This window comes from Rhodococcus sp. NPDC055024 (assembly GCF_053608585.1).
Genome location: NZ_JBSGVT010000012.1, coordinates 169,783 through 227,453 on the forward strand (window position 1 = coordinate 169,783; position 57,671 = coordinate 227,453).

General features: G+C 62.7%; 53 protein-coding genes (2 of these 53 only partly in view). 22 read left to right on the plus strand and 31 right to left on the minus strand.

The features are described 5' to 3' along the window. From purH to ACWF6P_RS23785, 4 genes are all read right to left on the minus strand, one after another. On the minus strand, window positions 1-619 hold the beginning of the coding sequence (gene purH, locus ACWF6P_RS23770) for a bifunctional phosphoribosylaminoimidazolecarboxamide formyltransferase/IMP cyclohydrolase (protein ID WP_452622725.1). The gene continues 941 nt to the left of window position 1, outside the view; the window shows 619 of its 1,560 coding nt (coding positions 1-619); it begins with the start codon at window positions 617-619; its stop codon lies off the left edge, out of view. Then, complete coding sequence (gene purN / locus ACWF6P_RS23775; protein ID WP_452622726.1) at window positions 612-1,331, minus strand: phosphoribosylglycinamide formyltransferase; 720 nt, start codon at window positions 1,329-1,331, stop codon at window positions 612-614. Before purN ends, purH begins: the two co-directional genes overlap by 8 nt. Window positions 1,332-1,337: 6 nt before the next feature. After that, on the minus strand, window positions 1,338-2,879 hold the full coding sequence (locus ACWF6P_RS23780) for a cell division protein PerM (protein ID WP_452622727.1): 1,542 nt from the start codon (window positions 2,877-2,879) through the stop codon (window positions 1,338-1,340). Window positions 2,880-3,000: 121 nt separating this feature from the next. Continuing rightward, window positions 3,001-4,065, minus strand: coding sequence for a DUF5336 domain-containing protein (locus ACWF6P_RS23785; protein ID WP_452622728.1), 1,065 nt, complete (start codon window positions 4,063-4,065; stop codon window positions 3,001-3,003). 86 nt (window positions 4,066-4,151) lie between these two features. On the opposite strand from ACWF6P_RS23785, the gene ACWF6P_RS23790 reads away from it, so the two are divergent. Continuing rightward, window positions 4,152-4,787 (plus strand): IMPACT family protein, encoded by a 636-nt coding sequence (locus ACWF6P_RS23790; RefSeq protein ID WP_452622729.1) that lies wholly within the window; start codon window positions 4,152-4,154, stop codon window positions 4,785-4,787. A gap of 42 nt (window positions 4,788-4,829) precedes the next feature. Here the strand turns inward: ACWF6P_RS23790 and sucD are convergent, their stop codons facing one another. From sucD to ACWF6P_RS23805, 3 genes are all read right to left on the minus strand, one after another. Continuing rightward, complete coding sequence (sucD, locus tag ACWF6P_RS23795) at window positions 4,830-5,732, minus strand: succinate--CoA ligase subunit alpha (RefSeq protein ID WP_378632063.1); 903 nt, start codon at window positions 5,730-5,732, stop codon at window positions 4,830-4,832. A 15-nt stretch (window positions 5,733-5,747) separates the two neighbouring features. Continuing rightward, on the minus strand, window positions 5,748-6,917 hold the full coding sequence (gene sucC / locus ACWF6P_RS23800; RefSeq protein ID WP_452622730.1) for an ADP-forming succinate--CoA ligase subunit beta: 1,170 nt from the start codon (window positions 6,915-6,917) through the stop codon (window positions 5,748-5,750). A gap of 179 nt (window positions 6,918-7,096) precedes the next feature. After that, window positions 7,097-8,938: a hypothetical protein gene (locus tag ACWF6P_RS23805; protein WP_452622731.1), complete on the minus strand. Its 1,842-nt coding sequence runs from the start codon at window positions 8,936-8,938 to the stop codon at window positions 7,097-7,099. A 232-nt stretch (window positions 8,939-9,170) separates the two neighbouring features. On the opposite strand from ACWF6P_RS23805, the gene ACWF6P_RS23810 reads away from it, so the two are divergent. Further along, window positions 9,171-10,193 (plus strand): M23 family metallopeptidase, encoded by a 1,023-nt coding sequence (locus ACWF6P_RS23810; protein ID WP_378446405.1) that lies wholly within the window; start codon window positions 9,171-9,173, stop codon window positions 10,191-10,193. A gap of 76 nt (window positions 10,194-10,269) precedes the next feature. Here the strand turns inward: ACWF6P_RS23810 and pcrA are convergent, their stop codons facing one another. Next, a complete protein-coding gene (gene pcrA, locus ACWF6P_RS23815; RefSeq protein ID WP_378532599.1) occupies window positions 10,270-12,762 on the minus strand; it encodes a DNA helicase PcrA in 2,493 nt (830 codons plus the stop codon). Between the two features lie 316 nt (window positions 12,763-13,078). Here pcrA and ACWF6P_RS23820 point away from each other — a divergent pair, with 316 nt between their 5' ends. Further along, entirely contained in the window at window positions 13,079-13,405 is a 327-nt protein-coding gene (locus ACWF6P_RS23820) for a chorismate mutase (RefSeq protein ID WP_019744757.1), read from the plus strand. A 74-nt stretch (window positions 13,406-13,479) separates the two neighbouring features. Here ACWF6P_RS23820 and ACWF6P_RS23825 read toward each other — a convergent pair whose 3' ends face one another. Further along, the gene (locus ACWF6P_RS23825; protein WP_378532597.1) at window positions 13,480-14,934 is read right to left on the minus strand and encodes an NAD-dependent succinate-semialdehyde dehydrogenase; all 1,455 of its coding nucleotides are present in this window, start codon (window positions 14,932-14,934) and stop codon (window positions 13,480-13,482) included. A gap of 92 nt (window positions 14,935-15,026) precedes the next feature. Here ACWF6P_RS23825 and pgi point away from each other — a divergent pair, with 92 nt between their 5' ends. Next, window positions 15,027-16,682: a glucose-6-phosphate isomerase gene (gene pgi, locus ACWF6P_RS23830; RefSeq protein ID WP_452622732.1), complete on the plus strand. Its 1,656-nt coding sequence runs from the start codon at window positions 15,027-15,029 to the stop codon at window positions 16,680-16,682. A gap of 2 nt (window positions 16,683-16,684) precedes the next feature. Here the strand turns inward: pgi and ACWF6P_RS23835 are convergent, their stop codons facing one another. After that, a complete protein-coding gene (locus ACWF6P_RS23835; RefSeq protein WP_452622733.1) occupies window positions 16,685-17,497 on the minus strand; it encodes an FAD:protein FMN transferase in 813 nt (270 codons plus the stop codon). Between the two features lie 939 nt (window positions 17,498-18,436). Here ACWF6P_RS23835 and ACWF6P_RS23840 point away from each other — a divergent pair. After that, entirely contained in the window at window positions 18,437-18,880 is a 444-nt protein-coding gene (locus ACWF6P_RS23840; protein WP_378446399.1) for a helix-turn-helix domain-containing protein, read from the plus strand. A 25-nt stretch (window positions 18,881-18,905) separates the two neighbouring features. Here the strand turns inward: ACWF6P_RS23840 and ACWF6P_RS23845 are convergent, their stop codons facing one another. From ACWF6P_RS23845 to ACWF6P_RS23860, 4 genes are read right to left on the minus strand one after another with little or no spacing between them, the layout of a single operon-like run. After that, window positions 18,906-19,724 (minus strand): ABC transporter permease, encoded by an 819-nt coding sequence (locus ACWF6P_RS23845; protein WP_452622734.1) that lies wholly within the window; start codon window positions 19,722-19,724, stop codon window positions 18,906-18,908. Then, entirely contained in the window at window positions 19,684-20,535 is an 852-nt protein-coding gene (locus ACWF6P_RS23850; RefSeq protein WP_452622735.1) for an ABC transporter ATP-binding protein, read from the minus strand. Before ACWF6P_RS23850 ends, ACWF6P_RS23845 begins: the two co-directional genes overlap by 41 nt. A gap of 1 nt (window position 20,536) precedes the next feature. Beyond that, a complete protein-coding gene (locus tag ACWF6P_RS23855; RefSeq protein WP_452622736.1) occupies window positions 20,537-21,007 on the minus strand; it encodes a MarR family winged helix-turn-helix transcriptional regulator in 471 nt (156 codons plus the stop codon). Between the two features lie 45 nt (window positions 21,008-21,052). Then, the gene (locus ACWF6P_RS23860; protein ID WP_452622737.1) at window positions 21,053-23,047 is read right to left on the minus strand and encodes an ArnT family glycosyltransferase; all 1,995 of its coding nucleotides are present in this window, start codon (window positions 23,045-23,047) and stop codon (window positions 21,053-21,055) included. 172 nt (window positions 23,048-23,219) lie between these two features. On the opposite strand from ACWF6P_RS23860, the gene ACWF6P_RS23865 reads away from it, so the two are divergent. After that, a complete protein-coding gene (locus ACWF6P_RS23865) occupies window positions 23,220-23,723 on the plus strand; it encodes a COG4315 family predicted lipoprotein (RefSeq protein ID WP_452622738.1) in 504 nt (167 codons plus the stop codon). A 3-nt stretch (window positions 23,724-23,726) separates the two neighbouring features. Here the strand turns inward: ACWF6P_RS23865 and ACWF6P_RS23870 are convergent, their stop codons facing one another. Both ACWF6P_RS23870 and ACWF6P_RS23875 read right to left on the minus strand, forming a co-directional pair. Next, on the minus strand, window positions 23,727-25,049 hold the full coding sequence (locus tag ACWF6P_RS23870) for an NAD(P)/FAD-dependent oxidoreductase (RefSeq protein ID WP_283302126.1): 1,323 nt from the start codon (window positions 25,047-25,049) through the stop codon (window positions 23,727-23,729). After that, the gene (locus ACWF6P_RS23875; protein ID WP_378532578.1) at window positions 25,049-25,801 is read right to left on the minus strand and encodes an SDR family oxidoreductase; all 753 of its coding nucleotides are present in this window, start codon (window positions 25,799-25,801) and stop codon (window positions 25,049-25,051) included. Before ACWF6P_RS23875 ends, ACWF6P_RS23870 begins: the two co-directional genes overlap by 1 nt. Before the next feature lie 82 nt (window positions 25,802-25,883). On the opposite strand from ACWF6P_RS23875, the gene ACWF6P_RS23880 reads away from it, so the two are divergent. The 3 genes from ACWF6P_RS23880 to ACWF6P_RS23890 are packed head-to-tail and all read left to right on the plus strand — an operon-like array spanning window position 25,884 to window position 30,321. Further along, the gene (locus tag ACWF6P_RS23880; protein ID WP_452622739.1) at window positions 25,884-27,293 is read left to right on the plus strand and encodes a dihydrolipoyl dehydrogenase family protein; all 1,410 of its coding nucleotides are present in this window, start codon (window positions 25,884-25,886) and stop codon (window positions 27,291-27,293) included. 29 nt (window positions 27,294-27,322) lie between these two features. Next, the gene (locus ACWF6P_RS23885; protein WP_452622740.1) at window positions 27,323-28,852 is read left to right on the plus strand and encodes a carboxylesterase/lipase family protein; all 1,530 of its coding nucleotides are present in this window, start codon (window positions 27,323-27,325) and stop codon (window positions 28,850-28,852) included. Then, complete coding sequence (locus ACWF6P_RS23890) at window positions 28,849-30,321, plus strand: carboxylesterase/lipase family protein (protein ID WP_452622741.1); 1,473 nt, start codon at window positions 28,849-28,851, stop codon at window positions 30,319-30,321. The genes ACWF6P_RS23885 and ACWF6P_RS23890 overlap by 4 nt, the downstream gene beginning before the upstream one ends. Before the next feature lie 7 nt (window positions 30,322-30,328). Here ACWF6P_RS23890 and ACWF6P_RS23895 read toward each other — a convergent pair whose 3' ends face one another. Together ACWF6P_RS23895 and ACWF6P_RS23900 are read right to left on the minus strand one after the other, a co-directional pair. Then, window positions 30,329-30,754, minus strand: a complete 426-nt coding sequence (locus ACWF6P_RS23895; RefSeq protein WP_378446391.1) for a hypothetical protein — start codon at window positions 30,752-30,754, stop codon at window positions 30,329-30,331. Further along, window positions 30,751-31,341, minus strand: a complete 591-nt coding sequence (locus ACWF6P_RS23900) for a helix-turn-helix domain-containing protein (RefSeq protein WP_452622742.1) — start codon at window positions 31,339-31,341, stop codon at window positions 30,751-30,753. Before ACWF6P_RS23900 ends, ACWF6P_RS23895 begins: the two co-directional genes overlap by 4 nt. Before the next feature lie 166 nt (window positions 31,342-31,507). On the opposite strand from ACWF6P_RS23900, the gene ACWF6P_RS23905 reads away from it, so the two are divergent. The 6 genes from ACWF6P_RS23905 (at window position 31,508) to ACWF6P_RS23930 (ending at window position 37,477) form a co-directional block, all read left to right on the plus strand. Beyond that, window positions 31,508-32,293, plus strand: a complete 786-nt coding sequence (locus tag ACWF6P_RS23905) for an aldolase (protein WP_452622743.1) — start codon at window positions 31,508-31,510, stop codon at window positions 32,291-32,293. A 33-nt stretch (window positions 32,294-32,326) separates the two neighbouring features. After that, window positions 32,327-33,229 (plus strand): dihydrodipicolinate synthase family protein, encoded by a 903-nt coding sequence (locus tag ACWF6P_RS23910; RefSeq protein WP_452622744.1) that lies wholly within the window; start codon window positions 32,327-32,329, stop codon window positions 33,227-33,229. 59 nt (window positions 33,230-33,288) lie between these two features. After that, entirely contained in the window at window positions 33,289-34,170 is an 882-nt protein-coding gene (locus tag ACWF6P_RS23915; RefSeq protein WP_378446388.1) for an SDR family oxidoreductase, read from the plus strand. After that, the gene (locus ACWF6P_RS23920) at window positions 34,170-35,963 is read left to right on the plus strand and encodes a DEAD/DEAH box helicase family protein (RefSeq protein WP_452622745.1); all 1,794 of its coding nucleotides are present in this window, start codon (window positions 34,170-34,172) and stop codon (window positions 35,961-35,963) included. The genes ACWF6P_RS23915 and ACWF6P_RS23920 overlap by 1 nt, the downstream gene beginning before the upstream one ends. Window positions 35,964-36,162: 199 nt before the next feature. Then, entirely contained in the window at window positions 36,163-36,639 is a 477-nt protein-coding gene (locus ACWF6P_RS23925; protein ID WP_452622746.1) for a nitroreductase/quinone reductase family protein, read from the plus strand. Window positions 36,640-36,697: 58 nt separating this feature from the next. After that, window positions 36,698-37,477: a DUF427 domain-containing protein gene (locus ACWF6P_RS23930; protein WP_452622747.1), complete on the plus strand. Its 780-nt coding sequence runs from the start codon at window positions 36,698-36,700 to the stop codon at window positions 37,475-37,477. Between the two features lie 48 nt (window positions 37,478-37,525). On the opposite strand, the gene ACWF6P_RS23935 is transcribed toward ACWF6P_RS23930, so the two are convergent. After that, window positions 37,526-38,758 (minus strand): MFS transporter, encoded by a 1,233-nt coding sequence (locus ACWF6P_RS23935; protein ID WP_452622748.1) that lies wholly within the window; start codon window positions 38,756-38,758, stop codon window positions 37,526-37,528. A 72-nt stretch (window positions 38,759-38,830) separates the two neighbouring features. Here ACWF6P_RS23935 and ACWF6P_RS23940 point away from each other — a divergent pair, with 72 nt between their 5' ends. Continuing rightward, window positions 38,831-39,706 (plus strand): LysR family transcriptional regulator, encoded by an 876-nt coding sequence (locus tag ACWF6P_RS23940; RefSeq protein ID WP_452622749.1) that lies wholly within the window; start codon window positions 38,831-38,833, stop codon window positions 39,704-39,706. Here the strand turns inward: ACWF6P_RS23940 and ACWF6P_RS23945 are convergent. The 4 genes from ACWF6P_RS23945 to cobF all read right to left on the minus strand — a co-directional run bounded on the left by ACWF6P_RS23945 (window position 39,699) and on the right by cobF (window position 43,808). Further along, window positions 39,699-40,565: an Fpg/Nei family DNA glycosylase gene (locus tag ACWF6P_RS23945; protein ID WP_452622750.1), complete on the minus strand. Its 867-nt coding sequence runs from the start codon at window positions 40,563-40,565 to the stop codon at window positions 39,699-39,701. The two genes, ACWF6P_RS23940 and ACWF6P_RS23945, sit on opposite strands and share 8 nt — an antisense overlap. 40 nt (window positions 40,566-40,605) lie before the next feature. Further along, the gene (locus tag ACWF6P_RS23950) at window positions 40,606-41,781 is read right to left on the minus strand and encodes a diguanylate cyclase domain-containing protein (RefSeq protein ID WP_452622751.1); all 1,176 of its coding nucleotides are present in this window, start codon (window positions 41,779-41,781) and stop codon (window positions 40,606-40,608) included. 43 nt (window positions 41,782-41,824) lie between these two features. Then, window positions 41,825-42,991, minus strand: coding sequence for a GGDEF domain-containing protein (locus tag ACWF6P_RS23955; protein ID WP_452622752.1), 1,167 nt, complete (start codon window positions 42,989-42,991; stop codon window positions 41,825-41,827). Window positions 42,992-43,067: 76 nt separating this feature from the next. After that, the gene (cobF, locus tag ACWF6P_RS23960; protein WP_452622753.1) at window positions 43,068-43,808 is read right to left on the minus strand and encodes a precorrin-6A synthase (deacetylating); all 741 of its coding nucleotides are present in this window, start codon (window positions 43,806-43,808) and stop codon (window positions 43,068-43,070) included. A gap of 86 nt (window positions 43,809-43,894) precedes the next feature. Between cobF and ACWF6P_RS23965 the strand changes: the two genes are divergently transcribed. The 5 genes from ACWF6P_RS23965 (at window position 43,895) to ACWF6P_RS23985 (ending at window position 48,040) form a co-directional block, all read left to right on the plus strand. After that, a complete protein-coding gene (locus tag ACWF6P_RS23965) occupies window positions 43,895-44,695 on the plus strand; it encodes a thymidylate synthase (protein ID WP_452622754.1) in 801 nt (266 codons plus the stop codon). A gap of 2 nt (window positions 44,696-44,697) precedes the next feature. Beyond that, the gene (locus ACWF6P_RS23970; RefSeq protein ID WP_452622755.1) at window positions 44,698-45,189 is read left to right on the plus strand and encodes a dihydrofolate reductase; all 492 of its coding nucleotides are present in this window, start codon (window positions 44,698-44,700) and stop codon (window positions 45,187-45,189) included. 84 nt (window positions 45,190-45,273) lie between these two features. Beyond that, window positions 45,274-45,606: a cupin domain-containing protein gene (locus ACWF6P_RS23975; protein ID WP_452622756.1), complete on the plus strand. Its 333-nt coding sequence runs from the start codon at window positions 45,274-45,276 to the stop codon at window positions 45,604-45,606. A 19-nt stretch (window positions 45,607-45,625) separates the two neighbouring features. Continuing rightward, window positions 45,626-46,321, plus strand: coding sequence for a hypothetical protein (locus ACWF6P_RS23980; protein WP_452622757.1), 696 nt, complete (start codon window positions 45,626-45,628; stop codon window positions 46,319-46,321). A 27-nt stretch (window positions 46,322-46,348) separates the two neighbouring features. Then, entirely contained in the window at window positions 46,349-48,040 is a 1,692-nt protein-coding gene (locus ACWF6P_RS23985; protein ID WP_452622758.1) for a GAF domain-containing protein, read from the plus strand. Window positions 48,041-48,042: 2 nt separating this feature from the next. Here ACWF6P_RS23985 and ACWF6P_RS23990 read toward each other — a convergent pair whose 3' ends face one another. The 7 genes from ACWF6P_RS23990 to cycA form a co-directional block, all read right to left on the minus strand. Further along, a complete protein-coding gene (locus ACWF6P_RS23990) occupies window positions 48,043-48,681 on the minus strand; it encodes a response regulator (protein WP_003946380.1) in 639 nt (212 codons plus the stop codon). Window positions 48,682-48,757: 76 nt separating this feature from the next. Further along, complete coding sequence (locus ACWF6P_RS23995; protein ID WP_317554221.1) at window positions 48,758-49,651, minus strand: universal stress protein; 894 nt, start codon at window positions 49,649-49,651, stop codon at window positions 48,758-48,760. 353 nt (window positions 49,652-50,004) lie between these two features. Then, window positions 50,005-51,045, minus strand: a complete 1,041-nt coding sequence (locus ACWF6P_RS24000) for an LLM class F420-dependent oxidoreductase (RefSeq protein ID WP_452622776.1) — start codon at window positions 51,043-51,045, stop codon at window positions 50,005-50,007. A 177-nt stretch (window positions 51,046-51,222) separates the two neighbouring features. Further along, complete coding sequence (locus ACWF6P_RS24005; RefSeq protein WP_020970378.1) at window positions 51,223-52,116, minus strand: universal stress protein; 894 nt, start codon at window positions 52,114-52,116, stop codon at window positions 51,223-51,225. A 141-nt stretch (window positions 52,117-52,257) separates the two neighbouring features. Further along, a complete protein-coding gene (locus ACWF6P_RS24010; protein ID WP_452622760.1) occupies window positions 52,258-53,763 on the minus strand; it encodes a glutamate-cysteine ligase family protein in 1,506 nt (501 codons plus the stop codon). A 125-nt stretch (window positions 53,764-53,888) separates the two neighbouring features. After that, entirely contained in the window at window positions 53,889-54,659 is a 771-nt protein-coding gene (locus ACWF6P_RS24015) for a M23 family metallopeptidase (protein ID WP_452622762.1), read from the minus strand. Window positions 54,660-54,781: 122 nt separating this feature from the next. Beyond that, the gene (gene cycA / locus ACWF6P_RS24020; RefSeq protein WP_452622763.1) at window positions 54,782-56,245 is read right to left on the minus strand and encodes a D-serine/D-alanine/glycine transporter; all 1,464 of its coding nucleotides are present in this window, start codon (window positions 56,243-56,245) and stop codon (window positions 54,782-54,784) included. Window positions 56,246-56,387: 142 nt separating this feature from the next. Between cycA and ACWF6P_RS24025 the strand changes: the two genes are divergently transcribed. Next, complete coding sequence (locus ACWF6P_RS24025) at window positions 56,388-57,104, plus strand: HAD family hydrolase (protein WP_452622764.1); 717 nt, start codon at window positions 56,388-56,390, stop codon at window positions 57,102-57,104. 7 nt (window positions 57,105-57,111) lie between these two features. Here ACWF6P_RS24025 and xylB read toward each other — a convergent pair whose 3' ends face one another. Beyond that, window positions 57,112-57,671, minus strand: the 3' portion of a protein-coding gene (xylB, locus tag ACWF6P_RS24030; protein ID WP_452622765.1) for a xylulokinase. It continues 838 nt past the right edge of the window; 560 of the gene's 1,398 nt are visible here — the last part of the coding sequence; its start codon lies beyond the right edge, outside the window; it ends in the stop codon at window positions 57,112-57,114.

Sequence of the window (57,671 nt, forward strand, 5' to 3'; positions counted from 1 at the left end):
GGAACTGCGAACCGTCTTCGTCGGCGGCAATCGTGCTCGTCATCCAGCTTGCAACAGCGACGTCGTACGACGCCGTGTGCTGGAACGCCTGCGCCGCAAGCACAGTGCGCTCACGCAGAGTGAATCCGCCACCGGCAACGGCAGTCAAAACATCGGCGTAGCGAACCGGATCGACCACGACGGCAACCGACGGATGGTTCTTGGCTGCAGCACGCACCATCGACGGGCCGCCGATGTCGATCTGCTCGACGCACTCGTCCGGGCTCGCGCCCGAGGCAACCGTCTCAGTGAAGGGGTACAGGTTCACGACGACCAATTCGAAAGTCGCGATGCCGAGTTCCTCGAGCTGAGCGAGGTGATCCGGCTTACGGGTATCAGCGAGAACGCCGGCGTGGACGCGCGGATGCAGCGTCTTCACACGGCCTTCGAGGCATTCCGGGAATCCGGTCAGAGCCTCGACTGGGGTCACAGGGATTCCGGCGTCGGCGATCTTCGACGCGGTCGAACCGGTCGAGACCAACTCGACACCGGCCTCGTGCAGGCCCGTGGCCAGCTCGATCAGACCACTCTTGTCGTAGACGCTGACAAGTGCACGGCGCACAGCCTTGCGTTCACTCACTGGGGATCACGGCCTTTCGTCCATCGGAAACCACTCCGCGCGTAGCAACAGCGGCGATGACGTCCGCCAACAACCGTCGCTCCACAATTTTGATGCGTTCATGCAACGACGACTCGGTGTCGTCGTCATGCACCGGCACAGCTTCCTGCGCCAAGATCGGCCCGGTATCAACTCCGCCGTCGACGAGATGCACCGTGGAACCGGTGACCTTCACGCCGTACGCCAGAGCGTCGGGAACCGCGTGCGCGCCGGGGAAGGCAGGCAGCAACGCGGGATGCGTGTTGATGATTCGGCCGCCGAAACGCGCGAGAAAGGTGGGGCCGAGGATCTTCATGAAACCAGCACTGACCACCAGGTCGGGTTCGTGCTCGGCCACCGCTGCTGTCAGCGCGTCGTCCCAGGTGGCGCGATCTTCGTAGGCCTTGATCGACACCTTGAAGGACGGAATCTTCGAATCCGCGGCGTGCTCGGCAGCGAGGCAGTCACGATCTACACCGACGGCAACGATCTCGGCCGGGTATCCGTCGGCATGCGAAGCGTCGATCAGCGAGGTCAACAGGGTTCCTGCACCGGAAGCGAGTACGACTACCCGCGCGATCGAGTCGCGAAATTGGACCCTGTCGGGCATTGTCGGCTGCGGATTGTCGGCCGAGGCAGTCAGCGCACTACTCCTGAGAACTGGAAGATGATGCGGCCGGAGTATCGGCCGCATGACAGCCTAGTCGCTGGACTCCTGCGGCTTCGAGGGCAGGTCGGTCTCCGGCCCGGACTTTGTCTCTGGTCCGGCAACGGGGTCGGTCTCCGGTGCCGCGACAACTTCGGCGTCGACTACTTCGATTTCGACGGTTTCCTCTGTCACGACCTGCACAGGTTCGCCTGATTCCTCGACGATTTCAGCTTCGACGACCTTGGTGACAACTACCGCAGATTCCTGGGCGAGCACTTCGTCGGTGTTCTCGTCTGCCTCTTCCGGGGTGGCCGCGGCCGTGATCGCGAGTTCTGGCTCGGATGTTCGAGCCGGTTCAGCCTCCGGCGGCGCAGCCTCGTCCTTCATGTGTCCGCGATGCGAGAACCACATCGCGAACAGCGCCGAGACGGTTCCGAACAATCCCAGCCACGCAAAAGTCAGAAGACCGAAGCCCCACCACAGGACCTCGACGGTGCCGAACTGCCCGAGGTCTCCCCCGGCAGCAAGCGCAAGCAGAGCCATGACGACGCCGGCACCGGCAGCAGCCGTCAGCACCGCGAGCACACTGTCCTGCCCGGCGATGCGTCGAGCGCAGTCGCGGCCGAGCATCACCCCCACCGCCGCCGGAACGATCAACAACACCGGCCAGATTCCGCCGGCGACGCCTTCCGGGATCGCACCGAGAAGCGGCAGCGGTGGCAGGTCTCCGCCGATGTTGCCGAACACGCTGATGGAGACGTTGCCGAAATCGGCCGTCGATCCCGTCATCACCGCGGCAGCGCCGACGACCAGGTTCGGCAGGTAGAGGAGCGACAGCACTGTCAATCCCAGAACGCCGACAAACCCGTTGCCGCGCGCGAGCAGGTCACCGACCGTCGACCACGACACGAGCAGTGACACCACGACGGCCACGGCGCCCGCGGCCAACAGCGCTGCCGACGCGGCCGTTGCCGGGCGGACAGCGGCGGACGCCCACGGCGGAATCTCGGCAACGACGCGATCCCAGTGCGCGGCAGCGACACCGACGGACGCTGCGAGCAGGTGAATCCCGGCGACCCAGCCGAAAGCGGCCAACGTGTTGGGGCTCGACAGCGGAATCGCCGCGGAAGCGTCGGCGACCACTGCGAGCGCGATCGCCGTGATTGTCAACGGTCCGGCTACCGCAGCCCCCACCAGGCGGAGGGTGTCGTCACGGGAGTCGGTGTGCACCGCAGTCGACGCGCATCGGCGTGCGACCACCCACATCATGACCGCCGTCGGAAGCAGTGGCAGTACACCGAGTTGGACGCCGCTGATAGTCGCCGGCACTTGGTGGATGACCAACCATGTAGTGGCAATGGCGCCGAAGGTTCCGGTCAGATCGCTGCTCGCCGATACCAAGGTGACCACAACGACGGCCGCGATCAGCAGCATCGTCAGGCCCGACGGCCGGAACGCGACAGTCAGCAACTTGCGTGCCAGGTCCGGGTTGGGTGCCGGGCGACCGCCGCCGACGCGGCCGCCGCCAGTACGACCACGTCCGGGTCGTGCGGACGCGGGACGGGACCGGGTGCCATCAATCAAAGAACTCATCCCCTCGAGGGTTTCACTCGATAGTGCGCCGCGCACTCAGGCGCGCCGTCGGGCTCACGGAATGTGGCCTCCACCCGCAGCGGGTCGGAGGCCACATTCATGCTCGTGAAACGAAGAAGTACTACTGCTGACGCTCGTCAGGGTTCTGGGAACCGAAGACCTTGGTCTCGGCCGCAGAATCGCTGCTGCCCTGCTCAGGTTCCGCGGGCGGCGTCGGTGCTTCGAAAGTGGGCGGCTCGAAGCCCGTCGGCTGCTCGGTCGAGCCAGTCTGCTGCTGGTTGTACGGCTGGCCGTAACCACGCGGAGCGGTGAACTGGTCCGACGAGTAACTCGGGTTCGGCTGGCCACCGGGCTGCGAGGTCAGCGGATAGTAAGACGACGTCGTTGCGGACGACGACGAGTCGGTGGGGGTCTGCGTCGGATTCTGCACCGGGTTCTGACCGTAGGGAGATGCGCTCTGTCCATAAGGCTGCTGCGAAGCAGTCGGGTCGGCGGGGGCGGCGTGCGCTCCCCCGTATCCCTGCTGCTGTGCCTGCCCGTACTGCGGATTCTGCTGGTACTGAGGCTGCTGCTGAGCCTGCTGGGGCTGACCGTACTGCCCTTGTCCGTAGCCCTGGGGCTGACCCGGCTGTTGCCCCTGGGGCTGACCCTGCTGCTGACCGTAGCCCTGCGGCTGACCGTACTGCTGCGCTACCGGACGCGGCGCGGGAGCCTTCAGGATTCCGATCTCGAACAGCAACGCCGCAACTGCGACGACGGTCTGCACGAACGAGAGAATCAGCACGATGATCAGGCCCCAACCGAGCCCGATATCTACGTAGTCGCTGGTACCGACCGAGAACGCGGCGAACACCAAAGAGAAGAAACCCGTGAGTGAGAGCGCTGCGGCAATGCCTGCATACGACTGCTTCGGGAGCAGCGAGATTCCGGCGACAACACCGCCGGCGAAGATGAACCCGAGGCCGTAGATGCTCGACTCGAAGAAGCTCGAACTGGTGTCCAGATCGCTGCCGATTCCGCTGCTGCTTCCACTGATCGTGGTGAAGGGCGCAAAACCGAGTAGGAAGTTGATCAGGCCGAGCGCCGCGACGGCGATGAGCAGGATGAATCCGAGATTCTTGGTTCCACCGCCCGCTGCCGGCTGATTCGGTGGCCCGAAGTTGGGCCCTTGCGGCGTGAACGTCATGACTTCTCCTCGTAGACGGTCTTCGATGGTTACCAGCGTATGTGTCTCGACTTCGCACGCTAACACCGACGGGAGACAATGGGCAGATGCCCTTCACCCTCGCGCCTTGCGCCGACCACGTCGTCGAAACCGAGGTGAAGCACTCACGATTCATCGCCGCGCTTCGCCGGATCGACGACACCGAAGCCGCCGTGGAGTTCGTCGCGGAGCAGAAGTCGCTGTATCCCGATGCGCGCCACCATTGTTCGGCTTTCGTGATCGGATACGACGCGAACTCGCGCATCGAGCGTGCACACGACGACGGCGAACCGGGTGGCACTGCGGGGGTGCCGATGCTTCAGGTTCTCAAGTCTCGAGATCTGGTCGATGTGATTGTGGTCGTCACGCGCTATTTCGGCGGAATCAAGCTCGGCGCCGGCGGATTGGTTCGTGCGTATTCGGGAGCGGTCTCGGTGGCTCTCGATTCGGCCGAGCTTGTGGCCAGGGAGCGGAAAATCCTGCGCACTTTGGCGATCCGGCACTCAGAGGCCGGTCGAGTGGAAGCAGAACTGAGAGCGCGGGGCGTCTCGGTGCTCGGAACTACGTACGGATCGAAGGCGGTCATGACACTCGCCGCCCGTGATGCCGACGATCTCGAATCGGTCGTCGCATCCATCACATCCGGTGCCGGGCAGTTGGAACCAGCCGGATCGATGTGGGTCGATACCACTGTGCGTGGTTAAGGAGTCCGGAGACTCCCTAACCACGCACGGGGGCGAAGCCCCTTACAGGGACTGAAGGATCTCGCGAGCGAGAGCAGCAGTGGCGGACGGCGTCTTGCCGACCTTCACGCCTGCAGCTTCGAGAGCTTCCTGCTTGGCCTGAGCCGTTCCCGAGGAACCGGAGACGATGGCGCCTGCGTGGCCCATGGTCTTGCCTTCGGGAGCGGTGAAGCCTGCCACGTAGCCGACGACCGGCTTGGTGACGTTGGCCTTGATGTAATCGGCTGCACGCTCTTCGGCGTCGCCACCGATTTCACCGATCATCACGATGACCTTGGTCTCGGGATCGTTCTCGAATGCCTCGATGGCATCGATGTGGGTGGTGCCGATGACCGGGTCACCGCCGATACCGATGGCGGTGGAGAAGCCGAAGTCACGGAGTTCGTACATCATCTGGTAGGTCAGGGTGCCCGACTTGGAGACCAGGCCGATGGGGCCGGTGCCTGCAATGTTGGCGGGCGTGATGCCGACGAGGGCCTCACCCGGGGTGATGATGCCGGGGCAGTTCGGTCCGATGATGCGGGTCTTCTTGCCCTTGGACTCGTTGTACGCCCAAGCGTAAGCGGAGTCCTGAACCGGGATGCCCTCGGTGATGACCACGAGGAGCGGGATCTCCGCGTCGATGGCCTCGACGATGGCGTCCTTCGAGAAGGCCGGGGGGACGAACGCGATGGAGACGTCTGCGCCGGTCTCCTTGATTGCCTCTTCGACCGTCGCGAAGACGGGGAGCTCGACAGCGGAACCGTCAGCAGCAACGTGCGAGACCGTGGTGCCGGCCTTGCGTGCGTTGACGCCGCCGACGACCTGGGTGCCGGCCTTGAGCATCAGAGCGGTGTGCTTGGTGCCCTCGCCGCCGGTGATGCCCTGGACGATGACCTTTGAATCCTTGGTGAGGAAGATTGCCATTGTTCTGTGAGTCCCTTACTTCGCTGCGTGAGCGAGTTCGGCGGCCTTGTCGGCGGCCTCGTCCATGGTTGCGACGACCGTGACCAGCGGGTGGTTGGCCTCGGCGAGGATGCGGCGACCCTCTTCGACGTTGTTTCCGTCCAGGCGAACGACGAGCGGCTTGTTGGCCTCGTCACCCAGGGTCTTCAGTGCGCCGACGATGCCGTTGGCAACTGCGTCACACGCGGTGATGCCGCCGAAGACGTTGACGAACACGCTCTTGACCTGTGCGTCGTTGAGGATGACGTCGAGGCCGGCAGCCATGACTGCAGCGGAAGCTCCGCCGCCGATGTCGAGGAAGTTGGCGGGCTTGACGCCACCGTGGTTCTCGCCGGCGTATGCGACGACGTCCAGGGTGGACATGACCAGGCCTGCGCCGTTGCCGATGATTCCGACCTCACCGTCGAGCTTGACGTAGTTGAGGTCGTTCTCCTTGGCCTTGAGCTCGAGGGGATCGGTAGCGTCGCGATCCTCGAATGCCTCGTGGCCGGGCTGACGGAACGCTGCGTTCTCGTCCAGGGTGACCTTGCCGTCGAGGGCGAGGATCTGATCGTCAGGCGTGCGAACGAGGGGGTTGACCTCGACGAGGAGCGCGTCTTCGCCGATGAAGACCTCCCACAGCTTCTGGATCGTCACGGCCGCTGCGTCGAGCACCTCTGCGGGCAGCTTTCCTGCCTCGGCGATGCTGCGCGCGAACGCGAGGTCGACGCCCTTGACTGCGTCGACGGGGATCTTGGCGAGAGCGTCGGGGTTCTCCTCGGCGGTGACCTCGATCTCGACGCCACCCTCTACCGAGCACATGGCCAGGTAGGTGCGGTTGGTGCGGTCGAGCAGGAAGGAGATGTAGTACTCCTCGGCAATGTCACTTGCCTCTGCGACCAGCAGCTTCTTGACGACATGGCCCTTGATGTCCAGGCCCAGGATTGCCTCGGCGTTTGCCACTGCGGCATCCACGTCGGGCGAGTACTTGACGCCACCGGCCTTGCCGCGGCCGCCTACCTTGACCTGTGCCTTCACCATCACGGGCTTACCGATTTCTTCGGCAATCTCGCGTGCGCCGGCGACTGTGTCTATAACACGTCCAGCCGAAGTCGGCACTCCGTGCTTGGCGAAGAGTTCCTTCGCCTGGTATTCGAAGAGATCCATCTGCTCACCGTCTCGTCTGCGTTGTCACCCGCTCGAGGGGTAGGAGCGGGTCTGTTCTGGACTTTAACCAGTTGCCGCGTTCGGTTTGCGCCCGCATTGATGCTATGTGGCCCAAGTCACGCACAATTGCCCAATGAGGCACGCCTCACCGATTCGGCAAGGTGGCCACACCGAATTTGTCAAGCATCAGTCTCACTGATTCTTGCGCTCGAGAACGCTGCAACGAGAAGCAACACTATGCCCGTGGCTGCTGTGATCGCACCCACCCCCACCGTTGCGTCCGATATGCGCGATGACGTGAGCGGCCACTCACTGACGTACACCAGAGCTGCCGCGGCAGATCCGATCAGCAGTACTACGCCCTGTGTCGGCCGCGCAGACGCAGCGATCACCGCGGCGATCACGACGGCGACGCCGACGAGCAGTTGTCCCCAGACGTCAATTCCCCACGGCCACTCCAGAACTGACGCCGCCCTGTACGCGTCGCCTTGATAGAGCGGAAGCGCCGTTCCGATCAAGACCGCGACGCCGCCGATCCCACCGACCAGAAGTACCAGCCGTCTCGAACCGCCGCCTACCGACGTGTCGACGTCCTCACGTTCGGCGCTTCCTGCCAACCAGACGAGCAGTCCCGTCGCCGCGGCGAGTAGAGCCGCCCCGCAGAGGACGAAGGCTCCGGCTCCCAGCCCGACGCCCGGAACGTCCGTCGCGATGACTGCCGACTGCATGACCGCGGCGACTCCCATCACGACCGTTGTCCACAACACTCCGACGGCCGGACGCACCACGGCGGCGCGGCCCGGAACGAAGAGACCCAGCGCGGCGAGCAGCAGTACGGCAGCGGCGAGCAGGACAACTCGAGACGAAAGAATCGACGGTTCCGGGATGCCCGCCGGCAACGACAGGACCGGAAGGGCCGCGCCCAAGGCTGCCACTGCTGCCGTGACAACTGCGCCAATTCCGGCCACGCGGTGGAGTCTGTTCACCCGCGCTTGCGCTGCCCGGGACTGAGCCACCATGGCTGCTTTGAGTGCCCCCTTCGTCGTCTTCGCAGGAGCGCGGACCTCACTGGCGGCGGGAATCGCGTCAGCTTCGCGGCTGGACGCCAGATAGTGCGCTGAAACTCCGATGACGACGATGACCACCGCTGCCAGCGCCCCGACGACGGAACCCGATCCGACCCCGATCCGATCACCGGCCGCGAACCCGGCCACCACCTTGGTGCCGCTGACTGCCAGCGCGCCGAGACCGACACCGATCAGCGCGCCGCAGCCAACCGGCAGCGAGATGGACGTCAACGCCGCCGCGACCGCCACGAGTACCGCGACGCCGACCAATCCCGCACCGACAGCGGTGGCCGCCGCCGAGTCGACGAGTGGTTTCACCAGGAAGATCGGATCCTGCGAACTGAAGGAAGGACCGAACAGGGAGAGCACGAACACCACTGCGGCCAGAATCAGCAGCGCTGTCGGCCACCCACCGATCCGCCCGCCAACGGATCGCCCGTCGAATTCTGCGGCGCGCGCACTGCCGTATCCGTCTCGTTCCGATTCACGATGGACGACCATGAGCCCGAGGACGCCGGACATGACAAGGAGGCCGTGGCCGACGAGCGCGAGGTAGGCACCCGGACCTGCATCGATCGATCCCGCAGATATCGGGCGGAAAAGGTCCAAGCGGTTTGCATCGATTGCGTCGACGAACAACTGGACGTCCAGAATTGCGGCCCCGAGCGACACCGCGCCGATACCTGCCAGGAGTCCACCGGCAAAAGCGGGTCTGCGACTCGAAGCAAGCACTGCAACCAGCGGCACGATGATCACGCAGACAGCGGCGAAGAGTGCTGCAGAAGCAAGAGCACCCGTCGTGTCGATCCCGCGGCCACTCCCGACTCCGACGACGGGACCGGCCGCCACTGCGAGGGCTCCGAGCAATCCGGTTGCCGCCGCGAGGGGCGCCCCCGACTTCACTCGGGGATCGTCGAAACGTGCCTGCGACGTAGTTCCAGGTGTTGTGGACACTCGATCGACGGTAGTGCCTGTGTGGACCGGTGATCCGGTTGTGACACGCTTGATCACGAAACGAGATGATTCGTCCGTTTTGCCCGAATCGACATATTCCCAGGTCAACCTGTGAGGCACGTCACATAATCGGACAGGTTTCCGCTACGGCTTGCGCCCATCGCAATCATTTCGTTACCGTCAGTCGGTCTAAGTCACGGGCTGATCACGAACTCGAGGAGAGAACCGGCATATGCATCACCGCAGCCAGTTCACCGCTAGTAGGTTCTCGAACCCAGCACATGACGAGGTCACGACCACTTATCCAACGCACTCGGCCAGGCGTTACACCGAGACTAAAAGTTCTGAGATCTCTACCGATATGTTCATTCGAAATTCATCCTCCACGTCGTCAGAATCCGACTCTCACGAGTTCGTCGAGTCCGACGTGATCAGCGCTCCCACTTACTCCTCCTCCGCACCGACAGTCGATGTCGAATCTCCGGTTCGCCGCAGCGGTGCCCACCGACTCCCCACCCCTCCTTCCGCACTCAAGGGCCGCGCCGCCGTTCTGGCCGTTGCAGCCGGCGCAGTTGTCGCTGCGGGCCAGGCAGTCATCAACGACGGTTCCTCTTCCGCCGCCGACCACTCGGAAGTTGCACTCGCCAACGAGTCCTCCGCGATCGGCACCACCGCAGAACCGCAGGCCGCTCAGTTCGCGCCGGCCACCTCCACGGCAGCCACCACCGAGGCCGACGCTCCCCAGGTTCTCAACGTTGCAGCGCCGACCGACCTCTCCCAGTTCAGCAACCTGCTTGCCAAGGGCCAGCGTTTCAGTGACGAGCGCGCCGCACGCGAAGCCGCTGCCCGTCGCCCGCTGTTCGTCCTGCCCGCAGTCGGAACCTTCACGTCCAACTTCGGTACCCGCTGGGGCACCCTGCACGCGGGCGTCGACATCGCTGCCCCGATCGGGACTCCCATCGTCGCCGTCGCCGACGGCAAGGTCATCGATTCGGGCCCGGCTTCCGGATTCGGCATGTGGGTCCGCCTGCAGCATGCCGACGGAACGATCACCGTCTACGGCCACATCGACACCTCGACCGTCACCGTCGGTCAGCAGGTCATGGCCGGCGACCAGATCGCCACTGTCGGCAACCGCGGCTTCTCCACCGGCCCGCACCTTCACTTCGAGGTTCACCTCGCCGGCGAGAACAAGATCGACCCCCTCCCCTGGCTCGCCTCGCGCGGCATCAGCCTCGGTATCGAGCAGGACTGATCGCAAGCCCGACACTTCTGAAAAAACTTCCGGCCCGCACCTGAAAAGGTGCGGGCCGGAAGTTTTTGTCTGCCTTCTACAGCTTGACCATCGGCACACCACCGATGAGCATCAACCGCACCTTGCCCGCGCTACCGAAGTCGATGGTGACCGTCGCGGTGGGTCCGGTGCCCTTGGTTTCGAGAACGGTCCCCAGACCGTACTTGTCGTGACTGACGCGATCACCCGTGGTGAGGACCAGAACGTTGTTGCGGCCACGCGCGGCTCCGAAACTGGGAGTCGACGCAGCCTTGCCTGCCCCTCCCCCATAGCCCTGTCCGCCGCCGTAACCCTGGCCGCCCTGGCTGCCGTAGCGGCTTCCGCTGCCGTAACCCGGCCTCCCACTTCCGAATCCACCACCGGTACCCGGATCCTCGCGGCGCCAGTTGATCAGGTCCTCCGGGATCTCCTGGATGAACCGTGACGCCGGGTTCTGGATCGGTTGCCCCCATGCCGAACGCATGATCGCTCGCGTCAGGTACAGGCGCTGCCTGGCTCGGGTGATGCCGACGTAGGCGAGTCGACGCTCTTCGGACAGCTCTGCAGGATCGCCGAGGGCGCGCATGTGCGGGAACTGTCCGTCCTCCCAGCCGGTGACGAAGACGACCGGAAACTCGAGGCCCTTGGCGGTGTGAAGCGTCATCATGGTCACGACGCCGTCGTCGGAGTCCGGTAGTTGATCGGCGTCGGCGACAAGCGATACGCGTTCGAGGAACGCGGCGAGCGAACCCGGATCGGGTTCACCTTCGCGCATGGCTGCCGTTTCCTCGTCGTCCGGATCTATCAGCCCCGCTGCGTTTCGTGCGTCGGAACTGAATTCTCTTGCCACACTGACGAGTTCGTTCAAGTTGTCGAGCCGAGCGCCGTCCTGCGGATCGCTGCTCGCCGCCAGTTCGGCGCGATAGCCGGTTCGCTCGAGCACCGCCTCGGCGACCTCACCGATGTCACCGAGCTCGAAGGGTTCGTCCTCGTCGGCCGCTGCTGTCGGCAGCAGGGCCCGCAGTCCGTCCATCATCTCGAGGAACGACGCGATGGCCTTCTGTGAACGCGTATTGAGCAGCGCCACTTTGCCTTCCGCGCCGTCGCGCAGTGCGGCGGCGAAGCTGATGTTGCGGTGCTCGGAGTGCACGGCGACGCAGGCTTCGGCTCGATCACCGATACCGCGTCGTGGTGTGTTGAGAATGCGTCGCAGGCTCACGGTGTCGTCCTCGTTGGCGAGGACGCGCAGGTACGCGACGATGTCCCGAACTTCCTTGCGTTCGTAGAAGCGAACGCCGCCGACCACCTTGTACGGCACACCGAGTCGGATGAAGATTTCCTCGAGCGCACGTGAGGAGTTGTTGGTCCGGTAGAAGACCGCGATGTCGGCGAACTTGGTCTCGCCCTGGTCCACCAAGCGATCGATCTCCGAGGCGACGAACGATGCTTCGTCGTGCTCGTTGTCTGCAACGTAACCGACGATCAGTTCGCCCTCACCGGAATCGGTCCACAGGCGCTTTTCTCGCCGTCCGGTGTTCTTGGAGATCACGGAGTTGGCTGCCGAGAGGATGTTCTGCGTCGAGCGGTAGTTCTGTTCGAGCAGGATGGTTCGGGCGTCCGGGTAGTCGCGTTCGAACTCTTCGATGTTGCGGATGGTGGCTCCGCGGAATGCGTAGATCGACTGATCGGCGTCACCGACGACACACAGCTCGGCCGGTGCAACAGCGTGGTCGGACTCACCGGCACCGCCGACCAGTTCACGCACCAGCATGTACTGCGCGTGGTTGGTGTCCTGGTACTCGTCGACGAGTACGTGACGGAAGCGGCGACGGTAGTACTCGGCGATCTGCGGAAACGCCTGCAAGAGCGCAACGGTCTCGCCGATGAGGTCGTCGAAGTCGAGTGCGTTCGCAGCACGCAGTCGCTGTTGGTAGTGGCCGTAGACCTTGGCGATCAGTCGCGGCAGTTCCGCCGGATCCTGATCGGCCGCGACAACCGCTTCTTCCGGTCCGACGAGTTCGTTCTTGAGGTTGGAGATGTGCGTGGCGAGAAGCCGCGCGGAGAATCGTTTGGTGTCGAGCTCGAGGTCCTTCGAGATCATCGTCAGCAGTCGACGCGAGTCGTCGGAATCGTAGATCGAGAAATTCGAGTTGAGACCGGGCAGGAGCGCCGCCTGTGCCCGCAGGATGCGAACACAACTCGAGTGGAACGTCGATACCCACATGGCGTTTGCGCGCGGTCCGACAAGCGCGGCCACACGCTCACGCATCTCGGCTGCAGCCTTGTTGGTGAACGTGATGGCCAGGATCTGGCCGGGAGTGACGCCCCGTTCGGCCAGCAGATAGGCGATGCGACGCGTCAGCACTGCCGTCTTGCCCGAGCCGGCACCCGCGACGATCAGCAACGGTGAACCGGTATGGACCACGGCCTCGCGTTGCTGCGGGTTGAGTCCCTCGAGGAGGGCGTCCGAACCCGCGTCGTGTCCCCGCGCGCCGCCCCCGTCGTGATGGGAATGTCCGTCGTGCTCACCGAGTGCTGGGTACGTGTTCATCGCCTGTCCACGCTACCGGCGTCCACCGACACGGTCGTCAGTGCGTCCACCTGCTGGTAGAGGCACTTGGATTCCTTGTGTCGAACATGGCAAACTGGACGCTATGTTCAGCATTTCCGTTCGCGACAACACGGCCGACCCTGTCGGTCCGCTGTGGCGTTACTTTACGTGCCCCGGACCTCGGTGCACGTGATCTGAACAGCTCACCCGCCCCTGGTCCGAATTGGATCCGGGGCATTTTCGTCAGTGTGCCTGGATCGGTAACGACCCGAGCCGAGACCACGATCCACGCAGTAGGAAGAGGAGACGAATAGCAATGAGCACCCAGGCTGCAGCACCCAATGGAAATACTGTAAATACCGTAAATACTGCTCCGACGGACGTCGAGATCCCCCAGAGTGAGGCGGAGATCGACGAACTACGGAAAGAAATCGACCGTCTCGACGCCGAGATCCTCGCGGCCATCAAACGCCGCTCCGAGGTCTCCCAGATCATCGGCCGCACCCGGATGGCATCGGGTGGTCCGCGTCTGGTGCACAGCCGGGAGATGAAGGTCCTCGAACGGTTCAACGAGCTCGGCCAGGAAGGCCACACTCTCGCGATGCTGCTCCTGCGTCTGGGCCGAGGACGCCTGGGCCACTAGCGCACACGCCGATCATTCACGAACGGCCACATCGGATGCCTCTGGTAGTCCCGATGTGGCCGTTCGCGTGTGTATCAGCTCTCGAGCGCGATGTACTTCGTGTCGAGGTATTCCTCGATCCCCTCGGTCCCGCCCTCGCGGCCGAATCCGGATTCCTTCACACCACCGAACGGCGCTGCCGCGTCCGAGATCACTCCGCGGTTGACGCCGATCATTCCTGATTCCAGAGCGTCGGAAACGCGAAGTGCACGGTCGAGATCCTTCGTGAAGATGTATGCGGCCAATCCGAATTCGGTGTCGTTGGCGGCCGCGATTCCCTCGTCTTCGGTGTCGAAACCGGTGATTGCGGCGACGGGCCCGAACACTTCTTCCTTCAGAATCCGTGCGCTCGCCGGAACGTCGGCTAGCACCGTGGCGGGATAGAAGTACCCTTCACCACCTGGCGCTTCGCCGCCCAGTCGCACCTTTGCCCCGGCGTCCACCGCGTCTGCGACCAGCTCTGCGACGGTGTCGAGCTGATCCTGGTTGATCAACGGCCCGAGCTTGGTCTCCGGGTCAGTCCCCGGTCCCATCGTGAATGCCGCCATCTTCTCGGTCAGTTTGGTCGTGAACTCTTCACGCACCGCGTTGGCGACGTGGAAGCGGTTGGCGGCAGTGCAGGCTTCGCCCCCGTTGCGGAGCTTGGCCAGGACCGCGCCTTCGACGGCCTTGTCGACGTCCGCGTCGTCGAACACGACGAAGGGTGCGTTGCCACCCAGTTCCATCGACGTGCGGAGCAAGCGCTTCGCGGACTTCTCCACGAGCATCTTGCCGACGCCGGTGGACCCGGTGAAGGTGAGCTTGCGCAGTCGCGGGTCGTCGATGAGCGGGCCGGTCACTTCACCGGATTTCGACGTCGGCAACACCGAGAGGACACCGTCTGGCAGCCCTGCCTCGGCCATGAGCTGGGCGAGCAGCAGCATCGTCAACGGGGTCTCCGAGGCGGGCTTGACGATGATCGTGCATCCGGCAGCCAAGGCCGGTCCGATCTTCCGGGTACCCATCGCCAACGGGAAGTTCCAAGGCGTGATGGCCAGACACGGTCCCACCGGCGCCTTTGTGACGAGGATCCGGCCGTTGCCCGCCGGCGCCGGTGTGTAGCGCCCGCCGATGCGAACGGCCTCCTCGCTGAACCACCGGAAGAACTCCGCCCCGTACTTCACCTCGGCGCGGCTTTCGGCGAGCGCCTTACCCATTTCGAGGGTCATCAGCAGCGCCACGTCCTCGGCGCGCTCGGTGATCTTCTCGAAGACGGCTCGCAGGATTTCCCCACGCTCGCGCGCAGGTGTGCTCGCCCACTTCGGCGAGACCGCCACTGCTTCGTCGAGGGCGCGCAGCGCGTCCGCTGGGCTCGCATCGGCGACATCGGTCAACGGTTTCCCGGTCGCCGGATCCGACACCGGAAAGGTCGCGTTGTTCTCCGCGGGCACGAACCGGCCGCCGACGAACAACTGGGTGGGAACTGATCGAATGAATTCGAATGTGTCCATAAGTTCCATGATGCTCGCCGCAGGCGCGTACGTCTGCGGGCGAGTAAGACTCGCGAGGAAGTTTCCAGCCCGTGCCACTAAAGTCGATGATCGTGAGCACTGATATCACCGGAACCTCAGCCTGGCAGAAACTGCGCGCTCATTACGCCGACATCGAAGGCGTTCACCTGCGAGAACTCTTCCAGGACGATCCAGCCCGAGGGCGAGAGCTGACGATCGACGCCGGTGATCTTCACATCGACTACAGCAAGCATCGTGTCAGCCACGAGACTCTCACGCTGCTCGTAGACCTTGCCCGCGAGGCCGGCGTCGAAGCACGACGCGACGCGATGTTCGCGGGTGATCACATCAACACCTCTGAAGACCGCGCCGTGCTGCACACAGCGCTGCGTCTGCCGAAGGATTCTGCTCTGACCGTCGACGGTCAGGACGTCGTCGCGGACGTTCACGAGGTTCTGGACGCGATGGGCGCTTTCGCGTATCGCGTGCGCAGTGGCGAGTGGACCGGCGCCACCGGCAAGCGCATCCGTACCATCGTCAACATCGGTATCGGCGGTTCCGACCTCGGGCCCGTGATGGTCTATCGCGCGCTACGGCATTACGCCGACGCCGGAATCAGCGTCCGGTTCGTCTCCAACATCGACCCTGTCGATCTGGTCGGGCAGCTCGACGACCTCGATCCGGAGACGACGCTCTTCATCGTCGCGTCCAAGACCTTCTCCACCCTCGAGACGCTCACCAACGCGACTGCGGCAAAGCGTTGGCTGTTCGCCGGCCTGGGCAGCGAAGACGTCTCCGCCGTAGCCAAGCATTTCGTCGCAGTCTCCACCCACGGTGACCGCGTGGCGGAGTTCGGCATCGACACCGCGAACATGTTCGGTTTCTGGGATTGGGTCGGCGGGCGCTACTCGGTCGACTCGGCGATCGGCTTGTCGGTCATGTGCGCCGTCGGACCCGTCCGTTTTGCGGAGTTCCTCGACGGTTTCCACCAGATCGACACGCATTTCCGAAACCAACCGCTCGAGCAGAACGCGCCGGTACTCCTCGGTCTCATCGGGCTCTGGTACTCCAACTTCTTCGGAGCTCAGTCCCGCGCAGTTCTGCCGTACTCCAACGATTTGTTGCGCTTTCCCGCGTACCTGCAGCAGCTGACCATGGAATCCAACGGCAAGTCGGTGCGCGCCGACGGCTCACCGGTAACCACGTCCACCGGTGAGATCTTCTGGGGCGAGCCTGGAACCAACGGGCAGCACGCGTTCTATCAACTCCTGCATCAGGGCACCTGGCTCGTGCCTGCCGATTTCATCGGGTTCGCGGAATCCACCGACGATCTGCCGACGGCGGACGGCACGGGATCCATGCACGATCTGCTCATGAGTAACTTCTTCGCTCAGACCAAGGTTCTCGCGTTCGGCAAGACGGCCGAAGAGATCGCGTCGGAGGGCACGGCACCAGAGTTGGTGCCGCACAAGGTGATGCCAGGCAACCGGCCTTCGAGCACCATCTTGGCGAAGGAATTGACACCCTCGGTGGTCGGTCAGTTGATCGCCCTCTACGAGCACCAGGTATTTGTCGAAGGTGCCGTATGGGGTGTCAATCCGTTCGATCAGTGGGGCGTCGAACTCGGCAAGACGCAGGCACTGGAACTTGGGCCTGCACTGTCCTCCGATAAGGCACCCGGCGACCTCGGCGACACATCTACCGATGCTCTGGTGCAGTGGTACCGCAAGGAGCGCGGACGGGCCTGACTTCACGCGGCGGCTGGGCCGAACCAACTCCCCGTTGTGTACACACGCCCGGATCGGTCGACGAGCCGAGCGCGAAGCTCTTGCTGTTCAACCCATTTGATGGCACTGATGCCTCGGATCAATGCTGCTTCGCTCGCGGCGTACGCCCACACTGCGTCATCCGCGATCACCGAGACTTGCGCCCACTCCGTGGAGGGTCGCTCCTGGTTGGGTTCCCAGGTGGGCAGCTCTACCGCCCGCGCCGTCGCCATCGCGGTTCCGTTGATCAGCTCGACTTCTTCGCTGCCCGGCACCGGAATCTGCCAGCCACCGGCGGGCGCATGGCCGGCAGTGGCGATCACGTCGCCGATCCGGACGGCGACGCCACATTGCAGTTCGGCAGCGACGATCTGCGCGGCGCGATCGACTGTGTCCGCCTTGGCAACTCCGGTGATGTCGAATGACGCACCCCACGGCGCGTACACCACGTCACCGTCGAGCTGAACGTCCTCGAACGTCGGGGTGGGATGCACCGGAGGGATGGATTCGTCCTCGGAGTAGTTGTCGGCAAGCGGATTGACTGCACCGCCGGTCATACGGGCCGCCCACAGCGCTGATCGCAGCAGAGCCGACATACGTCGTGTCACTTTGACCGGAGTTCCCTGAGCGAGATTCACGGCGTGAATCTCGGCGTCGCCCCGGCGAAGGTCGCACACTGTCTCGGTTTCGTCGATGGCAGCTGCGATCAACGCGTGCGCAGTGGGCAGCGCAGCGCCCTCGGTGACATCCACCTCCACGGCGGAGTCCCACATCGCCCACTTCTCGACACTGACCATGCCAGTCCTGCCCTTCAAACACCGCGTTGTAACCAGTATGCGCCGGTCAACAAGCCCCGTGCCACAAGCCGCTGATCCAGGTCGAGGCAGGCGTGGTGCACGGTATGCAGCATTTCGACAGCCGAGAGGGACAGGACGGGAACGAATCGGAAGATCTGTGCGACAGAATTGCCACCTGTCACCGTCACCCTCCGTGCGGCCCTGACGGGCGTCTTACTACAACGGATGCCGGCTACTACGGACTCAGAAGCTATTCCGGCTCGAAAGATACAGAGACGACACTCGACGTGTCCTGCCGGGGGCACCGCACCGCGAGACCTGTTTGTCATCGCCGAAGGCTGCCGAATCTGTCCCGGGCACAGGCCGACGGCGCCGACAGCACCATGCGAAATACTAGCGACCGACGAGATGTACTGTGTTCCAACATCGGCCACATACCGATCGGACGCTTTTCGGAAGGCATCGACGTCGATCGGTGCAATTGAGGACACCTGACCTACAGCTCGACGCGCCCGCCTGCCCACTCGCGACTGAAGATAAGTACGCCCCGTTACTACTCGCGGGCGTCGACTCGATCGCCAAGTAAGGACGGCGCGCCAACACCCGCGGAATGCAACTCCCGTCGCCCGCCGACAGTTCTCGCGCGTTACAGACTGGCCGTACATGCATCGACCCTCATGGATAGGACCGGCCGAAAGAACCTGCAGCGCAACGGGGTAACCACCGCCATTTAGCTTATACGCCACCCTGGCACAGCTTGGCAAAACGAACGGTCAGTACGCGGTGTAAATCACATACTTTGCAAAGTCTTTGGAATGTCGCCGCACCAAATATCCGCAGGTGAAAGAACTTTCGACCGGAGTCCAGAATAACCGTGTCGTCTAGTATGTGAAAACTGCGAAGTAGCTGTGACGCTGGGTCACGCTCGAGGGAGGAATTGTGACCGATTCATTCAAGGACCGCTTGAACGCCTTGTACCCGGCCACAGCCCCAAGACTGACGAATGCGCAAGTTGTGGAAGCCCTTTCACAACGAGGATGCAAGATTTCGACACCGTACCTCTCGCAACTCCGAAGTGGAGTGCGCACAAATCCGTCCGAGCAAGTCGTTTTGGCATTGGCCGATTACTTCGGCGTTGCCGCCGAGTACTTCTTCGGTCCAACGCCTCGGCACGATCCCGAACTGATTCCGGAAGAAGACCGTTCGGTTGTCGAAGAGTTCCACGACAGCGAATTGCGTTCTCTGGCCATAAAAGCGGTTGATCTCTCCCCTGAATCGCAAGATCTGCTCTCGTCCATTGCGGAGAAACTTCGCTCGTCCGAAGGACTCCCGGCCGTCCCCCCGGATTGCAGCACGTACACCCCACCGTTCACGCGCGACTAGTCGTGGTGAAGGTCAGCGAGTCAGATCAGCGAGTCAAGCGGCCCAATAGTGCCGAGGCGGTGCCGATTCCGAACAGCGCTGCCCCGATCAGCACGCCGAAGTCGACGGCGTAATCGGTCGGCATTCCGATGAGCAGACCCCGCAGCGCTGACACCTCGTAGCTGAGCGGGTTGATGCGGCTGAGCCACTGAACCCACGTCGGCATGAGTTCGACCGGGTACAGAGCGTTGGACGCGAAGAACAGTGGCATGGTGATTGCCTGCCCGATGCCCATCAATCGATCTCGTTTGAGCACGATTCCCGCGATCGCGACCGACAGGCAGGCAAAAAACGCGGAGCCCAGCACAACGACGACCACGACCCCGAGCAGTTTGAGCGGGTTCCACGTCATACTCACACCCAGCAGTGCCGCCACGATGACGACCACCACTGCTTGGGCGACAGCGCGGATACCGGCGGCGAAGGCCTTACCGGTCACCAATGCAGCGCGCGGGGTCGGCGTGACCATCAATTTGGTGAGGACTCCCGCGTCACGCTCCCAGATGATCTGGATTCCGTAGAAGATCGCAACAAAAAGAGCGGACTGCGCGATGATTCCCGGCGCGAGAAAGTCGAGATAGGGGACGTCGCCAGTCGGGATCGCTCGGATATGACTGAACGTCTGACCGAAGATCACCAACCAGAGGATCGGCTGTATTGCGCGCGTGACCAATTCAGACCGATCGTGCCGCAACTTCTGCACTTCCACGAGGCAGAATGTGTAAATTCTCGACAGCAATCGAGCAAAACCGTTGCTAGTGGGATCAGCCCAAGCGGCGCGCTGTGCGACGGGCGGTGCGGACATCGCGTAGACCTCCTGACTTGTCTGCGGTGAGATCGTCGCCGGTGTAGTGACGGAACACGTCTTCGAGAGTGGCGTCCGGTCCCAGTTCGGCGGCCAACGCGCTCGGCTCGCCCACTGCGCGAAGTTCACCGTGATGCATCAACGCAACACGATCACACAACTCGTCGGCTTCTTCCATGTAATGCGTAGTGAGCAGGACGGTCATGCCGTACTGCCTCTGCATCTCTGCCACTCGCTGCCAGACGGATTCGCGGGCAATGGGATCCAATCCCACCGTCGGCTCGTCGAGCACGAGCAGCGACGGTCGGTTCACCAGTGCCTGCGCAAGTTCGAGCCGTCGCACCATACCGCCGGAGAAGCTCGACGCGAGACGATCCGCCGAATCGAGCAGATCTACCATCTCGAGCGCCTGGTCAACGCGCTCGCGTCGTTCGGACCGCGGAACGTCGTACAGTCGCGCGAACCAGGTCACGTTCTCGCGTGCGGTCAATGCGCTTTCGATCGAGAGCTGTTGTGGCACGTACCCGAGATAACGCCGAATGGTCATCGCTTCGCTGCGAACGGATCGGCCGAGAATTCGAATGTCACCCTCCTGCAGGGGAAGCAGGGTGTTGAGCAATCTGATTGTCGTCGTCTTTCCTGCACCGTTGGGACCCAACAGGCCGAAGCATTCCCCCGCGTTGATGACCAGACTCAAGTTGTCCACCGCGCGATGATCGCCGAAATTGTATGTTACCGAGTCGATCTCGACCGCGGGCGCGCCAGGGTCAGGCACGTGTGCCGCCCGGCTCTTCCACCACTGTGTCAGCATCTCACTGCCCCTCGCCTTCTGATCCGGCTGCTGCCAGAGCGCTCGCCAATCGAGACAGGGCCGGTAGCGCAGCCTCGATACTCGTCCTGTCTTCTGCGGTCAGAGTCGACAATGCCTGACCGACAATCACACTCCGTCGATCACGCCACACCTCGACGCGGGCGCGCGCCTCGTCCGAAAGCACCAATCGCGCGACGCGGCGATCGGCCTCGTCGGCGACGCGTTCGATCACTCCCTCGTCGACTAGCTGACGAACCAAGGTGGACACCGTATTTGCCGCGACACCCAATCGCCCGGCAGCCTCGGCCACGGACAGGCCCGGGTTGCGTCGTAGCAACCTGACGAGTTCGATCTGGGCGCCGCCGAGCGGTCGTTCCGCAAACGGCCGCCCCGATGCCTTCCTGGTGCCCCGGCGCAATTGACCGAGCGTCTCCAGGACGTCATCCGCAAAGCCTGATCCGGTTTCATCCACAACCTCACAATAGCTCTGCAACAGAGCTATTGTCGAGAGGTCGGCTTACGCGGTGTAAGAACTCATGTCGTAGACCGTGTAATCGTCCACGGAAGTCGGGGTGAAGTGGGCGTGCACCCACGTGGTGATGTCGGAGTGGCCACCTCCCGCTCGCGCATTTCCGCCGACCCTTCCGCCGCCTCGATCACCACCCTCTTCCGGAGCCTGAGACTGAGACTGTGTCTGCGTGGGCTCGACAAAGTACGTGACACGGTGGTTCGTCACATCCGAGACGAACTCGGCCAGGGTGGGCGCCGGGTCGTTACTGAAACCACCGATCGCCATCACCGCTGTGTTGCTTCCCAATTCCAAAGTTGCTGCTGCCGAGGACCTGTCAATTGCCGCTGACCATCTCGTGGTTGTCGTCCGAAGCATCGAATCCAGTGCGGAACTGTCAGCGCCACCCCCGAATCCACTACCACCGAATCCGCTGCCGCCGATTCCACTAGCACCGACGGACTGACCGTCTCGAGAACTGTTCTGCGCCTTCGGCCCTACCGCAGGGCTCCCACCGGTGTGTGGCTGTTCGAACGTCGCCACCGCGTATGCCGTGCCACCACCGAGACCGCCGATCAGTGCGCAGGCGATCAACAACGGCGTGAGAACCCGTCGCCGCGAACCAGAAGTGACGACGAACCCTACCGAGCCGATGAGGACTGCAGCCAGCAGCACCCACCGAAGCTCGGGCAGCCAGCCCGAATTACGTTGGAGAAGAACGTATCCCCAGACTCCGGCCGTCAGGGTGATTGCCGCCAACCCGATTCGTCCGAGCAGGCGCTCGCGGATCGACCACATCTCAGCAACACCGATGCCGACCAGAGCAGCGATGGCGGGTGCGATCGCCAATGTGTAATACGCGTGGATCGTGCCACTCATGAAGCTGAAGACCAGCGCATCGACAATCAACCACACACCGAAAATCAAGACACCACCGCGGATCACGTCTGTTCGAGGCCGTCGCCCACGACTTACGAGAACCAAGACGAATGCGAGCAACGCAGAAGGTAGCAACCACGAAATCTCGTATCCGAACTCACCGGTGAAGAGACGGCCGATACCCGGAGCGGCGTTGCCCATTCCCCCACCGCGGCCGCCGGTTACAGCGTCGAGTGCATCCGGCGCCGGACCGGATCCCCCGCCCTGAGCCCCTCCGCCGCTTCGACCGAGTATTCGCGCAAATCCGTTGTACCCCAACACCAAATTCATGAAATTGTTGTCCGTCGAGCCTGCCAGGTAAGGACGCGCGTCGGCGGGCCACAGCAGGGTCAAGATGACGAACCACCCGGATGCGATCATCATCGACACCAGCGCGCCCACAAGGTGGAGGAGCCTTCTCGGCAACGAGGTAGGTGCCACGACGAGGTATGCAATCGCCAACGCCGGCATCACCATCAGTCCTTCGAGCATTTTCGCCAGAAACGCAAAGCCCAATGCGACCCCAGCCCACGCCAGCCAACGTGGACTCGCTTTCTCCAATGCACGGACGGTGCAGTATGCGGCCGCGGTCATCAGCAGAACCATCACCGCATCGGGATTGTCGAACCTGAACATCAGCGCGGCAACCGGAGTCAACGCCAAGACCACTCCAGCCAGCAACCCTGCCCACGCGCCCGACAATCGCGTGACGGCGCCATAGATCAGCGCCACGGCGCCCACAGCCATCAAGGCCTCGGGAATCAACATGCTCGCGCTGCTGAAACCGAACAGCTGCCCGGACAGTCCCATTGCCCACTGCGAGACCGGAGGCTTGTCGACAGTGATGAAGTTGGACGTATCCAACGAGCCGAACAGCAAGGCTTTCCAATCCTGGGACCCGGCTTGCGCTGCAGCCGCATAGAACGCGTTGGCATTGCCGTTGATCGAGATGTTCCAGATATAGGCGATCGCAGTGCCGACGAGAAGTACAGCCAGAGCGATGCGTCGCCACATATTCTCGGCGTGGGATCGCGGCCCTCCTGCTGCCGGAGGTGCGGAGAGCGATTGATCGCTGGTCTGGGTCACACCACACTGTCCGACCACAACCTGGCCGTCCGCTGGCACGGTCCTGGCAGTTTCCTGTCAGACACCCGACTTCCTGTCAGGTCTGCCCTCGCCCGCACCGCGTTTTCAGCTCGTCCGCAACGGGTATCCCTGATTGCTTGTCCCGAGCACTCCCGCCCAGAACGGAGACGTCATGCGCAGACAGTGGTTGTTCGCGACGGTAGCGAGTACCGCCCTCGTCCTCACCGGGTGCTCGCCCGACGCCCTCGACTCCGGGGACAGCGCGGACAACGTCACCGCCATCTCGACGTCGCTGTCACCACCGGCCGCTGCTGATGCTCCCCTGCTGAAGACCGCCGACTCCCCACTGGGGACGATCGCCGTCGACGGCGAGGGCATGACGGTCTACGTCTACAACCCGGACGAGGAGAACTCCCAAGCAGGTTCGTGCGACGAAGCGTGCCTGCGCTACTGGCCGGCGGTCACGTCGGTCACCGATTCACCGATCGTCGAGGGCATCGACGCCGCAATCGGCACGGTCGACGGACCGGAGGGGTCTTTCCAGATCACCGTCAACGGCAAGCCCGTCTATCGGTACCTCGACGACAAGGTTCCCGGCGACATGCACGGGCAGAGCATCGGCAGCCTGTGGTGGATGATCGATGCCACTGGGAACCCCGTGTTCACAACGGAATAGCCCTCAGTTGTACGGCTGCCGAGCGGTTTCCGGGTCACCGTACGTGATTGCCCGTTCCCGACGAGTTTTCGACGCCAAGGTTGCACCCCAGTTCAGCACGGTGCTGGCGCGGTTGCGGAACCCGGCGAGGAACGCGATGTGGATGATTCCCCAGGACACCCACCCGATGAACCCGGACAACTGAACCGGCCCTGCCTGAAGCAACGCGTGGCGACGCGAAATGTAGGCCGCAGTTCCAAGATCGCGGTACTTGAAAGGCTTTCGGTTGGGTGCGCCGTTTTCGACTGTGGCCGCGATCCTGGCCCCGGCGTGCCGCCCGCCCTGCATCGCAACCTCGGCCACCCCGGCAAGCTTGTCACGAGACATGAGGTCGCCGACCACGTAGACGTTCGGGTGACCGGGGACGGTCAGATCGGCTTCCACTTCGATGCGGCCACCGCCGACCTGCTTCACACCCAGTGCTGTGGCCAAGGCCTCGGCGAATGGCACTGCTTCGACGCCCGCAGTCCACAGAATCGTCCGAGTCTCGTACTGCCGCTTCTCTTTTGTCTTCTTGTCCGTCGTCTCGATGCTGGTCTCGCACACGTCGGTGACGTGCACACCGAGGTGAGTCTCGACGCCTATCCCATCGAGAGTGCGTTTGGCTGCAGCCGAGAGCTTGCGACTGAACGAGGGCAACACACGATCGTCCCCGTGGAAAAGCAGCACCCTCGCCTCGTCCGGGTCGATGGACCGGAACTCGTTGGTCAGCGCGTGCATCGCCAATTCACGGATCTGCCCGGCCAATTCGACGCCGGTGGGTCCGCCGCCCGCCACGGCGAAGGTCAGCCACGGTCGACGCTCCTCCGCCGTCGGGAGCGATTCGGCCATCTCGAACGCGGCAATGAGACTGCGTCTGATCGCCAGAGCGTCGTCGAGGGTTTTCATCCCCGGCGCCCATTTGATGAACTCGTCCTGACCGTGGTACGACTGCCGCATTCCGGCCGCCACGATCAGGTAGTCGTACGGCAATTCGAAGGTCGATCCGTCGAAGCGGCTGGCGGTCAGTATCCCGGCGTCCGCGTCCACCGACTTTGCCTCGCCCAGAACGACGTTCGTGTTCTTGTTGTCTTCGAGGAGATGACGCAGCGGACTTGCGATCTGCCCTTCGGAGAGCAGGCCGGTGGCGCACTGGTAGAGCAGCGGCTGGAAGACATGGCTGGTTCCCCGGTCGATCAGAACGACCTCGACGTCGGCCTTCTTGAGTCGTCTCGCCGCGTACAGCCCGCCGAAGCCGCCACCGACGATCACTACCCGGGGCTTGCCGTTCGAGATGTGGATGCTCATCAGACAAACCTCGCTGTCACGGAGTTGGGCAGGAATCGCAGGGCCGCGTCTATCCCCTGCCACTTGAGGCCGGGCAGCGCCGCCCGTGTGGTTTCCTTCTCGATGGCGTCGACCATCGCGCTGACGCCTTCGTCCAAACTGGCCATGAGCGCAGCATCGTCGCCGGCGCCGGCGGACATGTCGGTCTTGATGAAGCCTGGCAGCAGCGTGGTGACCCGAATGGGTGTGCGCGACAACTCGATACTGAGTGCCTCCCCCAGAGCCGCTACGCCGGCCTTGCTCGCCGAGTAGGCCGCCTTCGGCCCGGGTAGTCCCCGATCCGCGCTGATCGAGGACACGAGAACCAGGTGTCCGGCGTCCTGCGCGCGGAAGATCTCGAGTGCAGCTTCACACTGCGAAAGCGCACCGACAAAATTTGTCTGCGCTGTTGCGAGATTCGCGTGCGCTTTGCCGGTACCGATCTTCGCGCCCTTGCCGAGCCCGGCATTGACGATTACTCGGTCCAGACCGCCCAGCTCGTCGCGAAGCTCGCCGAAAACTCGGACGACGGAATCGTGTTCGGTCACATCGAGTTCGCGCACTGCAACGCTGATCGACGGGTACTGGGCCACCAACTCCTCGCGAAGTGCGTCGAGGCGATCCGTCCGCCGGGCACACAGCGCGAGATCGCGACCTGCTGCGGCAAATCTCCTGGCCATCTCCTCCCCGAGACCCGAACTGGCACCCGTGATCAAAATCTTCTGCCGCGTCATGGGTGCAACTGTAGCCACCATCGAGCTCTCGTACCCGGCAGTAACCGAGCGAACTCGGACCGATCCGGCATACCGTGGAGCAATGACCGACGAATTCGATGTCATCGTGATCGGCGGTGGGCCTGCTGGTGAGAACGCCGCCGCATACGCCATCGCCGGCAGTAATCGCACCGCCGCAATCGTGGAACACGAACTGGTCGGCGGTGAATGCTCGTATTGGGCCTGTATGCCCAGCAAGGCGTTACTGCGTCCAGGGCAGGTCCTCGAAGCGGCCGACGCCTTGCCCGGGATCCCGGCCGGACCGCTGGACGTCGAGGCCGTCCTGAAACGGCGCGACTCGTTTACCCACAACCACGACGATTCGTCCCAGGTCGACTGGGCAACCTCCGTGGGTATCACCGTGATCAAAGGCCACGGAGTGATCGACGGCGAGCGAGCAGTGACCGTCGACGGGACCCGTAAGCTCCGCGCCCGCCAGGCAGTAGTACTCGCCACGGGCACAACGGCCACTGTCCCGAAGACACCGGGATTGCGCGAGGCGCTCCCGTGGACCTCGCGCGATGCGACCAACCTGCACGAGGTTCCGTCGCGAGTGGCGGTCATCGGCGGCGGAGTGGTCGCAACGGAGTGCGCAACGTGGTTGTCGTCGTTCGGCGCTCACGTGACGCTGCTCGTGAGGGGCGATGCTCTCTTGAAATCAGCAGAACCGTTTGCCGGAACGATGGTTGCCGAAGCACTCGGCGCCCGCGGTGTGGATGTTCGACTGAGCACTGACGTCAACTCGGTCTCACGCCCCGATGCCAAGGACACCGGCGAAGGCCACATCCACGGAGGACCCGTCAGCATCGAGACCTCTTCCGGCGTGATCGAGGTCGACGAGGTCATCGTCGCGGCGGGCCGCGGTCCGACCTCTGCCGATCTCGGCTTGTCCGCCATCGGCCTCGAGGACGGCAAGTACGTCACCACCGACGACCACCTCTGCGCCCAAGGTGAGTGGCTCTACGCAGTCGGCGACATCAACGGCCGTTCACCCCTGACCCACATGGGCAAGTATCAAGCGAGAGTGTGCGGAGACGTCATCGCAGCGCGAGCCGAGAGTCGGGGACTGCGCGGACCTCGATACACGGCGTCGGCCGACAACGGGCAGGTTCCCCAGGTGGTATTCACCTCACCCGAGATCGCCGGGGTGGGACGCACCGAGAAGAAAGCTCGCGACGACGGCTACGACGTCGAAGTCGTGGAGATCGAACTCGCCGTCGCGGGATCTTCACTGCTGCGTGACGACTACTCGGGACGCGCGAAGTTGGTGATCGACAAGGCCACCGACGTGATCCTCGGCGCTACCTTCGCCGGGCCCGAGGTATCCGAACTGGTGCATGCGGCGACAATCGCGGTGGTCGGCGCCGTACCACTGGAAACTCTGTGGCATGCGGTGCCCTCCTATCCGACGGTCAGTGAGGTCTGGCTTCGATTGCTGGAGGCTCGCCGCTGACGCGATCCCGAAGTACGTATAGTCGCGACATGGCGTCCGACATACTTGTGACCACGGCCGACGGCATTCTGCGCGGCCGACGGGTGGGAAAACTTCGTGCCTGGCGCGGAATTCCCTACGCCCGGCCGCCAGTCGGAACACTGCGTCTGACGCGGCCGCAGCCGGTCACGTCGTGGTCCGGAGAACGCGACGCGACCAGATTCGGCGACGCGTCTGTCCAGCACAAGAAGGGGCTGCTGCTCGCGCCCGGGAAGTACCAGCCCAGCAGCGAAGACTGCCTGACGCTCAACGTGCTCGCTCCCGCGAACACCGGAAGTACTCCGCGTCCCGTCATGGTTTTCATCCACGGCGGGGCCAACACCATCGGAACCTCCGCCACCGGCCTGTACTCCGGTGTGTCCCTCGTCGAACGCGGCGACGTCGTCTACGTCTCGATCAACTACCGGCTCGGCGCTCTGGGCTACCTCGATTTCACCCCGTTCTCCACATCCGAGCGCGTATTCGACTCCAACCTCGGACTGCGCGATCAGGTAGCGGCGCTGCAGTGGGTGCAACGCAACATCGCCGCCTTCGGTGGGGATCCCGACAAAGTCACGATTTTCGGTGAATCCGCCGGAGCCACTGCCGTCACCACCCTGATGGCTACTCCGGCCGCCAAGGGACTTTTCGCCGGGGCTATCGCCGAAAGTTCGGCTCCGGATCTGGTCTCGAGCACTCAGCGATCGCACGCCTGGGGTGCACGTTTCGTCGAGATCCTCAATTCCGGTCTACCGCCCGCGAAGGCCCTGACCTCGGCGACAGCCGTCGAATTGGGCCGAGCCGGAAGCAGACTGGGCGCCGAGGTACTCGCGAACACACCTGGACTACATCCCTTCGGACCGGTCGTCGACGGCGACTTCCTTCCGCGTTCACCCTTGGACGCATTCAAAGAAGGTTCGGCACACCAGGTTCCGATGATCATCGGAACCAACAGACGAGAGGGAACGCTGTTCCCGAAAGTGCTCGACGCACTCCCGACCAACCCGTCGCGCATCGACACCATGTTCGCCCTCACCGATCCCGAAGCCGGGAAGCGCATCCTCGCAACCTATCCCGGGTATCCCGACGAGCAGTCCGCGATCGACGTCGGCGGCGACGTCACGTTCTGGCACCCGTCCGTGGAGTTGATGCAGGCGCACGCACAATCGGCGCCGACGTACGCTTACCGATTCGACTTCGCGCCGACGATGATGCGTTGGCTCGGCCTCGACGCCACCCACGGATTCGAGATGTTCGCGGTCTTCGGTATCGGCGACACCATGATCGGGCGTGGCCTCACTCTTCCCGGTGGTCGGCGCGGACTGCGCGCAGTCACCGAATCCGTTCAGGGACACTGGCTTCACTTCGCCACGCACGGCTCTCCGCGCGGATCGTGGCCTCGTTACGACGCACAGGAGCGTCGGACCATGATCTTCGACCAGATCGTGCGCGTCGAGAACGATCCCAGACGTGAACAACGCTTGGCTTGGGCGGGATACAGCGGTTACCGCAGCCACGGCACCGACATCCCTCTACCGTGACACACGCTCTCGAGGTCGAGCTCGATTCCGGCGTCGTGCGCGGCCGCCTCGATCGAGGACTGCGCACCTGGCGGGCAATCCCCTACGCAGCGCCCCCGATCGGTCCCTGGAGATTTCGCGCACCGCAAGCGGTCGAGGCCTGGAATGGCGTCCACCCCGCGGAAGCATTCGGTTCTCCGTCTCCGCAGCGCAAGAGCAACTTCGACGAGAACTCTCTGTTCGTGAACGTCGTGGCCCCTCGGCTACCTTCCGATTCGCTGCGACCGGTCATGGTCTTCATTCACGGCGGCGCGTACAACGGCGGGAATCCGTCGACGCCCATGTACCGCGGAACGACCCTGGTCGAGCGAGGCGACATCGTCTACGTCTCTGTCCAGTATCGACTGGGCGCCTTGGGTTACCTCGATTTCAGCGAATACTCCACTGCTGAGCAACCATTCGAGACGAATCTCGGATTGCGTGATCAGATCGCGGCACTGGCGTGGGTCCAGCGGAACATCGCCGCGTTCGGCGGTGACCCGAACGCGGTCACCGTGTTCGGTGAATCATCCGGCGCCAACGCGGTGACAACCCTGATGGCAACACCGACAGCCGAAGGGTTGTTCGCTCGCGCCATCGCGCAAAGTCCGCCGGCCGCTTCCGCATACGGAAAAGAGCGAGCGCACCGCTGGGCACGCGAGTTCCTCGAGATCGCACATGCTCCGGAAACCGATCCGGCATCGTGGCTGCGCTCCGCTTCGGTGAAGGAACTGGTCGATGCCGGCGAAGAACTTGCGCGCCGCGGCGCGGACGAAGAACCCGGAACGCGGGCATTTGCTCCCGTAGTGGGTGACGACGTCCTTCCCGAACACCCGCTCGACGTGTTCGCAGCGGGAAAAGCCCACCCCGTCCCGTTGCTGGTCGGTTCGAATCTCCACGAGGGGCGGATTTTTCCGCGCGTTCTCGACATCTTGCCTACAAATCCGATACGGATCGAGAAGATGTTCTCCCACACTCCGCCGGACGTGAAAGAACGCGCGCTTGCGGCCTATCCCACGTATCCACACCGGTTCGCTGCCGCAGATCTCGGCGGCGACATCACTTTCTGGGAACCGGCGATACTGTGCGCCCAGGGCCATTGCCAGGTGGCTCCGACCTACAGTTACCGCTACGACTTTGCGCCGCGACTGCTCCGACTCGTCGGCATGGGCGCTACCCACGCCACCGAATTGCTTGCGGTCTTCGGGCGTTCGGATGCACTCACGGCGGCCTTGACCGCAGTCGGAGGGCGCCGCGGACTGACCGCGGTGACCTCCACCATGCAGCGCCACTGGATCCACTTCGCCCGCCACGGAGTGCCGGACCGAGAGTGGCCCGCCTACTCCGTACCGGAGCGGCAAACGATGATCTTCGACGAGACGTCCCGGGTGGAGGACGACCCGATGGGTGAGCGTCGACGGGCTTGGATCGGCTACGAGCACAGGCGCTGAAGCCAGATCAGAAGAACTGGCCTTTCACGAATCCTGCGAGTAGGACGGCGAATCCGCCGACCTCTCCGAGAATCAGCAGGAACATTCCGAGGTGCAGGGGCGGACCGGCGGACTCGAACTGGTTGTCGGTGTCTTTCATCGCACCGTGAGCGATGTAGCTGAATATCGCTGCAAGAAAAAAGAACACGACCACTGCTGCGCTGGTCAGGTTGATCCACGTCGGCCACGCACTGAGTTCGACGAACACCGCGATCAACAGCGTTGCGAACGAGTACATCAGTGCTGCGCGGTGTGCGATGTCGACATACGGATGGGCGAGGTGATTGTCCGAGGTCGCCATCTGTTGGTACTTCCAGATGCCCAGGCACAGGGAGAGCAGGAAGATCAGACCCGCCGCGAGCAGCGTGAGTGTCGTATCGATCCCGAGCGTCATCTGCTCACCCCGCAGTGAGCTTCCAGTGAGTCACCGCTGGGAGATCCAGCCGAGGGCTTGTCGTAGACGACAACCAACACGGTCGCGCCACCAGTCGACACCGACCGCATCCGGTGGGGCGTGTTCGCGTCGAAGTAGAGGCTGTCGCCGGCGTCGAGGTGCATCGTCTGCCCGGGGATCTCGAATTCGACGGATCCGGAGTGCACGAACACGAACTCCTCCCCCGTGTGATCCATGAACTTGGGGCCCATCACCGAGGCCGGGTGAACCACGAACGGCTGCATGGCCTTTCCGACCAGAGCCGGAGCGATCGGATCGTAGACAGAAGACTCGGCCGAGGCAGCCGGGTCGATCACCCGGTCCTTGGCGCGCGCGATCGTCATGACGTTGCCCTCCATGCTGTCCGAGAACAGTTGCCCCACATCGGCATCGAGTACCCGTGCAATCTTGAGTGCCACCGCGATCGACGGGGTACTGATACCCCGCTCGACCTTGGAGAGATAGCTCTTCGTCAGCCCGGTCTGCTCGGCCAGGCCCTCGAGTGTCAGACCGGCGCGACGCCGATGTGTTCGCAAAAACGCTGCCATTCGGTTCCCCTCACGAGACTTTGTGTCATCACCCTACCAATACATTGACCTGCGGCGATCACCGATTCATAAAACCGAGGGTTGCACATTTCCGTCCTATATGACACTTTGTGTCTTATAGGTGACTTGATGTCATCGAACGCCGGATCCAGAGAAAGGCACACCCATGACCGACACGATGCATGCGAGCAAGCAGGAACTCATGGCCACCGCCGAGACGAAGATGCTCACCGAAGTAACGACTGGTAGTTGGACTCTTCGACAGAAGATCGCACTGACCTGCCGGGCACTGTCGGACGCCGGCCACGATTCCGGCCTTGCCGGCCAGATCTCCGCCCGCGGTGAGCATCCCGGCACGTTTGTCACCCAGCGACTCGGCCTCGGGTTCGACGAGATCACCGAGGACAACCTCCTGCTTGTCAACGAGGATCTCGAGGTTCTGGACGGGGATGGAATGCCGAACCCCGCCAACAGGTTCCACAGCTGGATCTACCGCGCCCGACCCGACGTCAACTGCATCGTCCACACGCACCCATTGCACGCGACGGCGTTGTCGATGCTCGAGATTCCCCTCGTCGTGTCCCAGATGGACATCGCACCCCTCTACGACGATTGCGCATTTCTTGCCGACTGGCCCGGTGTTCCTGTGGGAAACGAGGAGGGCGAGATCATTTCGGCTGCACTCGGCGACAAGCGGGCAATCCTGCTCGCTCACCACGGCCAACTCGTCGTCGGCAATACCGTCGAAGAGGCCTGTTCCCTCGGGCATCTGATCGAGCGAGCCGCGCGGCTGCAGTTGCTGGCGATGGCGGCCGGCGACATCAAGCCGCTACCGCCTCGCCTGGCGAAAGAGGCACACGATTGGACGCTGACTCCTCGGCGCAGCGAGGCGAACTTCGCGTACTACGCCCGCCGTGCTCTCCGCAATCACCCAGACACGCTGACCAACTGAATTTCGTTTCGCACCAACAGAACAGAGAATCTCATGAGCAGCACCATCAAGGGAATTGTCGCCTATCCCATCACCCCGTTCGACCGCGATACCGGAGCGTTCGATCCCAAGCCGCTACACACGCTCCTCGACAACATGATCGGCAGTGGTGTCGACGCGATAGCTCCGCTCGGCAGTACCGGCGAGAGCGCTTATCTCGACGACGCGGAATGGGAGACAGTCGCCCGGGAGAGCCTCGACTACGTCGACCGCCGAGTCCCCACCGTCGTCGGCGTATCGGACCTGACCACGGCGGGAGCACTTCGCCGAGCATCGATCGCGGCAGACGCCGGCGCCGACGCAGTCATGATCCTTCCCACGTCGTACTGGCATCTGGGTGAGCAGGAGATTCGTGAACACGTCACTGCGGTAGCCGATTCCGTCGACATTCCGACGATGATCTACAACAATCCGGCCACGACCGGTATCGACATGTCACCGGAGTTTCTCGTCGATCTCGTCTCCACCGTCGACGGCATCACGATGATCAAGGAATCCACCGGCGACATCACCCGCATGAACCGCATCAACGAACTGAGCGGTGGCACGATTCCCTTCTTCAACGGCAGCAATCCTCTTGCACTGCAATCTTTCTCTGCCGGTGCAAGTGGGTGGTGCACGGCAGCTCCGTGTCTGGCCCCCGAACAGGTGGTGCACTTCTGGCGTCTACTCGAATCCGGTGATCGGTCGGGCGCCGCCGCTGTGTTCGAACAGATCGAGCCACTACTGAAGGTCCTCGTCAGTCGCGGACTGCCGTCGACGGTCAAAGCCGGGTTGGAATTTCTCGGCGTCGACGCCGGCCTTCCCCGCCGGCCCCTGCTGCCCCTCGACGACAACACCAGGACTGCTCTGTCCGATGCGTTGTCGGTGGCTCGCGGTGTAATCGTCGCGTCGTGACCTGACGTGGGGGTGGGTTCCGGCAAGATGGAATGCGCACCGACCGAAGGAGGGGCACCATGTCCGTAGATTCACGGTCTGCGAGGATCGCCGTCACCGGCGCTACCGGTCACATCGGCGGCCTGGTGGCCGCGTCGTTGGCCGACGCCGGTGTCCCGCAGCGGCTGATCGCACGTTCGGTCAATCGATTACCGCAGCTCGCCGGTGCCGATTCTGCCGAGACCACATACGGGGATCGCGAGCGCGCGCTCGCGGCTTTGGCGGGAATCGACACCCTTTTCATGGTGTCGGCGGCCGAAAGCGCAGATCGCCTGGATCAGCATCGCACCTTCGTCGACGCCGCAGCGGCGGCCGGGGTCAGGCACATCGTGTACACGTCTTTCCTCGGCGCCGCCCCGGACGCAACGTTCACGCTCGCGCGCGATCACTGGGTCACCGAAGAACACATCCGTGCTTCCGGACTCGCATTCACCTTCCTGCGCGACAGCTTCTACCTCGATTTCCTACCCGCTCTCGCCGGCGAAGACGGTGTGATCCGGGGCCCCGCCGGGGATGGTCTCGTCGGCGCTGTAGCGCGATCCGACATTGCTGCCGTCGCTGTCTCGGTCCTGAAGGATCTGGATTCCCATGTCGGACAGACATACAACCTGACCGGACGGGAGGCGCTGACGCTGTCCGAGGCTGCGAGCATCATCACCGAAGTCACGGGCAAGCAGACCACGTACGTCGAGGAAACTGTCGAGGAAGCTTACGAATCACGGGCGTCGTACAACGCACCGGCATGGGAACTCGACGCATGGGTGTCGACGTACACCGCAATCGCGCAGGGTGAACTGGCGCTGATCACGGGCACTGTCGAAGAACTTGTCGGCCGGCCTCCAGTCACGCTGCGCGAATTCCTCACGGCAGAGACCGACACCACCGAGGTCGACACCGCCTGATGCCGCCACGCAAAGCAACCACGGCGCGCAAGGCTGCCGCAAAGAAGGCTGCACCGAAGAAGGCTGCACCCAAGAAGAGCACGACCAGAAAGACCGCCCCAAAGAAGACTGTCGCAAAGAAGAGCTCGCGCGCTGCGATGCCGGATGTGCCGACTGCCGGTCCTGGTGAAAGAGTCTGGCTCCTCGACGTTCCCTTTCGAACACCGGCGCCTGGCGCTCAGTTCGTCAAGAAATGGAAGAGCTACGCGTGGGTCGGTGCTGAACTGCCCGCAGAACTCGCACCGTTCAAGGCACTCCCCTTCTCATATCAGCAGTGGGTCGAGGACGACATCAATGACGGCACCGGTGAACGTCCGGTGGCCGCACCCAAAATTCCGCGGCCCGAGCAGGTTTCGGGGGCCGGCGCCGTCGTCGACGCTGCTCGCGCCGGTCACCGCGGATTTCTGTTGGCAGACAATGCCGGCCTGGGTAAAACGCTCATCGCGGTGATGGCTGCCAAGACGATTGCCGAAGAGCGCGGCGAAACCAACATCCTCGTCCTCGTCGATCGACCGGCACAGATCACCATTCCGCATTGGCGCTATTCCATCGCCTCGGTGGGCGACGGCGGCTTCCGTTGGCTGATCATGTCGCCTGACCAATTGAAGAAACTGATCGCACGAAACGGGCGTCCCAAGTACACGTTCGGTGTGGTGATTGCGGACGAGGCCCAGCTGTACAGCAACGACACACAGCGCACCGCTGCTTTCGAGAAGGTTGCGCGCTTTTCGAATGCGCACGAGCAGGCGCCCTTCGTCCTGTCCGTGACAGCAACTCCGGGACATACTCCAGCCGATCAGCGTTACCTGGCACCACTTTTTGCGCAGTTGCATTCGGAGCCCTCCGAATACTGGTCGGACCTCGGCGCCAGGCTTGTCGAGTCCGGTCTTCCGCTGGACAAGTCCTACGGAAAGTGGACGTGGAGCGCTGAGGCGAAGGAATCACCGACACTGCAATCCCAGGCGCTCGAGACCGTACGAGGGTGGATGTCGAACAACAATCCACCCTTGATGATTCATCGACCGACGCCGTGGGGACCCGTTCCACTGGACGGTATGCCGATCGACCTCACGCATGCCCAGCGCGCCGAGTACGAGACGGAGTGGGCCGAGTACGCGTACGAGATGGGCTTGGCCCGTAAGAGCCGCAACATTGCTCGGGGTCGTGCGCTGGTTCTCCGCTATCGGCAAAAGGCGGGAATGATCCGTGCCGAGTCGACAGCTCAGTGGGCGCAAGCCCAGGTCAAGGCAGGCAAGCAGGTGTTGGTGGCCGTCGAGTTCGTCTCCACGGCAGGCGATCCGCTGGTCGAGATGATCGAAGACGCCGGGATCTCGGTCGCGAAACTGTTCGGTGCGGTAGCGGACAAGGAGGGCCAGCGTCTGCGATTTCAACGCGGGGACGCACCCGTCATTGTCTTCAATGTCACGACCTCGATTTCGCTCCATGCCAACGAAGCGCTCCCCGACGGCACTCACGCATCCTCGATGCCACGGACTGGGATCTTTCATCAACCGCGATACTCGGGAATCGCGGCAGAACAGACATTCGGTCGCTCACACCGCGACTACCAGACGTGTCCGTGGGTCATTCCCTTCGGCGTGGGCACCAAGGAAGAGGACGTCGCCACGGTCATGTTGCGCAATCTCAATTCCGTGACCGGCCTGAAGGGCGGCGACCGATCCGGCCTGCGGTCGCTGTCCGAATTGCTCGGTGTCGAATGGCTCGAGCCCGACGTCTTGACGTCGGAGGCCTGACCTTCCGGCGAACGTCCGACGGCGACAAACGAGCGGTTTCGGAGATTTGCCCCAATTCTGCTCCGCTAAAACCGAATTCGCTTGACCGCTTCCTTCCTTTTGGGACTTTGGGACTCAGGTATCTGTGATCTGACGTGGCAGACTCTTTCGAGTCGGAGTACACCAACCCCGAAACGGCGCCGAGAAAGCGAGGATTTCGATGCGCAATATCTACCGTTCGTTGATGCGCAATGTCGGTCACACACAATGGTTCTCGGATCTCGGCAAGGATCTGGTTCCGCTCGATCGAGCAGTACAAAAGGTGTCGGGTGGCAAGCTCTCCCTTGTCGGGGAGAACACCGTGACTCAGCTACTGCTCACCACGACGGGCCGTAAGACCGGCCGCTCTCGTACTACGCCACTCCTGTACGCGCCCGACGGCGACGCGTTCGTCGTCGTCGGATCCAACTGGGGGCAGGATGCGCATCCAGCGTGGACACTCAATTTGATGGCCGACCCCACTGCAATCGTGACGGTGAAGGGCGTCGAAATACCGGTCGGGGCAACCCTGGCGGAGGGCACCACGCGTAAGAGACTGTGGACGCTCGCGACCACCGCGTGGCCGCCGTACGAAACCTACGCCGATCGAGCATTCGGGCGCCAGATCCGCGTATTTCGACTCCACCCTGTCAAATAGCTGCTGCCGGGCGCAGGATGGGAAGGACCAACCTGCCGAATCTCAGGAGCATTCGCGAATGTCCACAGCACTGACCCACGCAGAAGACACACAGATCAAAGCTTCCAACGGGCGGATCGCACTCGAGCCGAACCCCCGCCGAATTCGAGCATTCTTCGCTGGTCAGACCGTCGCGGACACCACTCGTTCGGTGTATCTGTTCGAACGCGGCCGCCTGCCGATGTACTACATCCCCCTCACCGACGTTCGCACCGACTTCCTCGTCTCGACGTCGACGACCACCCATTTCCCGTGGAAGGGCGACGCCACATATTGGACTATCGAGATCGGGGATCGCCGCGCCGAGGACACCGTCTGGTCCTACCCTCAACAGTTCGATGGTTCCCTGGACCTGAGTGAGTACGTCGCGTTCTACTGGGATCGCATGGACGCCTGGTTCGAAGAAGATCAACAGGTCTTTGTCCACGCCCGCGATCCATACGTACGTATCGACGCACTCCCCTCGTCCCGGCACGTCCAGGTTTTTGTCGGCGACGTGCTGGTCGCGGAGACGACACGACCCCGACTGCTCTTCGAAACCAGCCTGCCGACGCGGTACTACATTCCGAGAATCGACGTTCGCAGCGAGTTCTTTGCGCCGTCTCCGACCACCACGGCTTGCCCGTACAAGGGCACCGCGTCGTATCTGTCCTTCACCGGCACAACCGAACTCGCACCGATTGAGGATCTGGCGTGGTTCTATCCGTTCACCACCGCCGAAGCGTCCGGGATCGACGACCATGTGTCGTTCTATCCCGAACGCGTCGGCAAGATCCTGGTGGACGGGGCCGAAATCTGAGAAGGTGCAGAAATCTGAAAGGTGCAGGGGTCCGATTAGGTATGGCGTCTATCCCACCGCGACAGGGGATTCCGGGATTCGCAGTTCAGCCGTCTCCAGTCGGCGATCGTGCATCCACACCAACACCGTTACAAGGGAGAAGACCAACCCGGCGATGCATACTCCGTTCCAGCCGTACGACTTCCACACCACTGATCCCACTGCCGAACCCACGGCAGCACCGACGAAGTAGGTAGTCATGTAGACGGAGTTCACACGCGAACGCGCTTCGGGGACAAGGGCGTAGATCACATTCTGGTTGCTGACGTGCACTCCCTGCAACGCGAGGTCGGCAAGAACGATGGCGACAAGAAACCACACTATATGCGCGGCTCCGCCGAAAAAGGGAAGCCACGAGACCAACAGAATCGCAATGGCGCCGCCGGTTGCCACCTGACCCAATCCCCGATCGGCCAGTCTGCCTGCCACTGTCGCCATCAATGCTCCTGCCACACCGAGAAGTCCGACGAGGCCGATTTGAGTGTCGCTGTAGCCGAATTCGTCGGAGAGCAGAAAGGCCATGGTTGTGAAAACAGTGCTGACGGCAGCAAAGGCCAACCCGCCCATAGCCGATCGAGTTCTCAGTCGCGGCAACGTCGCAGCCAACCTCCCTACCGAAGCAAGCGTGGCGCCGTAACCGGCCTTCGGGCGATCTGCGGAATCGGAAGGCAAAGATTGCCACAATGCCGCGGCCATTCCCACCATCAGCACCGCCGCCACCTTGTACACCGTCGACCAACCTCCCAGTCCGGAGAGCACGCCGGCAACGCTGCGCGCCAACAGGATTCCGATCAGTAGTCCGCTCATGATCGTGCCGACCACCTGACCGGACCTCTCAGGTTCGGCCAGTGAGGCGGCAAACGGGATCAGTACCTGCGCGGCGACCGAAAAGACTCCAGCGACTGCGATTCCCACTGCCAGCGTGGCAAAGTTCGGCGCAAATCCGCTGACCGCTTGACCGGTTGCCGCCAGCAGCATGAGCCCTACCGTCAGCTTGCGTCGGTCCACCATGTCGCCCACCGGAACCAGGAGTATCAATCCGAGTGCATACGCGACCTGTGCAATGGTCACAGTCGCGGCCGCGGTGGAGGCGGACACATTCAGGTGCTCCGAGATGGAATCGAGAAGTGGCTGATTGAAATAGTTACCGCCCGCGCACAGGCCCGTCGCCGCGGCCATGAGGAGCACTATCGGTAGTCCGAGCCTCGGACGCGCGTCGCTTGAGATCATGTCGTCAAGCATGACCGCACACACCGGCGTGCGTCCAATAGATGGATACGCATGATCTATCGCCGAGAACGATAGATTGACGTAATGGAACTACGTCACATTCGCTACGCCCTTGCCGTCGCGGAAGACAGACACTTCAGCCGGGCGGCCGCGCGGTTGCACGTTTCCCAGTCCGCCCTGAGCGCCCAGATCAGAGACCTCGAAAAGGAACTGGGAGTAGAACTGTTCAACCGGAACAGTCGCAACGTCGGCCTGACTGCTGCCGGCGAGGTTTTTGTCGCGCGCTCCCGTGAGGTACTCGGCGCCATGTCGAGACTGGTCAGCGATGTCTCAGCCCGGAGCAACGAGCAGGTGCGGCTGACGGTCGGCACCATCACCTCGGCAGGACGCGTCGACGTCGGCCGCGCCCTGGCAGATCTGACACGCCGACATCCTGCAATCAACATCACCGCGCGGCCGTACGGCAGTGAAGTCGTGATCGAGGGAGTTCGGTCCGGCGCGATCGACGTCGGCATTGTCGGATTGGCCGCCGGCCGCCTACCCAAGAGCTTTGCCGCGGCACCGTTGTGGAGTGAACCGACCGCAGCGTTTGTCGCTCCCGACCATCCCTTTGCCCAGGCCTCGTCGATCAGGCTCGAAGACCTACGAGATCACACTCTCGTGGACTTCGCCTCGGGCAGCGAGGCCCGTGTCCAAACCGACCAGGCCTTCGCCGAATCACAGGTCCCTCGCGGAAAAACTCTCGAAGCCAACTCCGTGGACCTGATCTGTTCACTGACCGCCAACGGTTTGGGCGTCGGCCTGCTCCCCCAATCCATGAGCGCCCTACATTCCGAACTGATCTGCATTCCGATCACCGATGCACCACATCGGATCGTCCACGCAATTACCGAACCGACCCATTCGTCTGCCCTCGCCCGAGAGTTCGTCGAACTGCTCGCGGCGCAGTTCGCTACTTGAGTAGTTTCGACATTCGCCTGTCCGCCAACGGTTTACCACCGGTCTGGCACGTCGCGCAGTACTGAAAAGAGCGTTCTGCGAACGACACTTCGCGTACGACGTCACCACACACCGGGCAGGGAAGTCCGGTGCGCGCGTGTACTCGCATTCCCGAGCGTTTTTCACCTTTGAGTCGGGCCGCATCCTGACCCTCCGAGCGCTCGATCGCGTCGGCCAGCGTGGATCGCATCACGGCGTACAGAGCCGAAATCTGCTCCGGTGTCAGACGCGACGAGGTCGCGAACGGCGAGAGTTTCGCGGTGTGGAGGATCTCGTCCGAGTAGGCGTTCCCGATCCCGGCGATCAGCGACTGATCGACTATCGAGTTCTTGATCCGCGCCGACGTGCCGCCCAGAATCTCAGCGAACTCGGCTTCGGTCACAGCCATCGCGTCCGGACCCAATCGGGTGATCCCCGGAACCTCCTGCGGATCGTTCACCACCCAGACCGCGAGGCGCTTCTTGGTACCCGCCTCGGTGAGATCGAATGCCGGCGTCAACCCTTCGGGTGTGAAGAAATGAACGCGCAGCGCCAACGGCCCCTTGCCCGGCTTCGGCGGTGTCGCGGACGGGTTGTCGAGCCACCGCATCCAACCGGCACGGGAGAGATGCGTGACCAACCACAACCCGTCGCAGTCCAGAGCCAGGTGCTTTCCGAAGCGGGCAGCGCCCGTCACGTCACGCCCTTGCAAAGCCGTGATCGGCGGATCGAAGGTCTTGAGCACACTCAGTGCGGCGATGTCGACGCGTCCCACCACTGCGCCGACCGCGTGCTGACGAAGGAACCCTGCCAGCGCTTCCACCTCGGGTAGTTCAGGCATGGCAACAGACTAGCGCCGACCACGGACACTCACAGTGCGCTCAGTCCGATTCCGTCTGCAGAACCACCGAGTGCCCACCGCGCGCCTTCGCGGAATACATCGCCCGATCCGCTCGCCGCAGCAGGGTCGGGTAGGCGACCAGCGCATCATCCGCTGACGCGAAAGGCCCTGCGATCTTGGCGATTCCGATGCTCATGGCCACCTCGGGATGATCGGGCGAGTTGATCGTCGACCGCACAAGGTCATGTTCGAGTCGATCGAACGCGCGTTGATCGACCGAATCGACGATGACGAACTCGTCGCCGCCTATCCGTGCGATCAACGCCGTCGGGCCGGCACATTCGACCAGTCGCGATCCGACTTCTTCGATGACAGCGTCGCCGACGGAATGTCCGTACTCGTCGTTGATGGCTTTGAATCGATTGATGTCGACAGCAGCGACAACCAAGAGCGCCGAGTGCGTGTGCGACCGCTCCAGCAACAGTCGCACCTCGTCGGCCAGTCCCCTCCTGTTGAGCAGTCCGGTCAGTGGGTCCAATTGCGAATTCAACGCGTCGGTGCCGAGGATGGAGAAGATGAACTGACAGGCAAAGGGAATCACGTAGATCGCCGCGCCGACCAGAACTACCAAGGCGACCAGAACCGGAACATCCGAATAGTTTTCGACTACGGAAATGCGTGTCACGATTCCGATGACGACAACGAATACCCACAACATGTGCAAGCTCTGCATTCGCGCATTGTGAAAAAACGCGATATAGCCGCCGATTACGGAGAACATGACTGCATGCGCCAATGCAGCAAGCGGATTGGAATACAACAGCATTGCGGCCGCTATTCCCACTTCCGAGTAGAGCACAAAAGCGTATGACCAGGAGCGGGACAAACTACGCCTCGTCGAGAGCACGACGGCCATCATCACGGTTACGACAATGATGACGGCATTCGCGGTGCGCGCGTGGGAACTGGTCGGCCCCTGCGGGCTGAAGCGAGTCAGGAACATGATGACCGTGACCAGCACCAACGAGCAGACGACAAGGAATCGCGAAGTTACGGTCAGCCCTTTGTCCGCGAGATAGCGGTTGAAAGTGTCGAATTGGTCCGGCCGACGATACCAATCGGCCAGTTGAGACGAGATCAGCCGGAATGCAGGACCCGAGAGCGGTCGTTGCGACGCAGCGGCGTCCGAACGCTCCACATTCCCGGTTGATCCCATGTGGTCAGGATAATCCAGTCAACTCCCCGCAATCAGACAATTTTCACTGTTTTCCGTCCCAGATCACAACCTGATTGCCGCCAGCCGCTTTCGCCCGATACATCGAGGCATCGGCTACTCGAAACAGTTCCGTCAACTCCTCGTCGGAAATGATGGCTGACCATTCGGCTGAGGTGATCGCGACTCCGACGCTGGTCGTCACAGCCGGATCATGATCATCGATTCGCAAGTGCCTTCGCAGATTGCCTTCGAATGCAGACGCTGCACCGACGTCTATCGTGTCGACCAAGACGAACTCGTCCCCACCGAACCTGGCGAAGAGCGCGTTCTCACTGCCGCACCACCGCAGTCGGTCAGCAATCTGCCGAAGTACAAGATCACCTTCTTCGTGCCCGAGTGAGTCGTTGACGCTCTTGAACGAATCGACGTCGACAATCGCGACGACATAAGACGATTTGCTCGACGCACGTCCCGTTGCCCCCATTTCGACAACGGCTCGCTGCAGCCCGCGCCGATTCAGAAGGCCGGTCAACGGATCGACATCCGAACTGTCGGCGTCGGATCCGAGAAGTGAGAGGACGAACTGGCAGGCAAACGGGATGACCACGATCCCGGTGGCGATGATCAGACACAGTGCAGTGGCCAGCGCAGGATCCGCATATACCGCGACCTTTCGGCCGACGACTGCCAGAACCACGATCGACAACGCCATGTGCAGCGCTTGAAGTCTCGCGTTGTGGAAGTAGGCGATGTACCCGCCGATCAACACGAAGAGCACACACTGGATCAACCCGATGAACGGATCGCTGTTCAGGAACACGCCGACGAATACGCCGACCTCGCAGTAGGCGACGAAAAAATACGACCACCGACGCGTGATTTCGGGCAGAAGACAGAAGAGCACGATTGTCGCGACCGTGACAGCGATGATCACGGCGTTGACGACACTGGTGACATGGTTGTGAACGCCCGCGTCGCTGAAGCGCAAGAGAGTCATCGCGATGACGACCGTTGTCAGGGAACCGATGACCAGCAATCGGACGGCTAGTTCCAAGCCCTTCGTGGCGAGGTATCGGTTGAAGCTGTCGAATTGATCAGGACGCCGATACCACTGAACGAGAAGGTCGAAAGCCGACTTCACAGCTGATCTTTCACGACCACGCGGCGCGGGCAGGATCGACTGCAGTCGGTCCTGTCCGAACGATGTCATGCGCAGATCATAGGTGCGCAGACCGTCATTCGGGATCAAGAGCGCAGGATCGACCGGTGCAATCTGTGACCGGTTGTCAGCGCCGAATGAGGTACGTATCCATGATCCAGCCGTGCTTCCCACGCAGCTCCGCCCGACGCGCGACGATCCGATCTTCGACGTCGCGCAGTTTGCCGGAAATCAACTCCTCATCCGAGGTTCCGAGGTACGCACCCCACCAGATCTCGGCGTCGTCTTCGCTCACCTGAGTGAACGTGCAATGCGCGTCGAGCATCACGACGGCGTTGTCCACTCCGTCAGGTAATCCCTCGGCCAGTTTGCGGCCGGTCGTGATGTGGATGGGTTCGCCGATTCGGTTCAGGACGATCCGGTGTTGTGCAGCCAGCGACTGCACGCTCGTGATCCCCGGTATGACGGAGTAGTCGAACGACACTCTCCCGCGAGCGAGCACGCGCTCGACGATCCGCAGAGTGCTGTCGTAGAGGGAAGGGTCACCCCAGACGAGAATCGCTCCCACTCCGGGTTCGGCCGCGAATTCCGCTTCGAATTTCGCTGCCCGGCGCTCGTGCCAGTCCTCGACGACACCTTCGTAATCGGTCGGGGTTCGGTCCCGCGGTGGGTCCGTGATCTCGACCACCTTGTAGTCGAGATGAACGTGCTCGTCGAGGATGCCGGTTCGCAGGTCGACCAGAGCCTGCTTCTCGTCGCCCTTTCCGATGATGAAGAAGGTATCGGCCGTGTTCATGGCCTTGATCGCCTGGACAGTCACCTGGTCGGGATCACCCGCACCGATACCGATCACCAAGAGTTCGCGCATGCGCCGAGGCTATATTGCTGTGCGCCTTTATTAACCGCCGGAGGTTAATAGAGGCGCACAGCAGGCTAGGCCCTAGACTGATTCCCGTGACTGTCTCCACTGCTTACGAAGACCTCCTCCGGCTCGTCATGGAGACGGGTACCGCCAAATCCGATCGCACCGGAACCGGCACCCGCAGCATCTTCGGTCACCAGATGCGCTTCGATCTTGCCGAAGGCTTTCCGCTCGTCACCACCAAGAAGGTCCACCTCAAGTCGATCGTCAACGAGCTCCTGTGGTTCCTGCGCGGCGACTCCAACGTGGCGTGGCTGCACGAGCACGGCGTCTCCATCTGGGACGAGTGGGCCGACGAGAACGGCGAACTCGGCCCCGTCTACGGCGTCCAGTGGCGTAGCTGGCCCACCCCCTCGGGCGAGCACATCGACCAGATCACGCAGACCGTCGAGACCCTGCGCACGAACCCCGATTCGCGGCGGATCATCGTCTCGGCGTGGAACGTGGCCGATATCCCACAGATGGCGCTGGCGCCCTGCCACGCTTTCTTCCAGTTCTACGTCGCCGACGGCAAACTCTCGTGCCAGCTGTACCAGCGCAGCGCCGACATGTTCCTCGGCGTTCCGTTCAACATCGCCAGCTATGCGCTACTGACTCACATGATGGCCCAGCAGGCCGGACTCGACGTCGGCGAGTTCGTCTGGACCGGCGGCGACTGCCACATCTATGACAATCACGTCGATCAGGTCACCGAGCAGCTCGGTCGCGAGCCCCTGCCGTTGCCGACCCTGAAACTGAACAAGCGCGACTCCATCTTCGACTACACCTTCGAGGATGTGGAGATCGTCGACTATCAGCACCACCCCGCGATCAAAGCGCCGGTTGCGGTCTGACGATGACCGATCGCACAGTCACCCTCATCTGGGCTCAGGCTCATGACGGCGTCATCGGCGCCGACAACTCGATCCCGTGGCGCGTGTCCGAGGACATGGCTTACTTCAAACGCGTCACCATGGGCCATCCGGTAATCATGGGGCGGCGCACCTGGGACTCCATTCCATTGAAGTTCCGTCCGTTCAGCGGGCGTCGGAACGTCGTCGTCACCCGCGATCCGCAATGGCACGCCGAAGGCGCCGAGGTGGTCCACAGTCTGGACGACGCCCTGGCGTTGCCGGACGGCGACGTCTTCGTCGTCGGCGGTGGGCAGATTTATTCGGCTGCACTGCCATTCGCGACGCATCTCCTGGTGACCGAGGTCGACCTCGAGATCGCCGGTGATGCCTTTGCTCCCGAGATCGGCCCCGAATGGAACTTGAAGTCCGACGAGCCCTGGCAGACCTCCGAGAAGAGCGGGCTGCGCTTCCGGTGGCTGGAATATACTCGCTGACCGACTTCCGCCGATAACGAGGCACCTCGCGAGTGAGTCGGTCATACTCCAAGAACGACATTCACCGCTTTCGAGAGGTCTTCGATGGACAAGAAGTCACTGACCGCTCTCGCTCGCCAACAGTTGAAACTGGCGAGCTCGGCGACCAGCGGTCGCAGTTCACAAACCGTCTACGGCGGCCACCAGCGCAGCCTGCGACAGACGGTGATCGCACTGAGCGCCGGCAAGAGCCTCGCCGAACACGACAGTCCGGGCGAAGCCACGCTGTTGGTCCTGAGCGGGAAGCTGAATCTTGTGTGCGGGAGCGACCAGTGGAAAGGATCCACCGGCGATTTCCTCGCCGTCCCGGCCGACCGTCACAGTGTCGAAGCGCTCGAAGACGTCGCATTTCTGCTGACCGTCGCCATGAAGGGCTGAAGTCGGTAGCGTCTTCCCGGTGAGCGAAACCGTGATCGAAGTGTCCATCGTCGCAGCCCCGTCGGTGCTCTGGCCCGCGCTGCGTGACCCGTCGCTGATTCGTCGTTGGTTCGGCTGGGAGTACGACGGACTCGACGACGAAATCACCCAGATCTACTCCACCGCTGAGGCGGACCCCGAGGCGTTGACGCTGAGACTCGGAAACGGTGACAGTTTCTCTCTTCTCGAACGAGACGGCAAGACACTCGTCCGCATCGATCGGCCGGCAAAGTCGGCGGAAGACGACTGGTACGACGACATCACCGAGGGATGGACGACGTTTCTCCAGCTGCTCAGATTCGCAGTGGAGCACCACGGACTGGCCGAGCGGAGAACCATTTATCTCGACGGCCTTCTGCTCCCCGGTGAGAACGTGGCGACTGTCCTCGGGATCACCGAAATCGACCTGGCAGAGGGAAGTCGGTACGCGGCGACGATCGCTCCCGGCGACTACTTCGAGGGCGTCGTCGACTTCGTCACCGACCACCAATTCGGCTTGACAGTCGAAGATCTCGGCCCTGGCCTGCTGTCCGTCGCCGCGCAGTCCGTGACTGCCCAGCGACCCGATGGAGGTATGTCGATCCTGCTGACCACCTACAACCTGAGCGATGACGAGTTCGACGAAATCAAGCATCACTGGTCTTCGTGGTGGGAAGGTCGCCGTCAAGAGGGCTGACGTTCCGCGAGGCGATATGCTTCGACCATGGTCGAAGCTTCGGGTCACAGTCCGGCACGCACGTTCGGCGAGTTGCTCGACCGACTGGGCGATTCCAACGCAGACATCCCCACGCTCCACCGTCTGCTCGAGGCGGTCCTGGTCGTCGGTTCAGGCCTTGATCTCGACCTGACACTTCAACGGATCATTACTTCTGCGACAACGGTTCTGGACTGTCGCTACGGCGCCCTGGGGGTTGCAGCGCCAGGGGGCGGGCTCTCGGAATTCGTCTACGAGGGAATCCCCGGGTCCCAACGCGCGATCATGGGACATTTTCCCGAAGGGCATGGCGTTCTGGGTGTTCTGATGAATCATCCGCAGACTTTGCGTGTGGCACATCTCGGCGACCATCCCGAATCGGTCGGATTCCCCGCAAATCACCCACCGATGGAGAGCTTCCTCGGAGCGCCGATCATGATGCGAGGAAAGGTGTTCGGCAGCATCTATCTGACCGAGAAGCGAGGAAAAGCCGAGTTCACCCAGGAAGACGAGGTCATTCTGGAGGCTCTCGCCATCGCAGCCGGTATCGCCGTGGAAAACGCCCGGCTGTTCGAGCAGTCTCGAACTCGTGAAAGATGGCTCACCGCAACATCTGCCATCCGCTCGCGGTTGCTGGCCGGTGACTCGCTCGAGGACGGCTTGCAACTTCTTGCCAGCCGCGTTCGGGATTTGACCGGGGTCGAGGACGTGATCGTGGTGATCTGCGAGAACGGGTATGCCCAGGTCCATGCTGCGGCCAGCGCCCGAACCACTTCTCGTGGGGTCAGAATTCCAGCGACGACCTATCCGTTCGACGTCGTACGGAGTACGCGAAAGCTACAGGTGCTCACCACCTTAGGTGCGCTCACTGAACTGGTGCCGTCGGCCGGTAGTGCGGTCGTTGCACCGATGTGCGTCGCCTCGGGTGTAGTCGGCGCGATCATCGTGGCGTCGAATTCCACCAACACGCACTGGGACCACGACGAACTGACCCGGATCGAGTCGATGGCCGAACTCGGCTCCGTTGCAATCGAGTTCGACGAGAAACAGAAGGCGCAACGCCTTTTGTCGGTTCTCGCGGACCGCGACCGCATCGCACGCGACCTGCACGACAACGTCATCCAGCGACTGTTCGCAAGCGGAATGAGCCTGCAGAGCACGCTTCCGGACGAGACCCTCCCCGAGTCTGCGCGCGCAATTGTCAAACGATCTCTCGAACAATTGGACAAGACCGTCCGCGAGATCCGGACTACCATCTTCGATCTGCAGACTCCCACGGCCACCGATTCGTCGAGCCTGCGGCGACGCCTCCTCGACGTCATCGGCGACGCCACCGCACAATCCGCCGTGACCCCCAGCGTCCAATTCTCCGGCGCCATCGACACTCTCGTGAATCCCGGCATCCACCCGCACGCCGAAGCCGTACTGCGAGAGGGACTGAGCAACGTCCTCAGACATGCACACGCACACCACATCACCATCGCAGTGACCGCGGACGTCGAATTCGCGATCACGATCGAGGACGACGGCGTCGGACTTCCCTCGGACTTCCACAAGAGCGGACTTCACAACCTCGAGCGCCGGGCCGAACACTGTGGCGGCACATGCACAATCGTCAACCACGATCCGAGCGGTGCACGTCTGCTCTGGCGAGTACCGCTCGGCCGCACCAACTCGAATCGACCGAAGTCCGGCCGGTAGATCTATCTACTGCCGCTGCGGATTTCGGTCGCAAGCACCGCAGCCTGAGTACGACGCTGCATGCCCAGCTTCGACAGCAGACGCGTCACGTAGTTCTTGACTGTCTTCTCCGCGAGGAACAATCGCGCGCCGATCTCCCGGTTGGTGAGTCCCTCTCCGATGAGGTCGAACACAGCTCGCTCCTGATCGGACAGCTCGGCCAACGGATCAGCTGTGCGATCGCTACGGATCCGCTGCATCAGCGCCTCCGTCGCCCGACTGTCGAGCAGTGATCCGCCGCGCCCGACTGTGCGGACCGCAGCGACCAGATCGGTTCCGAGAATCTGTTTGAGGACAAATCCCGAGGCACCCGCCATGATCGCGTCGAGCAAAGCCTCGTCGTCTGCGTACGACGTGAGCATCAGGCAGCGCAGGTCGGGAAGCATCGAGCGGAGCTCGCGGCACAGTTCGACGCCGTTGCCGTCCGGCAACCGTACGTCCAGAACGGCGACGTCGGCATTGCTCTGCGGTACCGCAGCCAATGCTTCGCCCACGGATGCGGCCTCACCCACCACCACGAAGTCTTCGACCCCGCCGAGTAGGTCGAACAAACCGCGCCTGACGATCTCGTGATCGTCGACCAGGAATATCCGCGTTGTCATCGAACCCCTCCAAAAGACATCTCGAGTCGAACGGTACCGGAGATGGTGGACTCAGAACTCATTGAATGCATTCTCTTCACTTGTTGACGTGCCGGACTATGAGAACCGGGCAATCCGCCGTGTGCAGGAGGGCCCGACTGGTCGATCCAAGGAGCATTCCCGCGAATCCGCCGCGCCCACGGCTACCGACGACTATCAATTGCGCCGTCTCCGCGTATTCGCTCAGAACTCGCACCGGACGGTCACGCGCGACGACCCTCTCGACGACGACGTCCGGGTAGCGCTCGGTGAATCCGGCCAATTGCTCGGCGAGGACAACTTCCTCGCCTGTCTGGATACTGCTCCACAGCGGGTCCTCCGGGGTGGCGCCCAGCGAGGGCTGCACACTCACGTCGCTCCACACGTTGACCGCAATCAAGGTGGCGCCCCTCGCGGACGCCTGCTCGAAAGCATGCTCGACTGCCTCGATACTGCTCTCGGATCCATCGACGCCGACGACGACGGGGCCTTCGGTCGGCGGTCGCCCGTCGAGCGTCCGCCCTCTGACCACTGCAACCGGTGATTCGCCGTGCGAGACCACGGACACCGTCGCGGAACCGACGACCAGTCCGGTGAATTCACCGTGTCCGCGCGGTCCGAGAGCAATGATGTACGCACTCTTGGACAATTCGATCAGCCGATCGGAGACACTGCCGTCGAGAAGTTCGGTGACGATCTCGAGGTCGTCGTCGATGCTCTGGCGCGCAAGGATCTGTGCGCTGTCCAGACGAGCGGTGGCAGTGCGGCGCAGTTCGTCCTTGAAGCTCTCGGCGAGGTACGGCTCCGAGTAGTAGAAGGCGGGGATGTGCACCACCGTCGCGATGTGGAGAGGACGACCGAGCGCCACTGCCGTTCGAGCCGCCCAGACGACAGCCGACGACGCCGATTCCGAACCGTCCACTGCTACGACGACGGGTTTGGTTGCACTCATGTTCGTCCCTCCACAATCGACCACAGAATCTCTACGCCCCCACACTATTGCCCAATGACGGCAAAAAGGATTCATCGGCTGACGCGAGTCCCGAATCGGACATTCGACCTTTGGGTGGACTGCGGCAACGGCCCCGCCAACATCCCGAACGGGCGTCAACGAGGCCACCGGTGCCGGACTCGCACGCGAACCCTGGCTACCCGATCCACGTTAGGCGAAGAAGCCGACCGGTCAGAAGTGCAGAAAGTCCTGTCAAGAAGCGCCCAAAATCGGGTTTCGTGCGCAAGAGATCCCGAAACACCTGCTGTGCGCCTTTATTAACCGCCCGCGGTTAATAAAGGCGCACGGCAGGGTCAGTCACAAATCTTGCGGAACTTCTCGATCAGCTGAACACGGCCGTTGCGATCGGCAGCCAACGGCGTGACGTTGAGCGTCGTGACGCCCGCTTCGGCGAAGGCTGCGACGCGTTCCCTGACGTAGCTCTCGGGACCGATCAACGACACGGCACGAACCAGCTCGTCGGGGACTGCTGCTGCGGCTTCGTCCTTCTTGCCCGCGAGGTAGAGATCCTGGATCTTCGCAGCGGCTTCTTCGTAGCCGTAGCGCACTGCGAGATCGTTGTAGAAGTTCTTGCCCTTCGCGCCCATGCCGCCGATGTAGAGCGCAAGGCTCGGACGTACCCAGTCGAGCATGTGGTCGACGTCGTCACCGATGGCGAGCGCCGGCGACGCGTACACCTGAAGCTCGCCGAGGCTCGGATCGCGCTTGGCCTTGCCCTTGGCGATCGGCTCGCCCCACACGCTGGCTGCCTTCTCCGGATGGAAGAAGATCGGTTCCCAGCCTTCGGCGATCTCGGCCGTCAGCTCAACGTTCTTGGGGCCGAGCGAGGCGATCAGGATCGGGATGCGCTCACGCACAGGATGATTGATCAGCTTGAGGGGCTTGCCCAGTCCGGTGCCCTTCTCGGCGGGGAGCGGGACCTGGTAATACTTGCCCTGGTATTCGACCTTCTCGCGGCGCCACACCTGGCGGCAGATCTCGACGACCTCACGCGTGCGCCCCAACGGAGCGTCGTACTTGACGCCGTGGAATCCCTCGATCACCTGCGGACCGGAGGCGCCCAGTCCCATGACGAAGCGGCCGTTGGAGACGAAGTCCAGGCCCGCTGCCGTCATCGCGGTCAACGAGGGCGTACGGGTGTAGATCTGAAAGATTCCCGAAGCGAGTTCGATTGTCGACGTCTTGGCCGCCAGGTAGCCGAGCTGGCTGACGGCATCGAAGGAATACGCTTCCGGGACGAAAGCGATGTCCAGGCCCGCCTTCTCCAGGTCACCGACCTCTTCGACGGTTTCGGCGAACCCGCCGCTGTAGTTCAAACCCATACCGATACGCACGTTGTAACCCCAATCCTGACGATTGCTGCCGTGTGCGACGCGCACACGGGCAGTGGTACTCCCATCGAACACTTACTCACATCGAACACTACGGAACCTGAGTCCGCATTCATGTGACTACCCCGTTCAAATTCGATGACCGAAATGAACGGGGTAGCGGGAGAACCTGTATGAAGGTCAGGATTCTTCGGGGCGAACCACCATGACGGGGCACTTGGCCGAAGCGATCAGGGTGTTGCTGGTCGAGCCGAGCAGCATGCCGCGGAATCCACCGCGACCACGGCTTCCGACGACCACGAGCTGCGCTTTTGCCGACCAGTCCAGCAGCCGTCCGCGTGGGTTGTCGAGGTAGACCTCGCGCCGGACCTTCACGTCCGGGTACTGCTCGGACCAACCTGCCAAGCTCTCGCTGAGAACTGCGTGCTCTTCTTCCTCGAGAGACTGCGGCGCAAGTGCAGCGGCCCGCGGATCTTCGAATGCCGCGCTCCCGAGGTCACTCCACACGTGCAGCGCCACCAGCTCTGCGCCGCGGAATGCCGCTTCCTCGAATGCCGCACCCACGGCCTGCGCACTGAGCGCGCTGCCGTCGACGCCGACCACGACCGGTCCCTCCGAGGGCACCGCGCCGTCGCGGTCGCGGACGACGATCACCGGGCACTTGCCGTGACTGGCCACCCCGACTGCGGTATTGCCGAGCACTGCCGTTGCCGCCTTGCCTGATGCAGAAGCTCCGACAACGACGCGCCTGGCCTGTGCCGAACTCTCGATCAACCACTGAGTTGCACTGCCGATGGCGATTTCGGTGTGAACCTCGAGTTTCGGATCGATCTCACGGGCGAACTGTTCCGCCTCTGCCAAGATCGCTTTTCCGGCCTCCTCGACCCATTCGTACACCCCACCCGCGTCGACGTACGGTCCACCGAAACCGTACGGCGCGAAGTCGAGAGCGTGGATGATGTCGAGTCGCAATTCGCGCTGGGCGGCGATTTTCGCGGCTTCGCGGAGCGCGGTGGACGCAGTGTCCGAACCCTCGACTCCGACAACAACACTGTTATGTTCGCGTGAACTCATGTGCCCACCTTCCTGAAGAAGTAACCGAGCCACTTTCACACTAACCATCCCACTTGTCCGGCTTTTTTGGGGTCGCCCCCTCTCGATTTCGGGGACTTAGGTCCCCGAAACTGTTGACGGATAGGAGAATTAGCAGAGCAATCAGGACCAGGTGTGAACAGGATCTCCCGCGCGCATGTTCTCCACGTAACCGCGGAGCATTCCGGTGAGCGCAGTCGAGCGGTCCGCGCCAGAGGCCTCCGCCCGCGCAACATGCTCTCGTTGCCAGGCGGCGCCGGTCTGCCGATTCATGCACCGCCCTTCGATGACGCCGAGGTACCGATCGCGGGCGGCGGCGGACAATCCGAAGTCCGTCAAGCCCTCGTGCGCCAACGGCAGCAACCTTCGCAATATCAACTCGTCGGCACCGACCCAACCGATCTCCGGCCAGTACAGGGTCGCATCCAGTCCGTACTTGGCGCCGATGTGCAGGTTCTCTTCCGCCGCGTGAAAAGACATGTGCGACCACAGTGGCCGCTCCGCGTTCACCAGTGCCCGAACGGTTCCGTAGTAGAAGGCTGCATTGGCCATGATGTCGACGACGGTCGGTCCGGCCGGCAATACGCGATTCTCGATACGCAAGTGCGGCTTGCCATCCGAGCAGTCGTACACCGGTCGATTCCACCGGTAGACCGTGCCGTTGTGCATCTGAAGCTCGCTTAACTCCGGAACCCCGCCCGCCGCGAGCACTTCCAGTGGATCGGTGTCCGACACATCAGGCAGCAGGGCAGGGAAATACCGCGAGTTCTCCTCGAACAAGTCGAGCACCGAATGGATCCACCGTTCACCGAACCACACCCGCGGACGCACACCTTGATTCTTGAGCTCGAAAGTTCGGGTGTCCGTGGCCTGTTCGAAGATCGGAATGCGTGATTCGTGCCAGAGTGCCTTGCCCGCCAGGAAAGGAGAATTGGCGGCCAACGCCACTTGCACTCCGGCCAGACACTGCGCGGCATTCCAGTGCGCGGCAAACTCTTCCGGCGCGACGCGCAGGTGCAACTGCATGGACGTACACGCCGCCTCAGGCACCACTGAATTGGTATCGGCCCGAAGAAGTTCCACGTCGCCGCCAGGTAGCGCGACACCTTCGACGTCGAGTTCGATGTCCTCTCCTCGCGCGGCAAAAATTTGCTCGTTGAGCAATTCGTAGCGCGGGTTGGCGGTGATCCACTCGCGATCGAGATGCTCGAGCTGCAGTGTCGGCAGCATCCCGATCATCACCATCTCGGCGTCGTGCGCATGGATTCGCGCATCTGCGACGTCGAGGGACGCCCGCAGTTTCTTTTCCAATTCGAAAGTCGCGTCACCGGTGAGCGGGCCGGGTTCGACGTTCATCTCGACGTTGAACTGTCCGAGCTCGGTTTGGAAAACCTCAGCGTCGTCTATGGATTCGAGTACTTCACGATTCGACATCGCAGGAGCCATGTCCCCGTTCACCAGGTTGAATTCGATCTCCATACCCAGCAGCGGCGCCGGCTTGTCGACGGCGTCCCGAAAGTCACCACCGTCGAGCATCTGCTTCATGGCGTCGACGCACGAGCGCACCTTCTTACGAAAGAGCCTGCGGTCGGCTCTGGTGAATTCTCTCGCCGTGACCTCTGCACCCATCGCGCGTTCCCCCTTCGACGATCAACGTCACTGAAGGCTATCCGGCCGGGGTCACCGACAAACGAGAACTGCGGTGGCACCAGGAAGATTTTCCCGGCACCACCGCAGTTCTACAAGAAGCTTTCTTACGAGTTGTCTACCCAGGTGACAGCCACGCCGCGGGCCTGCAGCCACGCTGCCGGATCGACCTTTGCGCCGTTCTCGGCGACCTCGAAGTGCAGGTGGGGGCCGGTGGACTGGCCACGGTTACCCACGGTGGCAATCTGCTGGCCGGCGTTGACACGCTGACCGACGTTCACCTGGTAATCGTTGACGTGACCGTACGTGGTGACCGTGCCGTCGTCGTGCTGGACACGGACCCACAGTCCGAAACCTGACGCCGGGCCGGCGTCGATGACCTGGCCGTCGGCAGCAGCCAGGATCGGCGTACCGATCGGGGCTGCGATGTCGAGACCGCCGTGGTGTGCTCCCCAGCGCGAACCGAAGGTGGAGGTCAGCGTTCCGGACACCGGCTGCACCGTGCGAGCGGACGTGCCCGGATTGATACCCGCGAGGAACTGCTGTGCCTGTGTGTTGAGGTCAGCTGCAAAGTCGGGGAGCTCGGGAATGTCGAGAGCCGGAAGAGCCGCCAATTCAGCCGGAACGACAACGCCCTCGGGAAGCAGACCCTGCGGGATCTCGAAGCCCGCGATGGTCTGTGTTGCCGGCGCCGCAGCAGCGGTTCCTGCACCCATCTGGCCTGCACCGACGAGGAGTGCACCGGTAGCCGCAGCTACGACGCCTGCCTTGACACCGGCACCAGGGCCAGACGACGCGGTGCGGTGGCGGCCGCTTGCTGCCTCGGGATCGATCTCGAAGACAACATCGTCATTGCCCGTGCGGTGGTGGTTTCCCACAGTGTGTACTCCGTCAGTCGTCGGCGTGCAGCGTCCTTCTGATGAAGCCCGCTCCTCTGTCTGCCGAAGAATGTAACAGTTTGATCAAGGCAGCCGCCACCGTTACCCGATCTTGACCAAAACTATTTCTCGCCGTTCTGTCGGCTGGCGTCCAGTTCTGACTTGAATGCGTCGTATCGTGCCCGGTGAGCGGGTCGGCGCCGGATGATCGCCCACGCGATTCCCAGAACGACGAACCAGATCGGCGTGACGACAAGTGCCTGCAGGGTGTCATCCTTGGTTGTCAGCGCCCAGAGGATGAAGACGAAGAACGCGAGCACGACCCAGCACATCACGATGCCTCCGGGCATCTTGAACTTCGACGCCTCGTGCAGGTGCGGACGACGCTTCCGGTAGACCATGTAGCTCGCCAGGATGATCGTCCACACGAACATGAACAGCAGCGCCGAAATGGTCGTGACGACGGTGAAGGCCTCGATCACGGAGTCGCCCGAGAACAGCAGGATCAGCGACGCCAGCAGGAAGATGCACGAGAACATCAGGGCGTTCGCGGGAACCTTGCGTGAGTTCAGCTTGCCGAGAGCCCTCGGTGCGTCGCCTTCCTGTGCAAGCCCGAACACCATGCGCGAGGTGGAGTAGATACCCGAGTTCGCCGAAGATGCGGCGGAGGTCAGCACGACGAAGTTGATGACCGATGCAGCGATGCCGAGGCCGGCGAGTGTGAACATAGCGACGAACGGACTCTTGTCTGCGCTGATTTCACGCCACGGTGTCACCGCGATGATCACGGTCAGCGCGACGACGTAAAACAGCAGCACACGAATGGGGATGGAGTTGATGGCCTTCGGCAGGTTCTTCTCCGGGTCCTTCGCCTCGGCTGCTGTCGTGCCGACCAGTTCGATACCCACGAATGCGAACACGGCGATCTGGAAGCCGGCCACGAAGCCCATGAATCCGGTCGGGAACATGCCGCCGTCGTTCCAGAGATTGTCGATGCCCGAGGTGGCACCGTTGGGCGCAGTGAACCCGGAGACGACCATGACGATGCCGACGATGATCAGGCTGACGATGGCGATGATCTTGATCAGCGCGAACCAGAACTCGGTTTCACCGAAGGCGCGAACGGTCGGGAGGTTGAGGAGCAGCAGTGCCGCGATCGTCAGCAAAGCCGGAATCCACGCCGCGAGACCCGGCCACCAGTATTTGAAGTAGCCGGAAATCGCGATGACGTCAGCGATGCCGGTGACGATCCAACAGAACCAGTAAGTCCAACCGGTGAAGAATCCCGCCCAGGGGCCCAGCAGATCAGCGGCGAAGTCCGAGAAAGACTTGTACGCCATGTTGGAGAGCAGCAACTCCCCCATCGCACGCATGACGAAGAAGAGCATAAAGCCGATGATCATGTACACGAAGATCACGGAAGGCCCGGCGAGAGAGATCGTCTTGCCCGATCCCATGAAGAGTCCGGTGCCGATGGCCCCACCGATGGCGATCAGCTGGATATGCCGGTTGGACAGCTGGCGTGAGAGGTGGGGGTCTTCGCCGGACGGCTTCGTCAAATCTGGTGTATTCGCGTGGTCGGACACGGAGGATCCCCCTCGTCGTTCGGTTCATCCGGGGCGTCGAAATCACGCCCGTCGGGGGAACCTCGGAAAATGTGCCCTCTCAAAGTACGCGTGCACTGGCTCACATCACGCATCGGAAAGCGGACGCCGATAACCTGTCGAGGTGAACACTGACAGCACAGCCCATCAAGACGGACATATCGCCGCTACGCTGTTCGATTTCTCCGGAACCCTCTTCCGTTTGGAAGAGAGCGACGATTGGAACGAGCACCTCGTCGATCACCAAGGCGATCCGCTCGACGTGCATGCTCAAGCCGAGCTGATGCGCCGGATGACCGCGCCGGTGGGTAGAACCGTCGAGATGGACGAAGCCGGGATCTACGCGTGGGAGAACCGCGACCGGGATCCGAAGTTGCATCGTCAGGCCTACCTCGACGTGTTGAGCAAGTCCGGAGTTCCCGATCCGGTTCGCGCCGAGGCTTTCTACGCCCTACTGGTCGATCCGGACCAGTGGTCGCCGTACCCGGATACCGGGGAGGTCCTGAAGACATTGTCGGAGAAGGGCATACGAACCGCGGTCCTGAGCAACATCGCCTTCGACATCCGACCGGCGTTCGTCGACCGAGGCTGGGACGTCTGGGTCGACGAGTTCGTACTCTCTTTCGAGGTGGGTGCAGTCAAGCCCGAACCGGCGATCTTCGAGTACGCCCTTGCGCAACTCGATGTGGATGCGGCGCAGACATTGATGGTCGGCGACAGCGACGAGGCCGACGGCGCTGCCCGAGACGTCGGTTGCCAGTTCGCTCTCGTCGATCCACTGCCGACGTCCGAACGTCCGCACGCGCTACTCGACGCGGTGCGGAAATTCGGCCTTCTGTAAGGAGCGCTCAGACACCTTCGGTGAGTTCGCGCAGCGACGCGTAACGCTCACGCACGTGGGGAGCTGGTTCGGCGTCGAATCGCCGCTCTTCCGGTTTCGGCCACACCGGCGGCCGCACGTCCCCGGACAGAGCCCATGCTGCTTGCCTGCAGGCTCCCTCGGCGACGTACTCACCCGGAGCAGGGATCACGACCGGCACCCCGAGAATTGCCGGGGCTATCTCACAGAGAGCACGAGACTTGGCTCCGCCTCCCACAAGGAGAACTCGCTTCACCTCGACACCCTGACGAACCAGATCGTCGACGCCATCGGCCAAGCCGCACAGGAGACCTTCGACGGCGGCTCGTGCAAAGTGCGCAGGCGTCGAGTTCTGCAAACGGAAACCGTGCATGGCTCCCGTGGCGTCGGGCCGGTTGGGCGTCCGCTCACCCTCGAAGTACGGGATCATGACCAGACCGTCGTTTCCGAGGGGCGCGGTCAGCGCCAACCTGGACAGTTCGGCGTGATCGACGCCGAGAATAGATGCCGTCGCATCAAGAATGCGAGCGCCGTTGAGAGTGCACACCA

Coding starts and splice junctions, on each gene's coding strand:
- purN (WP_452622726.1), bottom strand. CDS start 1,331: ATGCGGCCGATACTCCGGCCGCATCATCTTCCAGTTCTCAGGAGTAGT.
- ACWF6P_RS23780 (WP_452622727.1), bottom strand. CDS start 2,879: ATGAGTTCTTTGATTGATGGCACCCGGTCCCGTCCCGCGTCCGCACGA.
- ACWF6P_RS23785 (WP_452622728.1), bottom strand. CDS start 4,065: ATGACGTTCACGCCGCAAGGGCCCAACTTCGGGCCACCGAATCAGCCG.
- ACWF6P_RS23790 (WP_452622729.1), top strand. CDS start 4,152: ATGCCCTTCACCCTCGCGCCTTGCGCCGACCACGTCGTCGAAACCGAG.
- sucD (WP_378632063.1), bottom strand. CDS start 5,732: ATGGCAATCTTCCTCACCAAGGATTCAAAGGTCATCGTCCAGGGCATC.
- sucC (WP_452622730.1), bottom strand. CDS start 6,917: ATGGATCTCTTCGAATACCAGGCGAAGGAACTCTTCGCCAAGCACGGA.
- ACWF6P_RS23810 (WP_378446405.1), top strand. CDS start 9,171: ATGCATCACCGCAGCCAGTTCACCGCTAGTAGGTTCTCGAACCCAGCA.
- pcrA (WP_378532599.1), bottom strand. CDS start 12,762: ATGAACACGTACCCAGCACTCGGTGAGCACGACGGACATTCCCATCAC.
- ACWF6P_RS23820 (WP_019744757.1), top strand. CDS start 13,079: ATGAGCACCCAGGCTGCAGCACCCAATGGAAATACTGTAAATACCGTA.
- ACWF6P_RS23825 (WP_378532597.1), bottom strand. CDS start 14,934: ATGGACACATTCGAATTCATTCGATCAGTTCCCACCCAGTTGTTCGTC.
- ACWF6P_RS23835 (WP_452622733.1), bottom strand. CDS start 17,497: ATGGTCAGTGTCGAGAAGTGGGCGATGTGGGACTCCGCCGTGGAGGTG.
- ACWF6P_RS23845 (WP_452622734.1), bottom strand. CDS start 19,724: ATGTCCGCACCGCCCGTCGCACAGCGCGCCGCTTGGGCTGATCCCACT.
- ACWF6P_RS23850 (WP_452622735.1), bottom strand. CDS start 20,535: ATGCTGACACAGTGGTGGAAGAGCCGGGCGGCACACGTGCCTGACCCT.
- ACWF6P_RS23865 (WP_452622738.1), top strand. CDS start 23,220: ATGCGCAGACAGTGGTTGTTCGCGACGGTAGCGAGTACCGCCCTCGTC.
- ACWF6P_RS23870 (WP_283302126.1), bottom strand. CDS start 25,049: ATGAGCATCCACATCTCGAACGGCAAGCCCCGGGTAGTGATCGTCGGT.
- ACWF6P_RS23875 (WP_378532578.1), bottom strand. CDS start 25,801: ATGACGCGGCAGAAGATTTTGATCACGGGTGCCAGTTCGGGTCTCGGG.
- ACWF6P_RS23880 (WP_452622739.1), top strand. CDS start 25,884: ATGACCGACGAATTCGATGTCATCGTGATCGGCGGTGGGCCTGCTGGT.
- ACWF6P_RS23885 (WP_452622740.1), top strand. CDS start 27,323: ATGGCGTCCGACATACTTGTGACCACGGCCGACGGCATTCTGCGCGGC.
- ACWF6P_RS23895 (WP_378446391.1), bottom strand. CDS start 30,754: ATGACGCTCGGGATCGATACGACACTCACGCTGCTCGCGGCGGGTCTG.
- ACWF6P_RS23900 (WP_452622742.1), bottom strand. CDS start 31,341: ATGGCAGCGTTTTTGCGAACACATCGGCGTCGCGCCGGTCTGACACTC.
- ACWF6P_RS23905 (WP_452622743.1), top strand. CDS start 31,508: ATGACCGACACGATGCATGCGAGCAAGCAGGAACTCATGGCCACCGCC.
- ACWF6P_RS23910 (WP_452622744.1), top strand. CDS start 32,327: ATGAGCAGCACCATCAAGGGAATTGTCGCCTATCCCATCACCCCGTTC.
- ACWF6P_RS23915 (WP_378446388.1), top strand. CDS start 33,289: ATGTCCGTAGATTCACGGTCTGCGAGGATCGCCGTCACCGGCGCTACC.
- ACWF6P_RS23920 (WP_452622745.1), top strand. CDS start 34,170: ATGCCGCCACGCAAAGCAACCACGGCGCGCAAGGCTGCCGCAAAGAAG.
- ACWF6P_RS23925 (WP_452622746.1), top strand. CDS start 36,163: ATGCGCAATATCTACCGTTCGTTGATGCGCAATGTCGGTCACACACAA.
- ACWF6P_RS23930 (WP_452622747.1), top strand. CDS start 36,698: ATGTCCACAGCACTGACCCACGCAGAAGACACACAGATCAAAGCTTCC.
- ACWF6P_RS23935 (WP_452622748.1), bottom strand. CDS start 38,758: ATGCTTGACGACATGATCTCAAGCGACGCGCGTCCGAGGCTCGGACTA.
- ACWF6P_RS23940 (WP_452622749.1), top strand. CDS start 38,831: ATGGAACTACGTCACATTCGCTACGCCCTTGCCGTCGCGGAAGACAGA.
- ACWF6P_RS23945 (WP_452622750.1), bottom strand. CDS start 40,565: ATGCCTGAACTACCCGAGGTGGAAGCGCTGGCAGGGTTCCTTCGTCAG.
- ACWF6P_RS23950 (WP_452622751.1), bottom strand. CDS start 41,781: ATGGGATCAACCGGGAATGTGGAGCGTTCGGACGCCGCTGCGTCGCAA.
- ACWF6P_RS23955 (WP_452622752.1), bottom strand. CDS start 42,991: ATGACATCGTTCGGACAGGACCGACTGCAGTCGATCCTGCCCGCGCCG.
- cobF (WP_452622753.1), bottom strand. CDS start 43,808: ATGCGCGAACTCTTGGTGATCGGTATCGGTGCGGGTGATCCCGACCAG.
- ACWF6P_RS23970 (WP_452622755.1), top strand. CDS start 44,698: ATGACCGATCGCACAGTCACCCTCATCTGGGCTCAGGCTCATGACGGC.
- ACWF6P_RS23975 (WP_452622756.1), top strand. CDS start 45,274: ATGGACAAGAAGTCACTGACCGCTCTCGCTCGCCAACAGTTGAAACTG.
- ACWF6P_RS23985 (WP_452622758.1), top strand. CDS start 46,349: ATGGTCGAAGCTTCGGGTCACAGTCCGGCACGCACGTTCGGCGAGTTG.
- ACWF6P_RS23990 (WP_003946380.1), bottom strand. CDS start 48,681: ATGACAACGCGGATATTCCTGGTCGACGATCACGAGATCGTCAGGCGC.
- ACWF6P_RS23995 (WP_317554221.1), bottom strand. CDS start 49,651: ATGAGTGCAACCAAACCCGTCGTCGTAGCAGTGGACGGTTCGGAATCG.
- ACWF6P_RS24005 (WP_020970378.1), bottom strand. CDS start 52,116: ATGAGTTCACGCGAACATAACAGTGTTGTTGTCGGAGTCGAGGGTTCG.
- ACWF6P_RS24010 (WP_452622760.1), bottom strand. CDS start 53,763: ATGGGTGCAGAGGTCACGGCGAGAGAATTCACCAGAGCCGACCGCAGG.